Source organism: Streptomyces sp. NBC_01454, from assembly GCF_036227565.1.
Lineage (GTDB): Bacteria > Actinomycetota > Actinomycetes > Streptomycetales > Streptomycetaceae > Streptomyces.
The window spans coordinates 457514-514488 of the sequence record NZ_CP109460.1 but is presented as its reverse complement, the minus strand read 5'-3'; the positions used below and the strand labels follow the sequence as shown (position 1 = coordinate 514488).

The window sequence follows — 56975 nt, the reverse complement described above, 5'->3', positions numbered from 1 at the left end:
CGGTCTTCTTCTGGGCGGTACGGTCCGGCGTCCGGCATCTGCAGGCACCCCGCGCGGCGGCCACCGCCTGAGCCCGGCGCGGGACCGGCCGTCCGGCGGGAGTGCGCCCCGCCGGACGGCCGTCAAGCGGAAGTCGGACCGCAGAAATAAGATGAACCCGGAAAGGCGGACCCCCCAGGGGTCCCCATGAAGCCAGGTCAGACGGCCCACGCGGAGCACCGCACGGAGTGTGGCCCCGCGGCGGCTCCTGCACCGACGCACCTTGGAGCGATCCATGCTGCGGCGTCGTCCCCCGCGGTCCGCGAGCGCCGACGATCTGCTGACCACGCTCGGCCGGCTGACCGCCCAGGCGCGGGAGGGCGCCGAGAAGCAGCGGGCCCGGGTGGAGCTGGCCGAGGCGCTCCAGCACGACATGCTGCCGACCGTCCTGCCCGTGGTACCGGGCCTGCGCGCCGCCGCCACGTACGCCCCCGCCCGGCACGGACTGGACATCGGGGGCGACTGGTACGACGGCTTCCCGCTGCCCGACGGCTCGCTCGCCTTCTGCATCGGCGATGTGCAGGGGCACGACGTCGAGGCGGCCGCCTTCATGGGCCAGATCCGCTTCGGGCTGCGCGCCGTCGCCGTCCACGCCCCCGACCCGGGGGAGGTGCTGAGGCGGGCCAACGACCTGCTGCTCTCGGTCGACTGCGGGCTCTTCGCGACCTGCACCTTCGTCCGCTTCGACCCGGTCGCCTGGGAGCTGTCCAGCGCCCGGGCCGGTCATGTGCCCGGCATCTGGGCCACCACCGACGGCCGGCACGGCCTCGCCGACGACCCCGGGGGCCTGCCGCTCGGCATCGTCGCGGGGGAGGACTATCCGGTGACCCGCCGGCGGTTCACCACGGCGGGCGCATTCGTCCTGCTCACCGACGGGGTGGTCGAGGGGCCCTCGTTCCCGATCGAGGCCGGGCTGGCTCAGGTGACCCGGCTGGTCAGCGCCAATGCCGGCGGCGACCCGGCCACGGTGGCCGACGTGGCGATGAGCGTGGCCGAATTCACCGGGCACACCGACGACTCCGCGGTGATCGTGCTGCGCTTCGACGCGGCGGCGCCCAGAGCCGGGTGAAGCGCGGGCCGGGCGTGTGGCCGGAGCGCACGGCCGCGTGTCGCGGCCGGTGCCCGGCCACCGGCGTTGTCTGATGGCCGGTGTGGTGCGCACCGAGGAACTCCGCCGTCTCGCACCGGTAGCCCTGACGATCCTTGTCCTCGCCGGCGTCTACTACGCCTCCGCACGGATCGGCCTGCTGGAGCAGGTGGTGATCGCCGGTGCCCAGGTCACGCCGCTCTGGCCGCCCACGGGCATCTCGCTGAGCTGTCTGCTCCTGCTGGGCCTGCGGACCTGGCCCGGCATCGCGCTCGGCACCCTCCTGGTCGTCGCCTCGATCAGCGATCTCCAGGTCTCCGTCATCGGCATCATGGCGGGCAACACCCTGGCCCCGGTGTGCGCCTACTGGATGCTGCGCAGGGTGGGCTTTCGCACCGCACTCGACCGGCTGCGCGACGGGGTGGCGCTGGTCGCCCTCGGCGCGTTCGCCGGAATGCTGATCAGCGCCACGGTGGGCACCGGGACGCTTCTCCTGAGCGGGGTGCTGCCGGCCGGCGGCTTCTGGAAGACCTGGGCGGCGTGGTGGGTGGGCGACGCGATGGGCATCCTCGTCGTCACCCCGCTGCTCCTCGCCTGCCGTACGCTCCGCCGGCCCCGGGACGTACCCGGCTACCGGTGGGCCGAGGCGGCGATCCTGCTGACCGCCTCGGTCGTGGTCACGTATGTGGCGGTCACCAGTGAACTCTCGCTGCTGTTCCTGGTCTTTCCGCTGATCGTGTGGGCGGCGCTGCGTTTCCAGCTGGCGGGCGCGGCCCCGATCGTGCTGCTGGTGTCCGTCCTGGCCATCACGGCGGCGAACGGCCGCCGGGGACCGTTCCGGGGACAGAGTCTGCTGGAGGCGATGATCAACCTCCAGGCCCTCAACGCGTCCGCGGCGCTCACCGCGCTGCTGCTGTCGGCGGTCATCGCCGAGCAGTACAGCATCCGCCACAAGATCGAGTACGCCTGCCGGGAACTCGCGGAGGTCGTCGACCGCCTCGCGCCGGGGGAGACCCGGCGCCGCTGGCCCCCGGAGAACGACCACTGAACGGCCCGCGCCCGGCACGGCACCGGCCCGCTCCCGCGGTCAGCCCCGCAGCAGCTCCCCCAGGTCGTAGTGCACCGGCTCCTCCAGCTGGGCGTAGGTGCAGCTCTCCGGCGTACGGTCCGGGCGCCAGTGGCGGAACTGGGCGGTGTGCCGGAATCTGTCGCCCTCCATGTGGTCATAGGCGACCTCGCACACCCGCTCCGGGCGCAACGGCACCCACGACAGGTCCTTGCCGCCGCTCCAGCGGCTGGGCCCGCCCGGCATCCGCCGCGAGGCATGCGCCGCCTCGTCGGTCCACGCGCCCCACGGATGCCCCGCGGCGTCCGCCATCCGCAGCGGCGCCAGCTCCTCGACCAGCGCGCGCCGCCTGGCCATGGGGAACGACGCGCACACCCCGACGTGCTGCAGGTGCCCGGCGTCGTCGTGCAGGCCGAGCAGCAGGGAGCCGACCACCGGCCCGCTCTTGTGCAGCCGGTACCCCGCGACCACACAGTCCGCGGTCCGGGCATGTTTGATCTTGAACATCGCGCGGTCACCGGGCCGGTACGGCAGATCGAGCGGCTTGGCGACGACCCCGTCCAGCCCCGCCCCCTCGAACTGGGTGAACCAGCGGCGCGCCAGCTCCTGATCCGTGGTGGCGGGCGCGGTGTACACCGGGGCACGGGCCGGGCGCAGCGCCTCGACCAGGGCCTCCCGGCGCGCCGTCTGCGGCTCGTGCACCAGCGCGGCGTTGTCCAGCGCCAGCAGGTCGAAGGCGACGAGCGAGGCGGGTGTGCGCTCGGCGAGGGTCCGGACCCGGGAGTCGGCCGGGTGGATGCGCTCCAGCAGCTCCTCGAAGTGCAGCCGGCCGTCATGGGCGATGACGATCTCGCCGTCGAGGACACAGCGCCGCGGCAGCTCGGCCCGCACCGCCGTGACCACTTCGGGGAAGTAGCGGGTGAGCGGCTTCGTGGTGCGGCTGGTGATCTCGACGTCGTCGCCGTCCCGGAAGACGATGACGCGGAAGCCGTCCCACTTGGCCTCGTACTGCATGCCGGCGGGAATGTCGGTCACCAGCTTCGCGAGCATCGGGGAGACCGGGGGCATCACGGGCAGATCCATGTCCCGATCCTGACGGCCGGCGGCGCTTCCCGCGCGCCGGATGCGGGCGGCACACCGTTCGCCCGGCGCGCGGCGCCGCGGCACGGAACCTAACGTGGAGTCATGGCCGGAGGCGGAGCTGTCGAGCTGGACGTCGCGGGGCGCACGGTGCGCCTGTCGCACCCCGACAAGACGTATTACCCGGAGCGCGGCTTCACCAAGCTGGATGTCGCGCAGTACTACCTCGCCGTCGCCGACGGGGTGCTGCGGGGCCTGCGCGACCGGCCCACCACCATGCAGCGCTTTCCCGACGGCGTGGAGGGCGAGTTCTTCTACCAGAAGCGGGCGCCCAAGGGACTGCCCGACTGGCTGCCCACCGCCCGGATCGCCTTCCCCAGCGGGCGGTTCGCCGACGAGATGTGCCCCACCGAGCCCGCGGCCGTGCTCTGGGCGGCCAACCTGGGGTGTCTGACGTTCCATCCGTGGCCCGTCCGCCGGACCGACACCGAGCACCCCGACGAACTGCGGATCGACCTCGACCCGCAGCCCGGCACCGGCTTCGCCGACGCCGTCCGGGTCGCTCACGCCCTGCGGGAGCTGCTGACCGAGCACGGGCTGCGCGGCTGGCCCAAGACGTCCGGCGGCCGCGGGGTGCACGTCTATGTGCCGCTCCGGCCCCACTGGACGTTCACCGAGGTCCGGCGCGCCGCCATCACCGTGGCCCGGGAGCTGGAGCGCCGGATGCCGGACCAGGTGACCTCGGCCTGGTGGAAGGAGGAGCGCGGCGAGAAGGTCTTCGTCGACTACAACCAGATGGCCCGGGACCGGACCATCGCCTCCGCCTACTCGCTGCGCGCCCGGCCGCGGGCGACCGTCTCCACCCCGCTGCGCTGGGACGAGCTGTCCGACGCCGCACCCGAGGACTTCGACCTGCGGACGGTGCCACCGCGTTTCGCGGAACTCGGCGATGTGCACGCCGACATGGCCGACCACGCCTTCGGCCTGGAATCCGTCCTGGAAGCCGCGGACCGGCAGGAGACGGACGAAGGGCTGGGGGACATGCCCTATCCGCCCGACCACCCGAAGATGCCGGGGGAGCCGTCCCGGGTGCAGCCGAGCCGGGCCCGTAAGCGGTGAGCGCGGGCCGGCGCCGGCCCGGCGGGTGCCGGCCGGACACCGGCCCCGGCGACCGGTGGCCCCGCCGCACGCGTCGGCGCCGGGCGGCCTGACCCGAACGGCCGTACCCGCCCACGGCGCCCACAGGTCCGCACCGGCCCCGTCGTCCGGGTGCCGACGGCGGGCCGTCCCCCGTCCCCGGCATGCGCCCGCCCCGCCCGGACGGGAATATTTCGCACGTGGCGCACGACAGGAACGCACCGGAGGCGAACCGCCGGCGCGCGCCGGAGGCACAGCGGGCGGCCGGGCCGGGAGCGGCGCACCGGACGCTCTCGCTCGCGGCCATGCTCTTCGCGGTGTCGATGACCTTCATCGACCAGACGCTCGTGTCCATCGCGGCGCCGCGGATCGCCGAGGATCTGGGCCTCACCGCCGCCGGCATCCGATGGGTCGTCAACGCCTATCTGCTCGCCCTCGCGGCGTGCTTCGCGCTGGGCGGGCGGCTGGCCGATCTGCTCGGCCACCGCCGCATCATGCTCGTGGGCACCGTGGTCTTCCTCCTCGCCGCCGCGCTGTGCGGCGCCGTGCCGCACGGGGACGCCGCACTGACCTGGCTGATCGTGTGCCGGGCCGGGCAGGGCATCGGCGCGGCCCTGATGTTCCCGGCGGCGCTCGCCGTGGTGGTCATGGTCTTTCCCGCCGAGCGCCGGGGGCGGGCCCTGGCCCTGTTCTTCGGGCTCTCCGGTGCGCTGACCGCCCTCGGACCGGTCCTCGGCGGCTGGCTCACCACCTGGACCTGGCGGGCCGTCTTCTGGGTCAATGTGCCGGTCGCGGTGGTCGCCGTCGCCCTGACGCTGCTGGCGCACATCCCCGACGACGCCCGCCGCGGCAGCCTGGACGGGCGCGGTGCGCTCCTGCTCGCCGCCGGTACGGTCCTGAGCGTGCTGGGCCTCCAGCAGGCCGCCACCTGGGGCTGGGCCGCCCCGGCCACTTGGGCGTGCACCCTCGGCGGGTTGCTGGTGCTGGTGGTCTTCGTCCGCCTCGAACTGCGCACCCGTCACCCGCTGATCAGCCTGCGGGTCTTCCGCGACCGCGCCTTCGTCGCCGATGTCGTCGTGCTGTTCTTCGCGATGACGGCGTTCGTCCCGGTGTTCTTCTTCGCCTCGGTCTACGCACAGGTCGCCCTCGGCTCGTCGCCCAACGAGGCCGGGCTGTATCTCCTGGTCTTCTTCGCGGGCTTCGGCATCGCGGCGCAGCTCGGCGGCTGGATCCTCGACCGGCGCGGCGCCCGGCCGGCGCTCCGGCTCGGTACCGCGCTGGCCGCCGTGGGCTTCGCGCTGTGGGCGCACGAGATGACGGACCTGTCGCTGAGCGCCCAGTGGCCCTACATCGTGCTGGCCGGAGCCGGCATCGGGCTGCTGCTCGCGCCCGCCTCGACCGATGCCGTCAGCCGGGCGGTCGGCACGTCCTACGGCGAGGTCACCGGCGTCACCCAGACCGTCCGCAGCTACGCCGCCGGCCTGGGCCTGGCCGTCCTGGGCACGGTGTTGGCGCGCGTCACCACCGACCGGATCGTCGAGAGCCTCAAGGACCGCGGCCTGTCCACCGCCACCTCCCGCGAACTGGCCCACGGCCTGACCGGCTCCCTCGCCGGCCAGGGCGGCCGGCCACCGGCCGGGGACAGCGCCTCGCGGCTGCCGCCCTCGGTCCTGGACGCGGTGCGGATGGACTTCGCCGAGGGCAACCGGGCGGTCTTCTACGGGATGGCCGCCGCGCTGGCCGTGGCGTTCCTCTGCGCCCACCTGCATCCCGGGACCCGGCGCATGCCGATCCCACCCCCGGGCACGGGGCGCACATGAGCGGCCCGCCGATCGACTACGCGGCGGTGTTCCAGGCGCTGCCGGGCGGAGTGCTGCTGCTCACCCCGGAGTTGGTGATCGCCGAGGTGAACGAGGCGCTGCTGCAGCGGGCCGGGCGGGAACGCGGCGAGCTGGTCGGCCGCCACCTCTTCGACGCGTTCCCCGACAACCCCGACGACCCCGGCGCGACCGGGATGCGCAACCTCCGGGCGTCCCTGGAACGGGTGCTGGCCACCGGCCGGTGCGACACCATGGCGCTGCAGCGCTACGACGTCGAGCCGCCCGGCCGGCCGGGCGTGTTCGAGGAGCGGTACTGGAGCCCGGTCAACGCACCGGTGCTCGGCCCCGACGGGCAGGTGCGGCTGATCGTGCACCGGGTCGAGGAGGTCACCGAGATCGTCCGGGCCGGCGCCCGCCACCACGGCGACGACCGGGAGCGGATGGAGGCCGAGCTCTTCCGCCGTGCCCAGGAACTCCAGGAGGTCAACGACCGGCTGCGGCGCTCCCACGACCGGGAGCGGGAGGTGGTGCTGGCCCTCCAGGAAGCGATGCTGCCCGCGCCGCGGCTCGTGGGGCACCACCGGGCGGCGGTGCGCTACCGGCCGGCGGTCGGCGCGCTCAATGTCTGCGGCGACTGGTACGACCTGGCCGAACTGCCCGGCGACCGGATGGCGGTGGCCGTCGGCGATGTGGTCGGCCACGGGCTGGACGCCGCCTGTGTCATGGGCCAGCTGCGCAGCGCGCTGAGCGCCGCCACCCGGGTCACCGGGGGCCCTGCCCAGGCCCTTGAGGTGCTCGGCATCTATGCCCGGTCGGTGGAGGGCGCCGAGTCCACCACCGCGGTGCAGGCGATCATCGACTGGTCCACGAACACCCTGGCCTACAGCAGCGCCGGCCATCCGCCGCCGGCCCTGCTGCACCCGGACGGCACGGTGGAGCTGCTGGACGGGGCGACCGACCCGCCGCTGGGCGCGCGCCCCGAGCATGTGGCCCGCCCCGAGGCGGAGCTCGCCTTCGAGGAGGGGGCGGTGCTGGTCCTGTACACCGACGGGCTGATTGAGCGCCGCCACGAGGACATCGACGTCGGCCTGGCGCGGCTGGCGGCGGCGCTCACCCGGCACCTCGGGGCCGGTGCCGAGGAGCTGGCCGACGCGCTGCTGGTGGAGCTGCTGCCGCCCAGCGGCGCCACCGACGACGCGGCTCTCGTCATCATCCGGCTCTGACCGGCGCGGCGGCGGGACCGCCGGCCCCCGTTCGTTAGCGCGACCGGAGCAATTCCCGGGGCCGTTGGAGTGGCTGTTCGCCGTGTCTGCGAGGTTTTGGCCGGTGCGCGGTACTCATCGATTGTCCGATTTCCTGCCAAACAGGAGAAACGCAATGCGCAAGTTCATAGGCCGCTCCGTGGCTGCTGCGGCGATCGCCGCTGCCACCGTTGTCCCGCTCGCCGGCATCGCTTCTGCCGCTCCCCAGGCCGACCATGGCCGCAACAACCACCGCCACAGCTGCCACCACCGCGGTTTCGACCGCGGATTCGAAGGTGGTCGCCGTGGTGGTTTCGGTCGTGGTGATTTCGGTCGTGGCGGCTTCGGTCGTGGCGGCTTCGGCTTCGGCGGGCTGTTCGGTTTCCCGTTCGGTTTCGGTCTGCTGGGCATCCTCTGATCAGCAGCAGAACAGACGGGCCGTCGTGGCGCTCAGCTGCGGCGGCCCGTCGCTGCGGTCATCCGGCGGTGCCGGCCTCCTGCTCGGCCTGCCGGCGCAGTTCCTTCTTGTCCGGCTTGCCGGCGTCGGTCAGCGGCAGCGCCTCGACGAACGTGAGCCGTGCGGGCTCGTACATCGCGCCGCGCTCCGTCCGCACCATCGCGCCCAGCTGCGCGGCGTCGACGGTGCCGCCCGGCGCCCGTACGACGGCGGCGTGCACCCGCTCCATGCGGTCGGCGTCCCGGACGCCGAACACGGCGCTCTGGAGTACCTGCGGGTGCGAGTTCAGCAGGTCCTCCAGCTCCGTGGTGTACACATGGCCGCCGACCACGACGATCATGTCCTTGATCCGGTCGACGATGGTCAGGTACCCCTCCGCGTCGAGGAATCCGATGTCCCCGGTGTGCAGCCAGCCGTCCCGCAGCACCTCGGCGGTCAGCTCGGGCTGCTTCCAGTACCCCTTCATGATCATGTCGGAGCGCACACAGACCTCGCCGTGCTCACCGGCCGGCAGGTCGCGGCCCGCCTCGTCGCGGATCGCCACCTCGACGCCCGGCAGGACCTTGCCCGCGGACCGCAGCCGGTCGGGGCGCTCGGGGTCGTGGTCTTCCTGGGCGAGCGTGCTGATGCCGCCGGCCTCGTTCTGCCCGTAACCCTGCACCAGCACCGGGCCGAACATCCGTACCGCGTCGGCTATCCGCGCCGGGGACGCCTGGCAGCCGCCGTACGTCACCAGTCGCAGGCTGGAGGTGTCGGTGTGCTGCGCGTCCGGGTGGTCCATCAGCTGGTAGAGCAGCGGCGGCAGCAGGAAGAGGTCGGTGATGCGCTCGCGTTCGATGGTGGCGAGCGCGGTCGCGGGGTCGAAGTCGTCGAGCAGGACGACCGTGCCGCCCGCGTGCAGGGTGCTGTCGGCCATCACACCCGCCGCGTGCGCGAGGGTCGTGCAGACCAGCTGCCGGCGCTCGTGCTCCGCCTCCAGCCGGAGCGCTCCGTGAAACCAGCGGGCCTGCGTGAAGGTCGTGCAGATGCCCTTGGGGTGGCCGGTGGTGCCGCCGGTGTGGCGGATGGTGCACACATCATCGGGCCGGGCCCGGCTCGCGAACGGCTCGTCGGACTCGCCGGCCGCCAGCTCCAGCAGATCCGCGCCCGTCTTGGCCGGGCCGAGCACGAGGACGTCCGGCACCGGTGCCAGCGCGGTGACCTCGGCGGCCCGGTCGGCCAGCCGCGGGTCGACGATCAGGGCACGGGTCTCGACATCGCGGACGATGGCGGCCTGGGACTCGGCGGACAGCTTGTTGTAGAGGAAGTTGACCCGGGCGCCGAGCAGATTGGCCGCGTAACGGGCGGCGAGGGTCTCCGGGAGGTTGCCGCTCAGCAGGGTGACGGTGGTGCCGCGGTCGACGCCGCGGGCGCGCAGGGCGCGGGCCAGGCGGTGGACGAGCGTGCGGAACTCACCCGCGGTGACGCGGCGGCCCTGGTGGACCAGGGCCTCGCGCGCCGGGTCGGCACTAAGGACATCGAGGTTCTCCTCCACGTAGGTGCGGAATGTCGGGGCGGTGCTGGGCATGATGTCGGGCTTCCTCCTGACGGCGGCGGGCGCAGTGCTCTGCGCCGGTGCGGTGTCGCGAAATTAGTTGCTGGAGGCAACCAAGCATGCTCAGCGTAGCCCTTGTGATCAACAACTCCAAGTCGGAAAGGTGCCGCACGCCGGCCGCGCGGGCAGTCGGCGACCGGAATGTGGCCGGCGCCCGCATTTCCGCCGTGGAACCCGGCCGGAAACCTCACTGTGAATATCGCCAACAAGGTCGCCGACCTGCGAACGGCGTCGGATAATGCTCGCTCGCGCACGGGTCGCGGACGCCCTGCGGATCTCGCTCTCCCTGCAGGTCCGTCCCGTGTCGAGAGATGATGGAGACCAGCGGAAGCACAGTGAGAATCGGCCGATGTACGGAGAGCGCCACGGCTGTCGGTCTGCGATGACCGGCGGAAGGAGTGCCTGGATGGGTGCGACCGACGCGTTCCCCGAGGGTGCGGCCCGGGTAGGGGCCGCACCGGGGCAGCCTGGCGGCCTGCTGGACGTGCTCGGCGTGGCCGCCGTGATGCTGGACGCGGACGGACGGATCACCCTGTGGAGCCCGCAGGCCGAGGCGCTGTTCGGCTGGAGCGCGCAGGAAGCGCTCGGCCGGACCGCCGCGCAGCTGCTGGTGGGACCGGAGCACTTCGATCTGGTGCTGAACCTGTTCACCGAGGTCATGGCGGGCGGCGAGAGCTGGGCAGGGGTCTTCCCGGTCCAGCACAAGGACGGCAGCACCCGGCTCGTCGAATTCCGCAACATGCGGCTGCTGGACGAGCGCGGCGAGTCCTACGCCCTGGGCATCGCCACCGACCAGGCCGTGCTGCGGCGGGTGGAGCGCGATCTGGCGCTGTCCGTCCGCCTGGTGGCCCAGTCGCCGATCGGCCTGGCGGTCCTCGACACCTCGCTGCGCTTCGTCATGGTCAACCCCGCACTGGAGCGCATCAACGAGCTGCCGGCCGACCAGCACATCGGCCACGAGGTCCGCGAGGCCCTCTCCTTCCTGGACACCGACACCATCGTGGCCGGCATGCGCGAGGTCCTCGACACCGGTACGCCGATGCTCGACCAGTTCACCCTCGTGCGCACCGCCTCCGACCCCCATGCCGACAAGGCCTGGTCGGTGTCGTACTACCGGCTGGAGGACGCCCACGGCCGGGTGCTGGGGCTGGCCACCTCGGTCGTGGACGTCACCGAGCAGCACCGGGCCGCCATCGAGGCGGCCCGCGCCCGCAGGCGGCTGGCCGTCATCGCCGACGCCTCCGCCACCGTCGGCACCACCCTCGACGTCGACCAGACCGCACACGAACTGGCCGACGTCATCGTCCCCGAACTGGCGGACATGGCAGCCGTCGACGTCCTCGACGCCGTCCTGGACGGCCGCCGGCCGACCTCGCTCTCCCGCGGCGGCCCGGCCCGCTTCCGGGCGCTCGCCGTCTCCACGGCCTACTCCACCGAGGCCGTCAGCGCCGCCGATCCCACCGGCCAGATCGCCTCCTACGAGACCGACCGGCTGATCACCCGGTGTGTGACCGAGGCGCGCCCGGTGCTCGTCTCCCAGGTGGACGAGGAAGATCTGCCGCACATCGCCGCGGACCTGCGAGGGGCCGCCCTTCTGAAGAAGGCGGGGCTGCACTCCTATCTGGCCGTCCCGCTGATCGCCCGGGGTGAGGTCCTCGGCGCGTTGTCGCTCTACCGCGTGCGCAATCCGGAGCCGTTCGACGAGGACGACGCGGTGCTCGCCGTGGAACTGGCCGCCCGGGCGGCGGTCTGCATCGACAACGCGCGTTCCTATCAGAGCGAACGCCGCACCGCGCTCACCCTCCAGCGCCATCTGATGAACCACCGGCCCCCGCAGCCCACGGCCATGGAGATCGCCTACCGCTATCAGCCCGCCCAGGCGGCCAGCGAGGTCGGCGGCGACTGGTTCGACGCGATACCCGTGGCCGGGGACAAGACCGCGCTGGTCGTCGGCGACGTCATGGGAAGCGGCATCAACGCCGCCGCCACCATGGGTCAGCTGCGCACCACCGCCCGCGCCCTGGCCGACCTCGACCTCGACCCGGACGAGGTGCTGCGCCATCTCGACCACATCGCCGTCGGCCTCGACCCGGCATTCGCCACCTGCCTGTACGCCGTGTACGACCCGCACCGCACCGAGTGCCGGGTCGCCGTCGCCGGGCATCTGCCACCGATCGTGGTGCGGCCGGACCGGCCGCCCGAGCTGCTGGACCTGCCCACCGGCGCGCCGCTCGGCGTCGGTGGCGTCCCCTTCGAGCAGACCACGGTCCCGCTGCGCGACGGTGATCAGCTGGTGCTCTACACCGACGGGCTGATCGAAACCCGCGACCAGCCGATAGACGCCCGTCTGGACACCCTGCTGGAACTGCTGGCGGAGCCCGAGCAGGATCTGGAGGTGCTCTGCGACCGCCTGCTGGCCGCCCTGCGCGACGAGCACGATCACGACGACGTGGCGCTGCTGATCGCCCGCGTGCACGCGCACAAGGGATGACGGGACGGGCGCGGATCCGCCGGGACCGCAACGGATTCGGCGGTGCCCACGGGCCTCTCCCACCGCCCCGTCCAGCCGCGAAATCCGCTTGAATTCCGCAGGCAGATCATGGATAAGCGTTCCAAGTAGCCAGCAATGCTGCGGATTTCGTTGTCTCACGCCTTTAACGGGGTCTTGACGGGAGTCGTCGGCAGGGGTTTTATTCGGTCACCAAAGCGGGCGCTCGGTCGTCCGGGTTCAGGCCGCTTTGCGGCGTTCCCCCGCATGCGCCACCCCTCATGCCGCCAGCACCGATGGGATACGGATACCGAGATGCCCTACACGCCTGTTGCCTCCGCAGCGCCTGAGCGGGACACCCGCGCGGCGACGGAGGGGGACGCCGCGACCAGCCCCAAACTCACCCGGTCGATCGGTGTGGTCGGCGGCACCCTGCTCACGCTGTCCTGTCTGACCCCGGCGTCCTCGCTCTTCGTGATCGTTCCGGACTCCTTCGCCACCCTGGGCACGGGCACCGCACTGACCATCGCCATCGCGGCGCTGCTGTGTGTCGGCGTGGCCTTCACCTACTCGGAACTCGGCACGCTGATACCGAGCTCCGGCGGCGAATACGCCATGGTCGGCACGCTCATGGGCCGTCTCGCCGGCTGGCTGGTTTTCATACTCTCGCTGATCGTCGTCATGATCGTGCCGCCCATCATCGCGCTGGGCACCGCCGACTATCTGGCCCCGATCGTGCATCTGGATCCGCAGTGGACCGCCGCCGCGGTGATGCTGCTGGCCACCGCCATGGGGCTGCTCGATCTGCGCGCCAACGCCTGGATCACCGGCATCTTCCTGGTGCTGGAGGTCGTGGCCTGCGCGGTCGTCGCCTTCCTCGGCTTCACCCACACCCAGCGGCCCGCGTCCGTCCTCGTCCACCCCGTCCTCGATGCCGGGAACGGGCACAGCGCCGCGGTCACCGGGGGCCTCATCGTGGCCGGACTGGCCACCGCGCTCTTCATCCTGCAGGGCTTCTCCACCGCCGTGTACCTGGCCGAGGAGATGGACAACCCCCGCCGCAACGTCTCGCGCACCGTGCTGTGGACCCTCGCCATCGGCGCGGCCGTCGTCCTGATCCCGGTCATCGCCATCACCCTGGGCGCCCCCGACCTGAAGACCCTCGGCGCCGGTGACGTCGCCGGCATGGTGCGGGACTGGAGCAACTCGGGCGTCGGTACCTTCGTCAGCCTCTGTATCGCCCTGGCGATCATCAACGCGGCGATCGTGATGGTGATCCAGAACTCCCGGGTGGTCTTCTCCTCGGCGCGCGACGCCGCCTGGCCGACCCCCGTCAACCGCATCTTCTCGCACGTCGGCCGGCGCTTCGGCTCCCCCTGGGCGGCGACCCTCGCGGTCGGCGTGCCCGGTGCGGCCCTGTGCTTCGTCAACCTCGACACCCTCAGCGAGGTCACCGGAGTGGCCGTCGCCGCGATGTACGTCTTCGTCGCCCTGGGCGCCCTGGTCTCGCGCCGCGGCGAGCACAAGCACCGGCTGGCCTGGCGGATGCCGCTGTGGCCGGCGATCCCGGCGCTGCTGATCGTGGTGCTGGCGTGGGTGCTCTACCAGCAGAGCACCGAGAGCCTGGTCATCACCGGCGCGATCGTGCTGGCCGCCGCCGGGTACTGGGTGATCTACCTGCGCCCCCGCCAGGAGACGCACTGGGTGATCTCGGTGCCCGAGGACGAGCAGGCCCCCGCCATGACGGCGTCCGCCCCGCTGTCCGAATAGCGCCTTCACGGCCCGGAACCGCCCGCCCGGAGCGCTTGCCCGGGCGGGCCTTCTTCTTACTGCCCGGAGAGCCCGGAGAGCGCGAGCGCGTCCAGCAGCAGGCATACGTGGTCGACGGCGTCCCGGCCGGCGGAGCTCTCGGACACCGCTGCGTCGTCGAGCAGGCCGGCGGTCGCCTGCAGCAGCGTCAGCAGCCGCTCGTGCAGCCCGGCCGGCGGTTCCGCGTGCGCAAGGGCGGCCCGGATCTGCTCGCTCGTGAGCGGCACACCGGTTTCGAGGAAGCGGTACAGCGCCACGGCGGCTCGCCGGTCGGCGTCATTCGGCTTCCACAGCCCGAGCGCGTGGTGGTCGATGAGCGCGGCCGCCTCGGCACGGATCTCCTCGGGAACATGCATGCCCACGAACGTCTCATACCGTCGCGCCCGCCCCTGTCACGGCAGGGGGCGCCCCGGTACCACCTCAGGGGCGGATCCGCTCGCCTGGCGAGCGCGGCTGACCAGGCATATCGTGCTTAGGCCGGACTCACATGGGCGCCCGGCGCCGATCAGGCAAGCGTCCGGCCTTGTGGGAAGAGTTACATGAACCGTCCGGACCATGGGCGATTTGTTCCCCGTACCGCGGCGCCTCGCGAGCGCCGTGTATGTCCTCTTCGTCGAAGAGGTTCGCATATGCGTACCAGTAAAACCTACCCGGGAGACTTTCCGCCCTCTGGCGCCCGGCCCCGGATCACGGGACGATCCTCTGACAGCCCGTGAGGCCGCCCGGCAGCAGCGCGGGCGCTCGCTGCTGCTGCGCTCCGCATCGCGCGGCTCGCCCACCGTATGCGGGAGGTGTACAAAGAGGACATGGCCGGACGCTACGGCCGCCCGCGTTCGGTTCTCAGGATGCGAACTGTCGCAGGTCAGGTCTTTCTCCTGCAGGTGGCGATCGTGGTGTTGCTCGTCGCCGCCGCCATCGCGGCCCTCGTGCTGCAATCCAGGGCCGACGGAGACCGTGAGGCCCGCAACCGGTCGGTCGCGGTCGCCGAGGCCTTCGCGAATGCGCCGGGCATCGAAGCCGCCCTGCGGAGCGCCGATCCCACCGCGGTACTGCAGCCGCGGACGGAAGCCGCGCGCAAAAGCTCCGAGGTCGACTTCATCGTCGTGATGAACACGCAGGGCATCCGCTACACCCACCCCATCCCCAACCGCATCGGCAAGAAGTTCGTCGGCACGATCAAACCGGCGCTGGCCGGCGGGGTGGTCACCGAGCGGATCACCGGCACCATCGGGCCCCTGGTGCAGGCCGTGGTGCCGGTCTTCGGCCGCAACGGCAAGGTCATCGGGCTGGTCTCGGCCGGTATCACCGTCAATCGCGTCAGCGGCGTCGTCGACAACCAGTTCCCGCTGCTGTTCGGCGCCGCGGCCGGAGTCCTCCTCGTGGCCACCGGCGGCACCGCACTGGTCAGCAGGCGCCTGCGGCGGCAGACCCACGGCCTCGGCCCGGCCGAGATGACCCGGATGTACGAACACCACGACGCGGTGCTGCACGCCGTACGCGAGGGCGTGATCATCGTCGGCGGTGACGGCTGTCTGCTGCTCGCCAACGACGAGGCGCGCCGGCTGCTCGACCTGCCGCCCGAGGTCGAGGGGCGGCCGGTCACCGAGCTCGGACTCGACCCCGCCACCGCCCATCTGCTGGCCTCCGGCCGGGTCGTCACCGACGAGGTCCACCCGGTCGGCGACCGGCTGCTGGCCGTCAACCAGCGCTCGACGGACCAGGCGGGGGGACCGCCGGGCAGCGTCACGACGCTGCGGGACACCACCGAGCTGCGGGCGCTCACCGGCCGGGCCGATGTGGCCCGAGGCCGCCTCAAGCTGCTCTACGACGCCGGTACGGAGATCGGCACCACCCTCGACGTGGTGCGCACCTGTGAGGAGCTCGCGGAGTTCGGCGCCAGCCGCTTCGCCGACATCGTCACCGTCGATCTGGCCGAGGACGTGCTGATCGGTGAGGAACCGACCGTGCCCTCCAGCGCGGTCGTGGAGATGCGGCGGACGGCGCTCAGCGGCGCGCCGCCCGAGAGCGGCCTCTACCCCGTCGGCCGGCTGATCCGCTTCGAGCCGGCCACCACCCTCGGCGCCAGTCTGCTGAGCGGGCAGGCGGCCCTGGAGGCGGATCTGGCGGCGTTCACCGGCTGGCATCTGCAGAGCCCCGACCGGGCCAGAAAGATAGTCCAGCACGGCATCCACTCCAGGATCGCGGTGCCGTTGCGGGCCCGTGGCGTCATCCTGGGCGTGGCCATCTTCTGGCGCTCCAACGTCCCCGAGCCGTTCGAGGACGAGGACCTGTCCGTCGCCGAGGAACTGGTCGCCCGCGCCGCGGTGAGCATCGACAACGCCCGCCGCTACACCCGCGAGCACACCATGGCCGTCACCCTGCAGCGCAGCCTCCTGCCGCGTGCCCTGCCGGAGCAGAACGCCGTCGAGGCGGCCTACCGCTATCTGCCCGCCCAGGCGGGGCGCGGCGGACTCGGCGGCGTCGGCGGCGACTGGTTCGACATCATTCCGCTGCCCGGCGCCCGGGTGGCGCTGGTCGTGGGGGACGTCGTGGGGCACGGGCTGCACGCCGCCGCCACGATGGGACGGCTGCGCACCGCGGTCCACAACTTCGCCAATCTGGACCTGCCGCCCGACGAAATCCTCTGGCACCTCGACGAACTCGTCACCCGCATCGACCAGGACGAGGGCGCCGAGGGTTCGGTCACCGGCGCCACCTGCCTCTACGCCATCTACGACCCGGCGTCCGGGAACTGCACCATGGCGCGCGCCGGGCACGTCCAGCCCCTGCTGCTGCGGCCGGACGGCACCGCCGAGATCGCCGATGTGCCCGGCGGTCCGCCCCTCGGGCTCGGCGGGCTGCCGTTCGAGACCTGGCACCAGCAGCTGCCCGAGGCGAGCCGACTGGTGCTGTTCACCGACGGGCTCGTCGAGGACCGCAACCGCGACCTCGACGAGGGCATGGCGCTGCTGAGCCGTACGCTGGCCGACCACCCGGCGCGGACGCCGGAGGAGACCTGTGAGGCCGCGCTGAGCGCGCTGCTGCCGGAGCGCCCCAGCGACGACATCGCCCTGCTCGTCGCCCGCACCCAGGTGCTGGACACCGCGCACGTCGCCGAGTGGGAGGTGCCGCCGGACCCCTCGGCCGTGGCCCACATACGCGCCACGGCGGTCCGCAAGCTGATCGAATGGGGCCTGGCGGACGCGGCGTTCACCGCCGAGCTGATCCTCAGCGAGCTGGTCACCAACTCCATCCGGTACGCGGCCGGTCCCATCGGCGTGCGGCTGATCCGCGACACCGCCCTGATCTGCGAGGTCTCCGACCGCAGCAGTACCTCGCCGCATCTGCGGCAGGCCGCCACCACCGACGAGGGCGGCCGCGGACTCTTCCTCGTCGCCCAATTGGCCGAGCGCTGGGGAACCCGCTACACCACCGGCGGCAAGGTGATCTGGACGGAGCAGGCGCTCACCGGCGTCGATCTGCTCGCGCTGGACGTCGACCTCGACGATCCTTGAGGTGAGGGACGGATGAGCTCGGGGCTCCAAGCGTCACGAGGAGGCCGTGATGGACTATCCGCTGCTCAACGCGTTCTGGACGATGTGCCTGATCTTTCTGTGGATTCTGTGGCTGATCCTGCTCTTCAGGATCATCGGTGACATCTTCCGGAGCCGTGACATCAACAACTGGGCCAAGACGGGCTGGCTCGTCCTGGTGATCGTGCTGCCCTTCCTGGGCGTCTTCATCTATGTGATCGCGCGCGGCCACGAAATGAGTGAGCGGGATTACGCGCAGGCCGAACGGCAGCAAAAGCAGCTGCAGAGCTATCTCCGGGACACCGTCGGGACCGGTGACGAGACGGCCCGGCACGCGGATTCCCTGGCGAAGCTCGCCGAACTGAAGAACCACGGGGACATCACCGAAGAGGAGTTCCAGAAGGCCAAGGCGAAGGTACTCGCCTGACCACCAGGTCACGACGGAGGACCGCCCGCCGCTGTCCGCCCGACTGCTAGCCTCGAATTGCGCGAAACGCGCAACGTGCGCGAGGTGCCCGCGAGGGCGCCGCCCGGTCGACCGGCAGACAGAGGCGGGAGTGACGTGACCAGTGGGGAACGCCCGGCCACCCGGCAACGGCGTGCGCGGATGGTGGAACTGCTCGGCGCCGGGGACATCAGCGTGCACGACCTCGCCGCCGCATTCGATGTCTCGCTGTCCACCGTCCGCCGCGACCTCGCCACGCTGGCCGCCCTCGGGCACATCACCCGCACGTACGGCGGCGCGGTCGACCACCGGGCGGCGGAGCGCTCCCGGCACGACAAGGACCGGGCACGGCAAGGCGAGAAGGACGCCCTCGCCCACGCCGCGGCCGGGCTGGTGCGCAGCGGCGACATCGTGCTCCTAGACGCGGGCAGCGCCGTCGCCCGGCTGGCCCGTGCACTGCGCGCCCGCCGCGACCTCACCATCGTCACCAACAGCCTGGCCACGCTGGTCGAACTGGCCGACGCCGAGGTGGCGGTCGAGGTGCTCGGCGGCCGGCTGCGGCGCCCCGGCGAGTCCCTGCTGGGCACCCGGACCGAACAGGCGCTGCGCCGGCTCACCCCGGATCTCGCCTTCCTCGGCTCGGACGGCCTCGACCCCCGCCGCGGCATCAACTGCCCCGACCCCGAACAGGCCGCGCTGAAGGAGACGATGGCCGGGTGCGCCCGGGCCGCCTGGGTGCTCGCCGACCATTGCGCACTCGGCGGGACGGGGAGCTTTCCGTACTGGGCGGCGATGCCGGCGGACACGGGGCTGATCTCCGAGGGCACGGAGCGGGAGCTGGCCGCGTACGCGGACGCGGGATGGCGGGTGCATCCGGTCCCGGACGGCACCGGAGGGACTGCCGACGGGAGCGCCGACGGCAGCGCCGCGCACACCTCTTGACAGCCCGTTCGGCGAGTGACCACCCTGAAATGCGTGGATCACGCAACCACAGATGCGTGGTTCGTTCACTTCGGGGTCGACGCCGCGGCACCGGAGCCTACGGGAGGGGACCTCGTGGCCCAGTGGCCCGGCAGGGGAGACGGCCGCACCGACAGCGCCGGTGGCCCCGCGGTCCCCGCCAAGCGCTGGGTGTACGTCATCCCGGTCGCCGCGATCATGTACATGCTGGCGTACCTCGACCGGAACAACGTCTCCGTCATCCTCCCCTACCTCCACGGCGATCTGGCGCTGTCCAACGCCGACAAGGGTCTGGTCGGCGGCCTCTTCTTCGTCGGCTATGTCTTCCTGCAGATCCCGGCCGCGCTCCTCGCCCAGCGCTGGAGCGCCCGGAAGACCGTCCTCCTGCTCATGGTGGCGTGGGGGGTGGCCGCGTCGCTGTCGGGTCTCGTGCAGACCAAGGCACAGTTCTACGCGGCCCGTTTCGTGCTGGGCTTCTTCGAGGGCGGGGTCTGGCCCGCGGTCCTCATCCTGCTCGCCTCGTGGTTCCCGCTGCGGGAGCGGGCCCGTGCCAACGCCCTGTGGATGGCCTGTCTGCCGCTCTCCTCGGTCCTCATGGCCCCGCTGTCCGGGTGGATGCTCGGCCATGCGAGCTGGCGCTGGGTGCTGGTGCTCCAGGGCGTACCACCCCTGGTCTGGGCGGTGGTCTGGTGGTTCACGGTCGCCGACCGGCCGGCCCGGGCCCGTTGGATCTCGCGCGCCGAGGCCGAGGACGTGGAGCGCGCGCTCGCCGCCGACGAGGCCGCCAAACCGCCGGCCGGCAGCGGCTCGTATCTCGACGCCGTCCGGCAGAAGCAGGTCCTCGTCCTCATCGGCGTCTACTTCTTCTGGATCACCGGTTTCTACGGCTTCAACCTCTGGCTGCCCACGGTCATCAAGGACCTGACGCACGGCGGCTCGTCCACCGAGGTCGGGCTGCTCACCGCGATCCCGTTCACGGTCGCGCTGGCCGCGATGATCGCCAACGCCGCCTGGTCCGACCGCACCGGCAAACGGCGCCAGGCGGTGGCCGTCCCGCTCGTCGTGGGCATCGTCGCCCTGCTGCTGGGACAGGTCGTGGACGGCGCCCTGCCCCGGATGCTGCTGCTGTGTGTGACCGCGGCCGCGGTCCATGCGCCGTACGGACCCTTCTGGGCGATCCCCGGCCAGTTGCTGCGCATCGAGGTGGTGGCCGTCGCGCTGGGCCTGATCAACGCCCTGGGAAACCTCGGCGGCTTCGCGGGCCCCTATCTGGTCGGCCGGCTGACCGATGTCACCGGATCCCAGGTGACCGGCTTCGCGGTGCTGTCGGGCTTCCTCGCCGTGGCCGTGGCGCTGGTGTCGCTGGGCCTGCGCCCGGGCACCCGCCCCGCGCGCCGCGGGAAGGCACTCGCGGCGGAAGAGGTCTGAGCCGATCCGGCGACGGACGGATCATCCCTTCGGGGCGAGTGGCCCGTCGTGACCGGACGCCCGCACCGGAGCGGCGCCGCGGGCCGCGTCCGGCCCTGAACAGGCCCTTCATCCAAGGGCGTTGAGCGTCCCGTCGCTCCGAGCGGGGGCGGAGGGGCGGGCGCCGGGGCCGGACACACGCCGGGTAAAAACCAGGCAACCCGTTACGCCGACTCGCGCAATTCCGGTTGAGGAAGGTTTTGGGAGGTTCTGCGAAGGTGATCACTGAAAAGGTCGATATACCCCTTTGATCCTCCCGAGGAGCAAACATGCGCATCCGCGCCGCGATCGCAGCCAGCGCCCTGGCCACCACCATCGTCATGGGCGGTGCGAGCGCCGCCCTGGCTTGCAACAAGGGCCACCACCACGACAACCACGGCCGCGGCCACGGCCACCACGCCGCCTGCTGGCTCTCGGCGGGCGTTCTGGACCGCGTCGGCCCCGTCTTCAGCGAAGGCTGCGAGCGCAGCGGCTGGGGCTTTGACGGCCGCCGGAGGTAATCAAAGCTGACGGCCGGCACCGGCTTTTGTGTGCGGCCGCGCGCCGGACCGGCAACGGCCCGCTCCGGCCTGCCGGGTCGCTCAGCTGTTGAGGAACGCCAGCAGATCGGCGTGGAAGTCGTCCTTGTACGAGCCGACCGCGAACAGGCCGTGCGGCGCACCCGGATAGATCTTCAGCGTGGCGTCCTTCACCAGCTTCGCCGACTTCTGGCCGGAGGCCACGAACGGCACGATCTGGTCGTCATCGCCGTGGATGATCAGGGTGGGGACGTCGAACCGCTTGAGGTCCTCGGTGAAGTCGGTCTCCGAGAACTGCCGGACGCAGTCGTACGCCGCCTTCAGCCCCACCTGCATGCTCCAGAGCCAGAACGCCTCGCGCACGCCCTGGGAGACGGCGGACCCGTGCCGGTTGGCACCGTAGAAGGTCTCGCTGAGGTCCTTGTAGAACTGCGACCGGTCGCCGGCCACACCCGCGCGGATCCCGTCGAAGATCCCCAGCGGCAGCCCCTCCGGATTGGCCTCGGTCCTGAGCATCAGCGGCGGTACGGCACCGAGCAGGACCGCCTTCGCCACCCGGCCGGTGCCGTGCCGGCCGATGTAGCGGGCCACCTCGCCGCCGCCGGTGGAGTGCCCGACCAGCACCGCCTCCCGCAGGTCCAGCGTGTCCATCAGCTGCGCCAGGTCGTCCGCGTAGGTGTCCATGTCGTTGCCCTGCCAGGGCTGGCCGGAACGGCCGTGGCCGCGGCGGTCGTGGGCGACCGCACGGAACCCGTGGGTGGCCACCAGGTGCAGCTGGTCGTCCCAGGCATCGGCGTTGAGCGGCCAGCCGTGGCTGAACACGACGGGGCGGCCCGTCCCCCAGTCCTTGTAGAAGATCTCCGTGCCGTCGGTCGTCGTGAGGGTGGGCATGGTGTGGTCGGTCCTTTTCTGCCGTTCGCCGGTGTACGGGCATGGGCCGCGAGGGCCCGAAGGGGACGGGTCGGGGCGGTCAGCAGCGGTCCGTCGGCGGGGCGGAGCCCCGGCGCCGCCGGGCGCTCGCGATGAGCGCCGCGCCCGCCACCACGGTCAGACCGGCCATCGTGCCCAGGCCCATGAAGACCAGCGGCTTGGTGGGCGTCGCCGCCGGGGCCGAGCGCGCCGGAGCCGTACCGGTGAACGCCGGGGCGCCTACGGGCCGTTGACCGGCGGCCGGTACCCGGCCCGTGGCCCGGTGGGCGGCCGCGGCCGGTCCGGCGGCGCACCACATCGCGAGGAGGGCCACGGCGAGGACCCACCCGCGTCGGTACCGGCTCAGGGGGCCAGGGGCGGAAGGTGCGGCCATGCGTCTCTCACTTCTCCGTCTCCACGAGGAGGCTGTCTGATCGGGGAACTGCCGGATCCCAGGGTTTCCGGCCTTCGGCGCAGGGGCGTGCCCACAGCGGCAGGAGAGTGAAGGCGGCACGCCATACGGGTGGCGGTCGGCGGTGCCGGGTGTCCGGCGGGCGCGCGGCCCCGTAACACCGGCGGAGGGCGTGGCGGCGGGTGCGGTAGGCGGCCGGTGAGAGCTCCGGGCTGCTGCTGGGCCGGGACCGGGGTGCGGGCGGCCGCCACACCGGGTGGGTGCGGCGGCCGTGGGTGGGATCGGCTCGCGGTTCGAGTCAGTCGGCAGAGCGGCGGATCAGCCCGGCGTCACCGCACCCTCGGGCACTCCGAACCACTCCTCCAGCGCCTCCGCCAGCCCGGCCGTCGACGTCGCCGCCTGCGCCCCCGCGTCGGCTGCCCAGGCCGTGAAGCCGTCCGGACGGACGAGGACCGCCGCCAGTTCCGGGCGGGACGGGCAGCCGGCCGTCAGGGTGTCGACGCGGCCGGCATACCCCGCAGCGAGGGCCCGGAGCTCCGGGTCGTCGGTGAGGTCGAGCAGGAGCGCCCGGCCGCCGTGGAGGTGGTCCGCGAGGCGGCCGCCGTCGGTGAGTTCGAGGTCCGGGGTGCTGCGGCCGGTCAGCGGGTGCTCGCCCGGCAGCTCGTACCGCACCCCGCCACCGTTGAGCCGCGCGGTGAGGTACGTGGTGCCCACGACCGTCCCCGCCAGGTCACTGACGATCTCGCGCAGGGCCCGGGACTGCGGGTCCGGGCGCATGGCCGCGACCTGGGACCGGGTCCAGTCCAGGACCCACGCACCGACCGGGTGCCGCTCGCAGGTGTACGTGTCCAGCAGCCCTTCCGGCGCCCGGCCGCCGATCACCGCGGCGAGCTTCCAGCCGAGGTTCATCGCGTCCCCGATACCCAGGCTCAGCCCCTGGCTCCCGAACGCGGAGTGCACGTGCGCCGCGTCTCCCGCCAGCAGCACCCGGCCCTTGCGGTACTCGGTGACCTGGCGGGCGTGGTCGGTGAAGCGGGTCGCGGTCCGCACCCCGGTGATCGTGACGTCCACGCCGGATACGCGGCGCAGCCGGGCCTGGAGGTCCTCGGCGGTGACCGGCGCGTCCCGGTCGGCCGGCGGGCCGTCGAACTCCACGGTGACGACGCGGCCCGGCATCGGCCCGTGGGCGTACACCCCGGTGTCCGTGGCGGCCCACCCGACCTTCAGGTCCTCTGCGCCGGTCATCTCCACGACCGCCTGGTGACAGGTGATCTCCGGGTCCGTACCGGGAAATTCGAACCCCGCGAGCTTGCGGACCGCGCTGCGGCCGCCGTCGCAGCCCACGAGCCAGCCGGCGCGTATGGCCCCGTGGCTGGTCCGCACGGTGACGGCCCCGTCGTCCGCGTCGAAGCCGGTCAGCTCCACTCCCCGGCGCACGTCGACGCCGAGCTCGTCCGCCCGCCCGCCGAGCAGCCGCTCGATGTCCTGCTGCGCCACGAAAGCGATCTCGGCGGCGGGTCCGGTGTCGTCGAGGCCCGGCTCCGTACGGTCGACCAGGTCGGCGCGCAGCATGATTCCGGCGAAGTGCCCGACGACCCCGAGCCCTTGGCCCTCGGCCCCGCCTCCGTCCCCGCCGTTCCGCTCGCGTAGGAATGCCTGGAAGCGGTCCATCGCCTGCCGCTGCACCTCGGCCAGCGCGGGCAGCATGCCCCGGCGGTAGAGCGCCTCGGCGCTGGGCGTGGTGATCGCCCCGCCCTTGATCGTCGGGTCCATTTCGGTGAGGCGCTCCAGGACGGCCACCCGCGCGCCTCCGAGCCGGAGCTCACAAGCCAGCATCAGTCCGACCGGGCCGCCTCCGGCCACCACTACGTCATAGTCCATGGCGCCCACTATGACCGAGCGTCAAAGAGGCCCATTCACCGCCCTGGCCAGCCACAACAGGCGCCGTGATGTCAAGGGACCGGCGCAGTTGGCGCTGAGAACGATCAAGGAACGAGGCTCGTCGGCTGCTCTCGCCGGGAGCGAGCAGGCTCGTGAGACATCTTCCGCACCGATCTGACCCCCGCCACCGCCTTCAGCGCTGCCGCCGACCACGTCGCCTTCTCCCTCGGCCGGCACTTCTGCGTGGGCGCCCTCCTGGCCGGGGCCGAGCCGGAAATCGGTGTCAACCAACTGCTCGACGCGTTCCCCGCCATGGAGTTCGCGGCGGGCGGGGCAGCGTGACGGGCCGTGAGGTCCGGCGGGCGCCGGGGCCGCCGCCGGACAGGAGCCGCGCCGGGCCGGCGGAGGGTCAGTCGTCGCCCGCCGGGGGCCGCCGCAGGACGTAGAGCCCGACGGCCACCGTCACCACGATGACGCAGGCCGAGAAGGTCAGGCCCGCGCCGCGCAGACCGAGCACGAGGGTGAGCGCGCCGACGCCGACGACCGGCAGCGAGATACCGAGATAGGCGACGAGGAAGAAGGCCGAGATGGTGCCGCCGCGGTGCTCGGCCGGTGCCGCCCGGCCCACCGCGGTCAGCCCGGCGCGAAACGCCAGGCCCTGGCCGATGCCGCCGCAGACGGCCCCGATGACCAGCACCGGGAGGGATTCCACGAGCAGCGAGGTGGCCACCAGCACCAGGCCCGCCACCAGCACCAGACAGCCGCAGGGGAGCGCCCTGCGGGTGCCGATCCGTTCCGTCAGGGACTGGCCGGTGGTGGACCCCAGGAACACGGTGAAGACGATCAGCCCGTCGACGGCCAGGTTGTGCACGCCCAGGGTCTGGCCGAGGAAGCTCGGTGCGACCGCGGTGAACAGCCCCAGCAGCGAGAAGCCGGCGAACGCGGCAACGGCCGAGGGGGCGAAGACACCCCGGACTTCGGGCGGCAGCTCCAGGCCCTGCGGCCGCAGTGTCCGGGGGCGGTGCGGATGCGCGACGGTCTCCGGGAGCAGCCAGGCCGCCACGGCCGCGACGGCCACCAGCGCGAGATGCACCACGAACGGCAGCAGCAGCGGCCAGGGGGCGTACTGGGCCAGCAGACCCGACAGCAACGGGCCGCAGCCGAGGCCGCCCATGTTCGCGGCGGTGGCGGCGAACCCCGCCCGCGCCTCCTGGCCGGGCTCGGCGAGTTCCAGCACCGCCGCGGTGGCGGCACCGCTGAACAGCCCGGCGGCGAAGCCGGACAACACCCGCCCGAGCAGCAGCATCGGCAGCCCGCCCTCGAAGAGGAAGCACAGGGCGCTTGCCGCGGACAGCGCCAGCGCGACCAGCAACACCGGACGCCGCCCCACCTCGTCGGAGACATTGCCCGCGAGCAGCAGCACCGTGATCACGCCCAGGGCGTACACCGCGAAGACCACGGTCACCATCAGCTCGGAGAACCCGAGCTGGGCGCGGTAGAGCCCGTACAGCGGGGTGGGAAGTGTGGTGCCGGCCATGCCGACGGCGAACACGCCCGCCGCCACCGGGTAGCCGAGCCGCCGTTTCCCGCCCGTGCGATCAGTGATCATGGGCTCCAACGTAGCCGGACGCAGCGCGTGGTGCCCCCGCGGCCGGCGGAGGCACCACGCGTACCCGGTCCCGAAGGATCAGTGCTTGGCGGAGGGCGAGTTGGCCGCCGTCACGTTCACCGCGGACCAGGCCTTGTCCACCGTCTTGTACGCGGTGCTGGAGGCGCCGTACAGGTCCTTGGCCGCGTGCAGGGTCGCGGCCCGCGCGTCATGGAAGTCGGTCGTGGAGACCATGTACCGGGTGAGCGCCCGGTAGAAGATCGCCGTCGCCTTGGTCCGCCCGATGCCGGTCACCTTGGAGCCGTCGTGGGTGGGGGAGTCATAGGCGACACCGCCGATGGTCTTCTTCCCGCTGCCCTCGGCCAGCAGGTAGAAGGCGTGCGAGGAGATACCGGAACCGGCGTGCACCTCGGTGTCGTAGGCCGCCTTCGACCAGTAGTCGACGGTGCCCTCCAGCTTGTCCAGGGAGGGCTTGTCCAGGCGGCGCAGGAACTTCTGCTGGAGGCCGAGCTTCTCGCCCATCAGGTAATTCGGCGGGTTCTTCGGGTTGTTGGTCGAGAACTCGACCGCGCTGCCGAAGATGTCCGCCAGCGACTCGTTGAGGGCGCCCGGCTCGCCGTACTGGTTGCCCTCCCCGTCGACGCGGGTGGGCCGGAGCTTGGCCGTCGCGTCGACCACGCCGTGCGTGAGCTCATGGCCCGTGACGTCCAGGACGACCAGGGGCTTGGCGAACGTCGCGCCGTCACCGTCGCCGTAGAGCATGCAGCCGCAGTCGGACGACCAGTAGGCGTTGCCGACCTTCTTGCCGAAGTGCACCAGGGCGTGGGCCCCGCGGCCGTCGTTGTTGATGCCCTTGCGGCCGAACGTCTTCTTGTAGAAGTCGAGGGTGCTGCTGATGCCGTACTGGGCGTCCACGGCGGCGGTGGCCCGGCTGCTCGTGGTGCCGTTGCCCCAGCGGTTGGTGGTGCTGGTGAACGCCTTGCTGTCGGAGAACTTCTCCGGCTCCTTGTTTCCGGCGTCCCGGGTCTCGGTGTTGCCGCGGGTGGAGTCCTTGAGCGTGAAGGACTTCTTCGCCGTCCGGGTGGTGGACAGCTGCACCGTGCCGACGAACAGGGACGAACCGGTGCCCTTGGCCGCGGCCGGGTAGCCGGGGGTCGCCGCCGCCTCGGGGCTGACGGGTGCCGCGGGGGCGGCCAGCCCGGTCGAGGGGTTGAGGTGCTCGCCCCGTGCGCGCAGCTTCTTCTGCAGTGCGGGCGACAGGAAGGAGTCGTTGGCCGGGGTGTTGCTGAGCACCGCCCCGGTGGCCGCGTCGAGGATGACGGTACGGGCACCGTCGGCCTCGGCGGTGCGGCTGTCGTCCACCTGGACCTGGTAGGCGAGCGTGGTCCGGTCGTCGCGGGCGTCCACGATCAGTTCGGCGTCGCCGGCCTGGCCCTTGGCGACGGTGGCGGCCTTCGACTGCGCCTCCCGGGCCGACAGCTTCGGGTCCGTGTCGGCCACGTCGACCTGGTGGCGGTAGGCCCGGGTCACGCCCTCGTACGCCGACTTGGCGGTCAGGTGGATGACGAGGTCGCCGCCGAGCACCGGAAGCCCGCGGTGGGTCCGGACGAAGCGGACGTGCTGCCGGCCGTCGGGGTCCACGAGGGTGTCCGTGGCCTTGAGGGTGTCCTTCTTGCCCACTCCGGTGGCCGCGGCGTGCGCGACGGCGGCCTCGCGGGCGGCGTTCACGACCTTCTGGAGGGAGGACGTCGCGGCGGGCGCAGCGGCCGGTGCGGTCTCGGTGGTGGCGGAGGCGGCGCTCGCCACTCCCGCGGTGAGCGTCGCGGCCGTCGTCACGGCGACGGCGATCGCCAGACGGTGTCTGCGTATGTGGGGTCTACGCACAGCTATGGGTCCTTAGCGCTGTGGGGCGGCCGGTCACGCCAACCGCCCGTACGCGCAGTGCTGTTGTGCACCACGGGGGCCGTGGGGCCCCGCGCAAACCCTGGTATGTCTGGCATGGGCATGTAAAGCGAAAAGATCAGTATGCGAGATTCCTGGGCGAAATTTGACAATTGATCAGCTTTGAGTAGCTGCAAGGTGACCAACTGTGCTCCCTGGAGGGAGACATCAGATGGCGGGAAATGGTTGCTTCGAAGTCGCAGCGAACTGTGGGCTGCTCACGACTTGGTCCGCGATGGCGGTTTGGGCGTGCTGGCCTGGCGGGTCGCGGCGTAGTCCTCGCGTGGGCCGGTGTAGCGCTGGAGCGGGCACCACTGCCGCAATGCGGCGTTGGCGTGCTCGATGCAGATCCGCTGCGAGGACTGCCGTCGGCGCATCTCCCGCCAGGCGTACTGCTCGCCGAGCGGCGCGTCGCCCTTCGGCTTCGGAGGGGCGCTGATTTGGTCAAGAAACTCGTTGGCCAGCCCCCGGTAGCCCCTGGTAGCCCTCGTCGACCTCGGCCGTCACCTTCGGGTGGAGCCGGAACTGCTCGCCGATACCCTCGGTGCGCGTCGCGGTCTGGTCGTGCATGCGGCCCGGGCGGTCCGCACCCGACCACAGCAGACGGCCCTGGCCGTCGCTGATGGTGGTGGTCTTGATGGTGTTCTGCTTCTTCTTGCCGGAGACGAAGGCCCGCCGTCCGGGCCTGCCTGCCTTCGGGCGGCGAACCTGGGTCTCGGCGCCGTCGATCCGCAACCGGGCCCCCGCGGCCTCGGCGTAGGCGAACACGTCCGCCAGGGTCCGAAGTCGCACGCCGGAGTGGTCGGGGATGGCGAAGCCACTTGGCCGGCAACGGGCGGATCTCCCCGATGGCGCGGGAGATCGTGGAGCGGGCGATGCCGTACAGCTCGGCGAGCGCGGCGTGCGGGAGCCCGGTGCGTAGGCGGACCAGGGTGACGATCAGGCGGTCGGTGAAGACCAGGTCGTGCTTCGGGCCGGCACCGGCCTCCCGCTGCCGCTCGGCACCGCGCCGCTCACGAAGCTGCGACTCGCGCCGGGCGAGCCACAGATCGGCCAACTCTTCGATCACATCGCCGAGATGTGCACGCGAGACGCCGCGGAAGGCAGGATGGGTCAAGGCCGCACGGGCCCACTTCTTGGTCACACTCGAAAAGCCCGTGCGGCCACTGCCACGTCACGGCTGCCCGCCGATGATCAATGGGAGCATCAGGGCCTCAGCAGTCCGCCCACCCACCAGTCGTGCGGCTTGCCATCGTTGGCGATGCCGCGATTGCGCAGTGTCCCTTCGACGGTGAAGCCGAGTTTCTCGGCGACGGCACGCGAGCCGGTGTTCCCGGCCATGGCCCACCACTCGATGCGGTGCACGTCGAGCGTGGCCCAGCCCCAGTCGCACAGGGCCCGAGCGGCCTCAACCGAGTACCCGCGTCCGCGCTGCTCCTTGACTGCCCAGTAACCGAGCTCCCAGACGCCGCGGCTGATGAGGGTCAGGCAGTACGAGCCGACCAGGGCACCGGTGTCCTTGTGGAACGCGCCGAGGGTGTAGTCCTTGTCCTCGGCCCACTGGGCGGGCAGCTTCTCGCCGACGAGCTTCTCCGCGTCCGCACGCCGGTACGGCACCGGCACCGGGGTGTAGAACTGGATGTCTTCGTCCTGGCAGGCTTCGTACACCGCATCCACGTCGGCAGGTGTGAAGGCCCGCAGCAGCAGACGGTCGGTCTCGAGAGTCACTGGATCCATCGCGGCAGTATGACCACCATCAACAAGCGGCGACCAGCGAATATCCCGACCACGCAAGAACTGCCGGGGACTCACCCATGAGCTGCCGGGGAACTCGCCTGCGAGCTGCCGGCAGCCGGCAGGCGGCCGGCGGCATCGGCCCAACTTCGGTACACAGCAGAAGAGATGCCGCAGACCGAGGGGCACCCGGGGGGGGGTGCCGCCCTCGTGGCAACGCTCCCGGGCTCGTCAGGGCGAGGCGGGAGCGGAGTATGCGGAGTGTGCGGAGTATGGGGAGCGGCGTGCGGCGGCCGGTGGACCCGTCACCGGTGCCTCGCGGTCACTGCTGCTGGAAGAGCTCCTCCAGTGAGGCCTCGGCCCGTTCGCCGCCGCGGGCGGCCTCGACGACGGCCTGGTGGAAGGAGCGGCTGGCTTCCTCGGAATCGCACGGGACGGGACTGCCGGCCATGGTGTACCAGTCGGTGGCCCCGGTGTACTGCACCGCTACATGGGCCAGATTCTCCGACCAGGTCGTATGGATGGTCAGATCGCCGTTGATCACGCCGATCTCCGCGGTGTGAACCGCGCCGGGTAGGGCGTGGATCCCGACAGTGGTCCAAGATGCCCAGGTCATAATGGTCCCCTCGGCGACAAGGGCCCCGGCCGGCAGCCGGGCGCGGTGACTCAAGTTTGGCACTGGAGGTCCGGCAGCGCACCGCATGCGGTGGCACGGATTCCGCTCGGCGCACCGGAACCGGGCCGGCCGCGGGTTCCCACCTGCCGCCGGTTGCTGTGGGCGCGCACCGGTGACCGTCCGTGTCCGCCAGCGGGCGGCGCGTTCTGCCCGGATGTCGGGTGAGCGGCGAGCCTGCCCGCACGGTGAACAGTTGGCCGCGGGGTCCGAGGACGACGCGCCCTGGGCCGGCTCGTGGTGCTCCGCCCGCACGTGCCGTACCGAGGTCCGTGCGAGGGTCGCCGCCGGCCGGGTCGGAGGCCGGAGCGCGGGGGCGGAATCTCAGTCGATGACCGTATGGAAGAAGGTGACGGCGGCGCCGAAGGCCGCGCCGCCGACGAGCGTCGCGGAAGCCGGGGTGCCGCCGTTGAAGAAGGTGAGTACCCCGGCGCCGACAGCGGTGAGGGCGCCGAGGAGAAAAATCACGGCGGCGCGCTGACTCAGCAGGGTTGATCTGTTGTCGGACACATCAACTCCGATCTGCGCGGGAGCGAGGAATCGCTCGGTGCGGATGCTGATGCTCTTACTGATCATCTCATCCTTCACCAAGGATTTTCGGTAGCACACGAGGAAATTCCGAAAAGGCCACGGAAAGCAGCAACGCGGCGTCAGGAGCGAGCCGTAGTCCGCCCGGACCGGTCGCGTCCGCGAACAGCCGCCGGCCGCGGCCCGGGACGACCGGATCGATCGGGTCCCTCCTCGCGGCCTCCGGTCAGCGCTCCGCGCCGTTCCCGCCGTTCCGGAACCGGCGGCGGCCCTCCGCCTGCCGGCCGATCGCCAGGACCGCCATGTCGTCGTCGCGCGGCCCGCCGGTCCAGCGCTCGACGTCCCGCACCAGCACGTCGATCAGGTCCTGGGGGCCGCGGAAGGGGCCGCGGCCCGTCAGCTGTTCCGCCGGGTCGTAGAACGTGCCGGCACGGTTGCGGGCCTCGGTCACCCCATCGGTGACCAGCAGCAGTGTGCTGCCCGCCGGGAACGGCCAGTCGGCCGGTGCGGTCCGCGCCGCGCCCAGCGTCCCGATGCCGAGGGGGAGACCCGGATCGCGGGTCTCCAGGGGGCGCACCTCACCGCCCTGGCAGAGGTAGGGCGCGGGATGGCCGCAGTCCAGCAGCCGCAGCCCGCTGCCGCCCGGGAGGACTTCGCAGACCAGGGCCGTGATGAAGCCTTCCAGACGGTCCTCCTCGGAGGTCTGCTCGCTCTCCCGGAGCAGGGCGCGCTCCATCCGGTCGGCCACCGTCGTGAGGTCCGGTTCCTGCTCGGCCGCCTCGCGGAACGCACCCAGCAGCACGGACACGGCACTTACCGCGCCCAGCCCCTTGCCGCGTACGTCGGCGATCAGCAGCCGGACGCCGAACGGGGTGCGCTGCACGGCGTAGGCGTCCCCGCCGATCCGGGCCTGGCTCTGGGCGGCCTGGTAGCGGGCGGCGACGGTCAGCGGGCCGATGCGTTTCGGGGGCGCGGGGAGGACGGCGCGCTGGGCGGCCTCGGCCACCGTGCGGACGACGTCCAGGCGGCGTCCGTGCCGGGCCACCACCCGGTTGACACCGACGCCCATGAGCGCGGCGAAGACGGTGTTGATGAGCTCCACATGCCCCACGATGTCGTTGGCGGTGCCGTCCTTCACCGTCAGTACGAAGACACCGACGATGATGACGGCGCCGATCGTCAGGGTGTGCCGTAGGGAGAGCAGCGCACCGGCCGTCACGCTCGCCGCGATGAGCATCGGGTCACCCCAGTAGTCCGCGGGCGAGAACACGTCCCAGAGGAGTCCCGCGGCGACCAGGACGGTCGGCGCGAACTCGACGTAGCGGGGCCACTCCGGGGACGGACGGGACATGAGGATTCCTGATCAGCCCTTCCTGACGCGTGGGCGCCGCCGTGCCGGCCGGCCCCGGACGCGCGGCGGCGCCAGGGGCCGGCGGTGTCCGGCCGGCGGCCGGTATCCCGTGCGGTGCGCTGACGGCCTTCAGCCTTCGGCCCCCGGCCCCGCCCGGCCACCCGGACGGCCCGAACGTGTGTCACCCCTTTGCTGCCGGGTTCGCCGCCGGGTTCGCCGCCGGGCGGGCGTAGGCCCGGACATCGGCGTCCGGGTCGTCGGCGACCGAGGCCAGGGCCCGGCGGGCGTCCGCGCGGCCGGCGTGGGCGCGCAGCGCGAGCACCGCGGCCTTGCGCACGTCCGCGTGCGGGTCGCCGAGCGCGGCGGAGAGCGCGGTCACGGCGGTGGGGGAGCCGGCGGCGGCCAGGGCCGTGGCGGCACCGGCGCGGACCTGCCAGGCGGGATCGCCGAGCGCCGCGACGGCCGCCGCGTCGTACGGCGGCGGGCAGCCGGCCGTGGCCAGCGCCGTGAGCGCCGCGGCGCGGACGAGGGGATCGGCGTCGGGCAGGAACGCCGCCAGCTCCTCGGGCCGGCCGACCGTACCGAGCCCCTGCGCGGCGGCCACCCGCACCTCACGGGAGTCGTCCTCGGCGGCCCGCCGCAGGTCGTGCGGGGCGTCGACGGAGACCAGGGCCCGGACGGCCTGGAGGCGTACGTCCACGGCCGGGTCGCCGAGCGCGTCGGCGAACAGCGCCCGGTCGCCGAGACGGAGCGCGCGCAGCACCTCCACGGCCGCCGACCGGACGACGGCGTCCGGCCCGTGCACGGCCGCGGCCAGCGGGGTCCGCAGGCCGGCCGCCGGCGGGAGCACCTCGACCAGTTCGCGCAGGGAGGCGCCGGCGGCGGCCCGGACGGCCGGGGCGGGATCGGCGAGGGCGGTGGCGAGGGCCGGGCCCGTACCCGGCGGGACGCTCTCGGTGAGTGCGTCGACCGCGGCCCGGCGGACGGCCGGGTCGGGATCGGCCAGGTAGGGGCGCAGCGCCGGGAGGTCCGGCTGGTCCTCGGTGAGGGCGAGGAGTTCGAGGATGCGGGGGGAGGGGGGAGTGCCGTCCCCGGCGGCGTCGCCGACGGGGACACCGGCCGTCCCGCCGTCCGCAACCGCGCCCGTGGACCCCACCGGCGGGGTGTCCCGCCGACCCGCCGTCGCGACCTGTTCCGGATGGACCTCGCCGAGGAAGCGGGAGGCGCCGCCCACAGGGGTGTACTCGTCGACCGGGACGAGGTACGGCGCCACCGGGCGGGCGGTGAACTCCATTGCTCCGGTGGCCGATTTGCGCAGGTCGAGGTGGTGCAGCCAGTCGCGGTCATCGGTCTTCGGGTGGTCCGTGCGCGCGTGGTAGAGGCCCCAGCGGGACTCGGTACGGGCCAGCGACGAGCGGGCGGCCATCTCGGCGCAGTCGCGGATGAAGGTGACCTCGGCGCAGCGCATCAGCTCGTGCGGGGTGCGGGCCCCCATGGCGGCGATATCGGAGTGCATCCGGGTGAAGTGCTCGACGGCCAGCGACAGCCGGGCGCCGCTCTTTGGCGGGGCGACATAGTCGTTGACGAAACGACGGAGCTTGTATTCGACCTGGGGCTGCGGCGGGCCGTCGGGGTGGCGCAGCGGACGGTAGATCAGCTCATGGGCGGCGCGCACTTGCTCGACGGGCAACTCGCCCTGGTACGCCCGGTGTTGTGCGGCGTCCTCGCCGGCCAGGTCACCGAAGACGAATGCCCCGATCATGTAGTTGTGCGGGACGCAGGCCAGGTCGCCGGCCGCGTACAGCCCCGGCACGGTCGTGCGGGCACGGTCGTCGACGCGCACGCCGGACGCCGAATGCCCGCCGCACAGACCGATCTCGGAGATGTGCATCTCCACGTCGTGGGTGCGGTAGTCGTGGCCGCGTCCGGCATGGAAGGTGCCCCGGGTGGGGCGTTCCGTGGTGTGCAGGATCGTCTCCAGGGCGGCGACGGACTCCTCCGGGAGGTGACTGAGCTTCAGGTAGACCGGTCCCCGTGTGGAGGCGACCTCGGCCGCGAACTCCGCCATCATCTGCCCCGACCAGTAATCGGATTCCACGAACCGCGCACCGTGCCGGTTGACCTGGTAGCCGCCGAAGGGATTGGCGACATAGGCGCAGGCCGGGCCGTTGTAGTCCTTGATCAGCGGGTTGATCTGGAAGCACTCGATGCCGGTGAGTTCGGCGCCCGCGTGGTAGGCCATGGCGTAGCCGTCGCCGGCATTGGTGGGGTTCTCGTAGGTGCCGTACAGATAGCCGGAGGCGGGCAGGCCGAGGCGGCCGCAGGCGCCGGTGGCGAGGATCACCGCACCGGCGCGGACCGTGACGAACCGTCCCGTACGGGTGTGGAAACCCGCCGCGCCGACCGCCCGGCCGCCGGCGGTCAGCACCCGCACCGGCATGATGCGGTTCTCGATGCGGATCCGCTCGCGCATCTCGCGCCGCCGCAACTGTCGGTAGAGGACCTTCTTGACGTCCTTGCCCTCCGGCATCGGCAGCACATACGACCCGGAGCGGTGCACCCGGCGGACCGCGTACGCGCCGTGCTCGTCCTTCTCGAACTTCACGCCGTAGGACTCCAGCCGCCGCACCATCGCGAAGCCGCGGGTCGCGGTCTGCCGGACGGTGGACTGGTCGACGATGCCGTCGTTGGCGCGGGTGATCTCGGCGACATAGTCGTCGGGTTCCGCGCGGCCCGGGATGACGGCGTTGTTGACCCCGTCCATGCCCATGGCGAGCGCACCGGAGTGCCGCACGTGCGCCTTCTCCAGCAGCAGGACGCAGGCGCCCTGTTCGGCGGCGGTGAGCGCCGCCATGGTCCCGGCGGTGCCGCCGCCGATGACGAGGACGTCGCAGGACAGTTCCTCGGCGGTGTCGGGGGAGGGGATCTCCATGGCTTCCGTGGTGTCCATGGCGGTGCCTTTCGGTCGCCGGTCACGTCACACGACGTGCCGGTCACAGCGGTCAGGGCGGGTCACGCCGGGCGAGGGGCGCCGGGCCGGGCCTCGGCCCGGCCGCCCAGGGAGGCCAGGACCTCGCGGCGCAGCGCGGCCGTCGCCGGTTCGGCCTGCGCCGCGCGTGCCCGGGGCCGCGGGACGTCCAGCACCCGGCCGGTGCCCAGCAGCGCGACCCGGTCACCCAGGAACAGCGCCTCGTCCACGTCATGGGTGACGAAGACGACGGTGGCCCGGGTGCCGCTCAGCGCCGTCACCAGCAACTGCTGCATATCGGCCCGGGTCTGGGCATCGAGCGCCCCGAAGGGTTCGTCCATCAGGACCGCGCGCGGCCGTCCGGCCAGCGCACGCGCCAGCTGGGCGCGCTGCCGCTGGCCGCCGGAGGCCTGGTGCGGCAGGCGGCCGGCATGGGCGGTCAGGCCGACCCGGGCCAGCCATTCGCCGGCCCGTGCCCGGCGCGCCGGGCGGGCCACGCCGCGGATGGCCAGCGGGAGTTCCACATTGGCCCGCAGGGTGCGCCAGGGCAGCAGCGCGTCCTCCTGGAAGATCAGCGCACGGTCGGCGGCGGGGCCCGCGACGGGTGCGCCGTCCTGGCTCAGCCGGCCGCCGAGCGGGGGCAGCAGACCCGCCAGCGTGCGCAGCAGGGTGGATTTGCCGCAGCCGGACGGGCCGACGACGGTGAGGATCTCGCCCGCGGCGACGTCGAGGTCCAAGCCGTGCAGCACGGGGGCGCCGGGCCGGCCGAGCGCGGCATCGGCGAGGGTCAGCCGCAGGCCCGGGGCACCGGTCTGCGCGGGGGCCGCCGGGGAGAGCTCGGTGTCGGTCATGACGATCCCTCCGCTACCGTGCGGGCCCTTCGCCACCGGGTCCGCCGCACCGCGGCCACCGGGCCCGGGCCGTCCGCCGTCCGCGGCAGCCACCGGGTCAGGCGCCGGCCCAGCAGCTCCACCCCGGTGGAGGTGAGCCGGCCGAGCAGGCCGATGGTGGCCATCCCGACGAAGACGCCCGGGTAGTCGAGGACGGTGTAGTCCTGCCAGGTGCGGTAGCCCACGCCGTACTCACCGGAGATCATCTCGGCGGAGATCACACAGATCCACGAGACACCGACGCCGACCGACAGCCCGCCGAGGATGCCGGGCAGCGCCCCCGGCAGCACCACCGACCACAGCACCCGCCACCGGCCCGCGCCCATGGTGCGGACCGCTTCCTCCCAGACCGGCGTCAGCGCCCGCACCGCATGCCGGGTGGAGACCGTGATGGGGAAGAACGCCGCGGCGAAGGTGATGAAGACGATGCCCTGTTCATTGCTGGGGAACAGCAGGATCGCCACCGGCACCAGCGCGATCGCCGGTATCGGGCGCAGCACTTCGAGCAGCGGGCCGAGCAGATCGAAGGCCAGGGCGGAGCGGGCGAGGGCGGTGCCGACGGCGACGCCCAGGACGGCGGCGAGGGCGAAGCCACCGACGATCCGGGTCAGGCTTTCGGACACGTCCTGCCAGTAGGCGCCGGTACCGAGCCGGCGGGCGGACTCCCGGGCCGTCTCGATGACCGTCGGGAACTGCGAGAACCGCAGCCACAGGTGCACCCGGAACTGGGCGAGCAACTGCCACAGCGCGAGCGCCGCGAGGAGCGCAGCGGTACGCCGGGCGTGCCGGGCCCAGGGCGCCGGGCGCGGGCCCGTCCGCCCGGGGGCGCCGGGCGTGGTCGTGGGCGCGCTCACCGGGCCAGCTCCAGCGCGGCGGCGTAGCCGACGGTGCGGGCACCGCGGTGCCGGCGCGTCCAGGAGTCGGCGGTGGCGCGGGTGGTGAAGGGCAGCAGCCGGGCCCCGTCGTGCACCCAGACCGACCGGTCGGCGAACCAGCGGCTGCCGGTCGTCGTATCGGCCGTGTACGCGGCCCGCACCGTGCCGCGGTGGGCGGCGGCGAACCGCAGCAGGGCGGCAGGCCCGGCGAAGCTGTGGGTACGGTCCTCGCCGCGCAGCCACACCTCGTCCGGCGACGGACGCGCGGTGCCGCGCACGGCCTTGGCGTAGCCGCTGCCGTAACTCTGCCGGAGATAACGGTCGTCGACGAAGGAGTCCACAGCGACCGGTCCGGTCAGCCGGGCCGCGCGCAGCACCCCTACGTCCTTCTTCAGCGCGGCGAGCAGCCGCGGCTTGAGGGTGGGATCGAAGGTGGCGATGCCGCCGGAGCCGTTGTAGAGGTAGACCACCTCGGGCGGCAGCCCGGTGGCCGCGGCGACCTTCCGGGCGGCGTCGACCGGATGGGCCCGCAGGTAGCGCGTCGCGTCCCGCTGCGCGGTCAGGAACGCCCGCACCAGGGCCGGGTGCCGGGTGGCGAACGCCTCGCGTACGGTCACGCCGTGGAAGGTGGGCAGGTCGAGCGCGCCCCCGTCGTAGAGCGCCCGCGCCTGGCCCTGGAAGGCGAGCAGCCCGGGCCAGGCGACGAACTGGGAGAGGGCGTCCGCGCTGCCCGACCGGAGCGCCGAGGCCCCGACGGCCGGCTGCTGGTTGAGCTTGTGGATGCCGTGCTCCGGGTCGATACCGGCCTGTCGCAGCGCCCGGACGAGTGTGCCGTCGGAGGCCGAGCCGACGCTGCTGGAGACGTTCTTGCCGCGCAGGTCCGCCAGCGCGCGCAGCGTGGAACCGGGCCTGGTGACAATGGTGTTGAGCGCTCCGCGCAGGTTGTAGCCGGTGACCGACACCAGCCGGGTCGGGGCGCGCAGCTGCGTGCCGCGGGCGGCGTTGAGGAGCAGCGGGAAGTCGCCCATCGAGCCGATGTCGACCTTGCCCGCGACCATCTGCGCGGTGATCGGCGCACCGGTCGCGTAGTCCTGCCAGCGCACCCGGTACGTCGTGCCGTCGCGTCTGCCCTGGGCGCGCAGGGCACGTTCGAAGGAGCCCAGCGAGCGGAGCAGGGTGCCGGCGGTGACGGTGTTGATGGTCTTGGACTGGTAGCCGACGGTCACGGTGACGGTCTTGCCGTCCGAGGCGTCCGCGGCGGTGCCGCAGGCGCTGAGCGAGCCCATCAGCAGGGCGGCCGAGAGCGCCGCCCGCAGCGCCCGGCGACCGGCCGGGCGGCGGGCGGAAGCGGGAGCGGACACGGCGGGGAAGGGGAAGGTGACGGGGAACGGAGCGGACCGGGAGCCCGGGAATCGGGAGCTCATCGTCAAAGGCCTCTCATCGCAGCAGGTAGGGCATGTTGACCGTGACCGCGCCGGTGGGACAGCGTGCGGCGCACGGGCCGCAGTACCAGCACTCGTCGACGTGCATATAGGCCTTGTTGCTCGACGGGTCGATGGCGAGCGAGTCCAGCGGGCACATGTCGACGCACAGCGTGCAGCCGTCGATGCACCGGGACTCGTCGATGGTCACGGGCACGTCGCCGCGTTGGGGCACAAGAGGCATGGCGGTCTCCGGGCAGGGCGGGGCAGGGCGGAGGGGGACGAGAGGGGGCGGCGGGGCTCAGAGCGTGCGGCGCAGCAGGCCCCGCATGGTGAGGCGGTCCCCGCGGAAGCGGATGAACTCCAGGTCGACGGGGGAGCCGTCGGCGAGCTGGGTGAGGCGCTCCAGCATCAGCAGGGCGGTGCCGCGCGGCGCTTCCAGCACGGCGGCGGAGTGCGCATCGGCGTTGACGGCCTCCAGGCTGATCTCGGCGGTGCCCAGCGGCTGTCCGGCGGCCTCCTCGATCAGCCGGAACACATCGTTGTTCTCCAGGTCGGCGTCGAGCAGCGACAGACCGAGGTCCATCGGGACATAGGTGAGGTCCAGGGACAGCGGCAGACCGTCCAGCCGGCGCAGCCGCTCCACATACAGCACGTCGCTGCGCGGCGGGATCCGCAGCCGGTCCGCCACCGGGCCCGGTGCGGCAACCGGGCTGAGGGTGCGTACCTCATTGGTGACCCTGCCGTGCGGTTGCAGGGTCTCGGCGAGCCCCTGCAACCGGTCCAGGGCATGCGGGTACTTGCGGCACACCACGACCGTGCCCACACCCGGCTGGCGGGCCACGAGCTGTTCGGCGCGCAGCAGGTCCAGGGCCTGGCGCACGGTGTTGCGCGACGCGCCGAAGTCCGTGCCGATCTCCTCCTCGTGCGGCAGGACGCCGTCGGGGAAGCGGCCCGCGAGCACCTGGTGGCGCAGCAGGTCGGCGAGCTGCCGGGCGCGGTCCGCACGGAGCCGGCGCCGGCGGGCGGCAGCGACCGGTGTGGTGTGCTGGCGGGTGCGTTCGGCTGGCATGCGGTGGACCATACCGACCGGATCCGGCCAGTGGTGTTGCCGCACTATTGCGCCACCTGCCGCCGGCCGGCCGACGGCTGTGACCTGCTCGTTCGCCGCCGACGAGGCAAGATCTGCCACCCGGGACACGGTCGGACGACACTCCGGACGTGGCCGGACGACAGCGCAAACGGACACGGTGACGCGGCACCCCGGACACGGCCGCGCGGAACCCGGTCCGCGGCCCCGCCACCCCGGCGACCACCGTCCAGCTCAGCGAATGCGGCCGCCCGGCGTCCGTGTCGGCGGGGCGTCGGCGCCGGCTGCCGATAGCGTCGAAGCCCACCACGGCGCCACACCGCCCCGCCCGAGGACCGGCGCGGCACCGCCCGGTGACCGGGTGGCCGACCAGGAGGTGGGCGCGTGGCCACATGGCCGTCCGTGCTGTTCGCGCTGCTCGCGGCGGCCAGCAACGCACTGGCCACGGTGCTGCAGCGGCGCGCGGCCCGGACCGTCCCACTGTCCGCCGGGCTGCGCCTGGGGCTGCTCGTCGATCTGCTGCACCGTGCCGTCTGGCTCGGCGGGATGCTCGCGGTCGTCGCCGCGGCGTGCTTCCAGGCGCTGGCGCTGTCGCAGGGGGCGCTGTCGGTGGTGCAGCCCCTCTTCGTGCTGGAACTGCCGCTCGCGCTGCTCATCGGCCGGGTACTCCTCGGCGGACGGATCCCCCGCAGTGGCTGGGCGGGAGTGGCGCTGCTCGTGGTCGGACTCGGCTCCGCCCTCGCCGCCGCCGCGCCCACCATCGGCACCGCCCACGCCCCGTTCGGCCGCTGGGTGCCCGCCCTCGTGGTCTGCGCCGGGGTGATCGCCACGGCCGTCGGCGCCGCCCTGCGCCGTGGCGCGGGCGGCGTACGGGCGGCCTGCTTCGCCGGGGCCACGGCCGTCGCCTACGCGCTCACCGCGGCCCTGATGAAGGACGCGACGCACACCTGGCAGGCCGGCGGCCCCGGCGCGTTCTTCACCGCATGGCAGACCTACGGCTTCGCCGTGGTCGGGGTCATGGCCATCTTCCTCCTGGAGAACGCCATGCAATCGGGCCCGCTGACCGCCTCCCAGCCGGTGCTCACCCTCGGGGACGCGCTGGTGAGCCTGTCGCTGGGGGTCACCCTCTACGACGAGCGGGTCCGCACCGGCTGGTGGCTGCTGCCCGAGGCCCTGGGCGTCGCCCTGGTCCTGTGGGGCGCGATGCTGCTCTCCCGCGTCGCCCTGGCCCGGGATCTGACGGGTGCACAGGGCACTCCCGCCGCGGCCCCCGGCGGGAGCGCCGCCGAAACCGAGCCGCCGTGCCCCTGAGCGCGGGGCGCGGGGCGCGGCCGCCGTCTCACAGCATGACGTGCTTGACCTGGGTGTAGTCCAGCAGGCCCGCCAGGGACAGATCGCTGCCGTAGCCGGAGTGCTTGACCCCGCCGTGCGGCATCTCCGAGACGGTGGTGCCATGGGTGTTCACCCAGACGATCCCGGTGTGCAGCGCCCGGGTGGCCCGCATGGCCCGCCCGTGGTCGCCGGTCCACACGCTCGCCGCCAGACCGAACCGGACCCCGTTCGCCAGCCGCAGGGCCTCGTCCTCGTCGGTGAAGGGCTGCACGGTGACGACCGGGCCGAAGATCTCCTCCTGCACGATCTTGTCGCCCTGCCGCACCCCGGCGACCACCGTGGGCTCGTGGAACCAGCCCGCCCGCCCGGCCGCGGCTCCTCCCGTCACCACCTCCGCATGCGCCGGGAGACGGCTCAACAAGCCCTGTACAGAGGCAAGTTGAGTCGCGCTGTTGAGCGGTCCGTAGTCCGCCGGCGCCTCGTCGGGCGGCCCGGTGCGCAGCGTGCGCGCCTGGGCGGCGAACGCGGCGACGAAGGCGTCATACCGCCGCCGGTGCACCAGCAGCCGGGTGGCAGCGGTGCAGTCCTGGCCGGCGTTGTAGTAGGCCACGGCCGCCAGTTCGGCCGCGGTGGCCTCGAGGTCCACATCGTCATGGACGACGACCGGGGCGTTCCCGCCCAGTTCCAGATGCACCCGCTTGAGGTCCGCGGCGGCGGTGGCAGCGATCTCCCGCCCCGCCCGGACGCTGCCGGTGACCGCGATCAGACGGGGCACGGGGTGCGCGGTCAGCGACCGGCCGGTGTCGCGGTCACCGCAGACCACATTGAGCACCCCGGACGGCAGCTGCTCCGCCGCGATCCGGGCGAGCAGCGCGGCCGACGAAGGGGTGGTGTCGGCGGGCTTGAGGACACAGGTGTTGCCTGCCGCGAGGGCCGGGGCGATCTTCCACGCGGCCATCATCAGCGGGTAGTTCCAGGGGGTGATCTGGGCGCAGACCCCGACCGGTTCGCGCCGCAGCACCGAGGTGCGGCCCTCGGTGTACTCGGCGGCGGCCGCCCCCGGGAGATTGCGCGCCGCCCCCGCGAAGAAGCGGAACGTGTCGGTGACCGCGGGCAGTTCCTCGGACCGGAACCGCCCGGGCGGCTTGCCGGTGTCCCCGACCTCGGCGGCCACCAGGGCGTCGGCGTGGGCCTCGATCGCCTCGGCGATCCCCAGCAGGGCCCGCTGCCGCTGCGCGGGGGTGGTCAGGGACCAGCCGTCGAGGGCGGCCTGTGCCGCCGTGCAGGCCGCGTCGGTGTCGGACGGCCCGGAGCGGGGCGCGCTGCCGTGCACCGCGCCGGTGGCGGGGTTGACGAGCGCCATCGAGGCGCCGGAGGCCGACGGCCGGTCGGCCCCGGCGATGTGGTTGAGGACGGGGGAGGGGGCGGCCGGCTCAGCCATGGCGCAGCACCTCCCGCGCCGCCGCGCGCCCGGTGCGCACTGCGCCTTCCATGTAGCCGGCCACCCACTGGTCCGATCCGCAGATGTAGAAGGGCGGTTCATGGGTGCCGTGCAGCGGGCCGACCGCCATCACGTCGCCGGGGCTCCAGTGCGTGACATAGCCCTGGGTCCACGGGTCGGTGCCCCACATGCGCAGATACGACGTGAACGGCTGGAGCGCCTCCGGGCCGTAGAGACGGGCCACGTCGGACAGCAGCTCCTGGTCACGGACCGCGGCGGGCATCCCCAGCAGGACGCCGTAGCGCTCCGGAGGGATCAGTGCGGACAGGATGCCCTCGCTCTGCGGCCAGGTGCTGCCGAGCACGCCCTCGCATTCGGAGAGGCCGTTGAGGTCCAGGCTGCGCCAGAAGGGCTTGTCGTAGGCCGCCGCGAACTTCGCGGCGACGGCCTGGCGCTGACGGTGCAGCGAGGCGAGGCGGGCATCGGAGACCCCGGTGACGGCCACCGAGCGGAGCGGGCCCACCGGCAGCGCGCTGACCAGTGCGTCCGCGGCCAGGGTCTCCCCGCCGGCCAGCCGCACCCGGCAGCCGCCCGGGCGCACCGCGGCCTCTGTGACCGGTGCCGAGAGGCGGATGCGATGGCCGAGTTCCGCCGCCATCCGCAGCGCCACGGTCGCCGAGCCCTCGGCCACCCGCAGCCCTTCCCAGTCCTCGTAGGCGTAGGGGTCGTCACCGGGGACGGCGGCGTGCTTGCGCAGCGCGGCGAGCAGGGAGGTGCGCTCGCAGGAGCCGCTGGCCAGGGCCAGTTGACCGATCTCCCAGAGCCGTACGACGGCCGGGCTCGCCCCCTCGCCGCGCAGCCAGGCACCGACCGACAACCGGTCGAGGGCCGCGGCGTGCGGAAGGGACCACGGGTCCTCGGGGTCGACGGTCCGTGCCAGCGCCACGAACGCCTCGGTGACCTGCTCGTGACAGGTCTGGTCGCCGGGGCCGAACCAGTGCGGCGGGTCGCCGGCTGAGACCCCTTCCGCGGTGGCCCGCGCCATCCGGCCGGGCTCGGCGACATAGCTGGGCACGAGGGTCAGTCCGAGCTCCGCGGCCAGCGCGAGATAGGCGGTGTGTGCCCGGCCGACCACCTCTCCGCCGAGCTGGACCAGCCGGCCGTCGGGCAGCACGGCCTGTTCGACGCGTCCGCCGACCCGGTCACGGGCCTCCAGGACGAGCACATCGGCGCCGGCCGCGCTCAGGTCCCGTGCCGCGGCGAGTCCGGCGAGGCCGGCGCCGAGCACGATGACGTCGTGGTTCATCAGGGGGCGTTCCTTTGCTGTCGGTGGGGCGGCTGAGGGCGGCCGGCCCGGTCCGGCGGACCGGCCCGGGCCGGGCGGCTACTCGAGGACCAGACAGTGTTCGGGCCGCCAGCCGATCTCCACGCTCTCGCCGCCGCACCAGCGGTCCTCCATGCGGGAGCGGTCGGTGTTCTGTTCCAGCACGGACACCGTGACGTCGGGGGCGAGTTCGATCAGATAGGTGGTGGTGGGGCCGGAGTAGACGGTCTCGCGGACCACTCCCCGTACCAGGGCCATGCCGGGTTCGAAGTCGGAGAGCCAGATCTTCTCCGGCCGGACCGACAGACTGACGGCGCTGCCGTCGGCGACGTCGCTGCGCGGGCCGACCGGCAGCGTGGGGCCGCAGTCGAGGACCACCTGCCCGTCGCGGTAGGTGCCGGGGACGAGGTTGGACGTCCCCATGAAGGACGCCACGAAGCGGCTCGCGGGGTGTTCGTAGACGTCCTCCGGCGTGCCGCACTGCTCCACCCGGCCCTCGTTCATCACCGCCACCCGGTCCGACATGGTCAGCGCCTCGTCCTGGTCATGGGTGACGAAGACGAAGGTGATGCCGACCTCGCGCTGGATCTGCTTGAGTTCGACCTGCATCCGTCGCCGCAGCTTGAGGTCGAGCGCGGCCAGCGGCTCGTCCAGCAGCAGCACCTGGGGTCGGTTGACCAGGGCGCGGGCCAGGGCCACCCGCTGCCGCTGCCCGCCGGAGAGCGTGCCGGGCTTGCGGTCGCCGAGTTCGCCGAGCTGCACCCGCTCCAGCATGGCCGCCACCCGGGTGCGGATCTCGGCCCGGCCGACGCCCTTGCGCTTGAGGCCGAAGGCCACGTTGTCGGCCACCGAGAGATGGTCGAAGAGGGCGTAACTCTGGAAGACCGTATTGACGTTGCGCTTGTCCGGCGGGAGCGCGGTGACGTCCTCGCCGCTCAGCAGGACGGTGCCGGCGGTGGGGTCGGTGAAGCCGCCGATCATCCGCAGCGAGGTGGTCTTGCCGCAGCCGGACGGGCCCAGCAGGGAGAAGAACTCACCGGGGGCGATGTCCAGGCAGAGGTCGTCGACCGCGGAGGAGTTGCCGTAGGTCTTGCTGATCGAGTCGAGCCGGACGGCGGGCGGGGCGCCGGCCTCGGCCGACCCGGCTCGGGGGGTGTCGAGGGAGGGCATGGGTGTCACTTCCCGGAGAGCAGATCGAGGCCACCGCGGCGGCCGAACAGCCGTGGAATGGCCAGGGCGAGCGCGATGAGGCCGATGGAGCCGACCAGCATCAGGGTGCCGACGGCGTTGATGGTGGGCTGCACCCCGAACCGGATGGCGGAGTAGATCCGTACCGACAGCGGCTGCGGGTCCACGCCGGTGGTGAAGTACGCCAGCACGAAGTCGTCGAAGACCAGGGCGAAGACCAGCACCGCCGAGGCCAGGATGCTGGGCAGCAGGGCGGGCAGCGTCACCAGCCGCAGGGCCTGCCAGCGGGTGGCGCCCAGATCCATCGCGGCCTCCTCGACCTCCGGGTTGAGGGCGGCGATGCGCGAGCGCAGGATCACCGTCACATAGGAGATGGAGAAGGTGATCTCCGCGAGCATGACCGTGCCGGAGGACAGGGTGATGTCCATGCCCTTGAAGAGCAGCATCGCGGCGACACCGGTGACGATCTCCGGGGTGATCAGCGGGACCAGCATGATCAGGCCGGCCAGCGAACCCAGCCGGGTGCGGCAGCGCACCAGCCCCAGGGCCAGCGCCACCCCGAGGAGCACCGAACCGGCCATCGCCACCAGGGAGATCCGCAGACTCATGCCGAGCGACTCGATCAGCACGTTGTCGTGGAAGAAGGCGGTGTACCAGCGCAGGCTCAGGCCCTTGAAGACGGTCAGCGACTTCTGGGCGTTGAAGGAGAAGAGGACGACCACCCCGATGGGGAGGTAGAGCAGCAGGAAGAAGACGGCGGTGACCGCGAGGGCGAGCCGGGGGCGGCGGTCGGTGCCGCGGCGGCGCCGGCGGTGCAGGGGGCGAAGTGTCATCGGGCGGCCTCCGCCTCGTCCTTGCGGGTGCGCCGCAGATGGCCGAGCATCCCGAGGAACAGCACCGCCATCATCAGCATGGTGAGGGCGGATCCCAGCGGCCAGTTCTGGCCCTGGAAGAACTTGTCCTGGATCAGGTTGCCGATCATGATCTGATCCGGTCCGCCCATCAGCTGGGCACTCACGAAGTCCCCCATGGCGGGCAGGAAGACCAGGACGGCGCCCGCGGCCGCGCCCTGCCGGGTGGCCGGGAGGGTGACGAAGAAGAAGGTCCGCAACGGCCCGCCGTACAGGTCGCGGCCGGCCTCGATCAGGGAGAGGTCCATCCGTTCCAGCGCCGCGTACAGCGGGATGATCATGAAGACGATGAAGCCGTAGACGAGCCCGGCGATCACGCCGACGCCGCTCTGCAGGATCCTGGTGTGCCCGTCCGCCAGCCCGACGGCGCGCAGCGCCTTCAGCACCGGGCCGTCGTCGGACAGCACCACCGACCAGCCGTACATCCGCACCAGGTAGTTGGCGAAGAACGGCACGACGATCGCGGCGATCAGCAGATGCTTGAACCGGCCGCCGTGCAGCGCGATGGCGTAGGCGACCGGGTAGGCCACGATGAGGCAGACGGCGCAGGCGATCAGGGCGAACACCAGCGACCGCAGCAGCACGATCCGGTAGGCGGGGTCGGCCATCGCCGCGATGTTGTCGAAGCTGAGGCCGAACCGCGGGTTGCCGAGCGGGTCGGTGGTGCCCAGCGCCAGGGTGGCCACCAGGATCAGGGAGGCGATCAGGAACCCGGTCATCCACAGGGTGCCGGGGAGCATCAGCCAGGTCCACAGCCGGGTGCCGGACGCGGAGCGGCCGCGCGGGGCCCGGGGTGGCCCGGAGGGGGTGCGTAGTGCCATGTCAGCCGGCTTTCACGTGGGTCCAGGCGGTATCGCGGGCCTGCTCGCCCTTGGGTGAGGCATTGCGGAAGAAGAGGTCGGCCTTGAGGTCGTCGGGGGAGACCAGGCACTGCGGGAACGGCCGCACGAGCGCGGCGTAGACGTCCTCGCTGCCGTGGACCGGCATGGGGTAGCCGATGTACTGGACGTTCTTGCGTACGTTCGCCGGCCGGAGCATGTAGTCGATGAAGAGCATCGCCGTGCCGGGGTGGCGGGCGTTGGCGGGGATGGCGTAACAGTCCGAGTTGATCGGTGCGCCCTCGCGCGCCACTTCGAAGCCGAGCACGGAGGGGTCCTTGGCCTGCCCGAGCATCGCGGCCATGTCGCCGCTCCAGGCCTGGGTCATCGTGGCGTTGCCGTTGAGCAGGTTGTTGTAGCTGTCGCTGGAGAAGCCGCGCAGCCGGGGGCGCAGGCTCTGCAGCGTGTCGGTGATCCGGGCGAGGTCGTGCGCATCGGTGGTGCACAGGTCCAGGCCGAGCTTGAGCGCGGCCATCCCGAGCACCTCGTCGCGGTCGTCGAGGACGAAGACCTGGCGCCTGGCCCGGTCGTTCCACAGGTCGTCCCAGGAGCCGGCCAGGTCGTCGCCGATCCGGTCCTTCCGCCAGCCGATGCCCGTCTTGTACATGGTGAAGGGGACGGTGTGCGCCGAACGGCGGTCGTACCAGGGGTCGGCGAAGTACCGGTAGTGGCCGAACACCGCCTCGTGGTGCTTCAGCCGGGAGTGGTCGATGCGGCGCAGCCGGCTTCCCTGGGCGAGGCGCTGGGCCCATTTCGCGGTGGGGAAGATGATGTCGTAGCGGTTGCCGGCGTTGAGCTTGGCGGCCATGCCCTCCATCGAGTCGAAGTTGGACTGGATGACCTTGACGCCGTATTCCTTCTCGAATCCGTCGAAGACGGCCGGGTCGACGAAATCCGCCCAGTTGAAATACACCAGGTCACCGTCGACCTTGACGTCGATGGGCCGGTCCGGGTCGCCGAAGGCGTTGCGGTCCTCGGGCAGAAATCCGCACCCGGCCAGGCCCAGGCCGAGGCCCGCGGCGAGGCCCGAACGCAGCACCGCACGGCGGGAGGGGGGTGGGGTTTCCTCGGGGGACATGGGGTCCTCTCCGTAGGGGTGGAGCGCTGTTCCAGGGCAGGGTCACGAGGACACGGAGGCCCTGTCCTCCGTGCGGGACCAACAGCCGTGGCACGGGGCGGCGCGCCGAGGGGGACGGCTGGTACAGCTGCCTCATCCGCAGGGGTCAGCGCATCGCGCCCCCGAGGTCGTTCCGTATCCGGTCGGCGAACCAGCCGACCGCGGCCTCCCGGCGGGACAGCGGGCCCGGCTCGAAGCCCGGTGTGCCGAGGCCCTTTTGCACCCGGGCCACCAGTGCGACGTCTTCGTCATTGGTGATCCAGCCGATGTGGATGTTGAGCCGCCGGGCGAGCCGGGTGCGGGCACTCGTCCCGCGGCGGGTGTAGAAGGCGCCGGGGACGGCGACCCGGTCGACCGCCGTCGGTATGGCGGTCCAGGCAAGCACATGGTCGGGGTAGAAGTCGATGAGTGTGTTGGGGTAGATCACCGCGTACCGCCAGACCCGCCGGTCCGTCTCCCGCAGCCCGGGCATGGGGGCGGCGAGACGCTGGTAGAGCCGCTCGGCCCAGTTCGAGGACGGTTTGTCCCGCAGCGGCGAGGCGAAGAGCGCGTAGGACCCGGCGGTCTCGCACGTGTAGCCCTGGTAGTCGAGCAGGCGCATCAGACCGGGGTGGGCGACCGGGACGTGATACCCCTCCAGGTAGTTGTCGACGGCGACCTTCCAGTTGGCCGGCTGCACCTCGGCGCCGGCCAGATCGTGGATGCGGCCGCGGCCCACCGGCACCAGGTCGGCGCCCGCGTAGTGGCCGACGGCCTCGGCCAGTCCGGCGCACTGTTCCGCCAGCGGCACCGCGTCCGGGTCGAGGTTGGCGAAGACGAACCCGAGGAACGACTCGACCCGGACCGGGAAGAGACCGAGCGCCGGCTTGTCCAGACAGGGGATCTGACGGGCCTCGGGGGCGCCGACCAGCCGTCCGTCGAGCTTGTAGGTCCAGCCGTGATACGGGCACCGGATGGCCTTGCCGGACGGTTCGGGCGCGGAGACCAGGCGGGTGCCGCGGTGCCGGCAGACATTGAGATGTCCGGCGAGGGTGCCGTCCCCGGTGCGCACGACCAGCACCTCACGGTCGGCGACGGTGGCGGCGAGCCGCGCGCCGGGGCCGGGGAGATCGGATTCATGGCACACGAGCTGCCAGGACCTGGCGAAGATGTGCTGCGTCTCGGCGGCGACCAGAGCCGGGTCGGTGTAGTAACGGGCGGACAGGGCCTGCCCGGGGGTGCCCTGTCCGGGGACCGTCGTGGTGGCTTCGGGGCGCATCGGGTCACTCCTCCATGCCGCACGGGTGAGGGGTCGAGGCGGTGGCGGGCGAGGTGAACGGCCCGTACCGGCGTGCCGGAATCCCGTGCTGACTAATTGGTCAGTCAGATTGCTGGCGTGTGTCGGCGAAGTCAAGACTTGTGTCCTGACTAATTGATTAGTTAGTCTAGTGGCGGCGCCGCTCCGGTGCTCCGCCGCACGGATCCCGGACGCGAGCGACCCCCCACACCCCGATCCGCCGGCCGGGCGCCGCAACGGCACCGCGCCACGGCAGCGCCGTACCCGGCCGCCCCGGCCGTGGGCACGGCGCCGGCACCCCACCCTCTCCCCGGAGGCACGCATGAGCGGTCGTCGGAGCCTGGTCTGGCTCGGGCTCACCCCCGAACCGGAGCGCGAGCTGCCCGCCACCGTCGCGGCCCTGCGCACCGGCGCGGGGGAGGTGACCCACACGTCCGCCGAAGCGGCCACGGCCGAGCGGCACCGCGTCGAGCGGCTGATCCTGCACGGCACCGAGCAGCGCTGGCTCCGCTATCTCGCCGAGGTGACCGGCCTGGTGACGGCCGTCGCCGGCGGCGCCCGGCCCGGTGACCGGCGGGCCGCACTCCGCGCGGCCGAGGTCGTGCTCGACCACCACCGCATGCTGATCGGCCTGCCCGGAAGGGGCTACGGCCGGACGGCCGCGGACCGCAGAGCCCTGGAAAGCGCGGTGCGCACCCTGCGCACCGCCCCATCGGACGGAGACCGAGAATGACCCGGATCGACTCCCTGACACCCCGGGAGACCCCCGGAGTGCTCGGCGCCGCGCCGGGCGTCACCGAGGACGCCGCGGCGTACGAGGCCACCGGCGGCTACCGCGCGAGGACCGGAGCGGCCGAGCTGCTCGCCCGCGTCGAGGCCGCCGGGCTACGCGGCCGCGGCGGCGCCGGCTACCCCACCGCGCGCAAGCTGCGCGCCGTCCGCGACGCCGGGGAGCCCCCCGTCGTCGTGGCCAACGGCGAGGAGGGCGAGCCCGGCTCGGTCAAGGACCGCTGGCTGCTGCGGGCCCGGCCGCACCTGGTCCTGGACGGACTGCTGCGGGCCGCCGAGATCACCGGTGCCCGGCGCGGCTATGTGTACCTCTCCGACGCCACGGCGGGCGAACGGGTGCGCCGCGCGCTCGCCGAGCGGCCGCCGCTGCTGCCGGTGGAGGTCGTCGAGACGGCCCACACCTACGTCGCCGGGGAGGAGTCCGCGGTGGTCCGGCGGATCAACGGCGGCCCCGCCCTCCCCACCGCCAAACCGCCCCGCCCTTACGAGGAGGGCGTCGACGGTGCCCCCACCCTCGTCGCCAACGTCGAGACCCTGGCCCGGATCGCGCTCATCGCCGCCCGGCCGGACGGGCGCCATCACACCGCGCGCAGCACCCTGGTGACGCTCGCCGGCGCCGGCGCCGGCACCGACTCCCTGCTCGCCGAGGTGTCCTACGGCCGCACCCTGCGCACCCTCGCCCGGGCCCAGGGCACCCCCGAGCCGGCCGGCGTCCTCATGGGCGGGCTGTTCGGCGGGCTGATCGGACCGCACTTCCTCGACCTCGCACTGGACCCCGACACCCTCACCACCGCGGGCACGGCCCTGGGCTGCGGGGCGATCCGCTTCCTCGGGCCCGACGAGTGCCCGGTGTCCCTCGCCTCCGCCGCCCTCGCCCACCTCGCCGCCGAGAGCGCACGGCAGTGCGGCATCTGCGTCACCGGCACCGGCTCGATCCGCGACGAGGTCGGCTCCCTGACCACCGGCACGGCCGCCCCCGGCCTGGTCTCACGGCTGCACCGCCGGGTCACCGCACTGCCCGGCCGCGGCGCCTGCGGACTGCTGGACGCCGCGGCGGGCACCGCCCGCAGCCTCCTGCAGGTCTTCCCCCACCTCGTCCGCTCCCACCTCGACGCCCCCTGCCCCGCCTGCGCGGCGCCCGCCGCCGCGCTGACCGTGGCCGTCCCGGCCGTCGCCGTCCGCACCGTGCCCCGCCCGCGCTCCGCCCCCTGCCCCCGCTGAAAGGACGCCCCCCGTGAAACTCCGCCTCGACCCCACCCGCTGCCAGGGCTACGGCCTGTGCCAGGAACCCGCGCCGGACCTCGTCGACCTCGACGAGTTCGGCTACGCCTCCGTCGTCGCCGACCCCGCACCGGGCACCTCCGAGGACGCCGCCCGGGCCGCCGCCGAAGCCTGCCCCAACTCCGCGCTCCGCCTGGAGAGGTGACCATGGGACGTGATCTGTCGACCCTGTTCGACCCGAAGTCGGTCGCAGTGGTCGGTGCCAGCAACGACCCGGCCAAGTACGGCCACGCGGTCGCCGCCCAGGCACTACGGGCCCCCGACCGCCGCCCCGTCCACCTCGTCAACCGACGGGGCGGCACGGTCCTGGGGCGCACCGCGGCCACCTCCCTCGCCGAGATCGGCGAACCCGTCGAACTGGTCGTGATCTCCGTACCGGGCAACGGCTTCGAGACCGCCGTCGACGACGCGCTGGCCTGCGGCGCCCGCGCCATCGTCGGCATCACCGCCGGCTTCGCCGAGACCGGTCCGCCGGGACTCGCCCGCCAACAGGCCCTGGCCGCAAAGGTCCGCGCCGCCGGCGCCGTCCTCGTCGGCCCCAACTGCCTCGGCATCGCCGACAACACCACCCAGCTGTACCTCGCCTCGGACCGCTTCGCGTCCGGCGGGATCGCCCTGCTCAGCCAGAGCGGCAACCTCGCCCTCGAACTCCAGCTCCGCTGCGCCCCGCACGGCCTGGGCTTCTCCCGCTTCGTCTCGCTGGGCAACCAGGCCGACGTCACCCTCGTCGACCTCGTCGAGGACGCCGCCCGGCACGACGCCACCCGGGCCATCGCCGTCTACGCGGAGGACTTCGGCGACGGCCGCGCCTTCGCCGAGGCGGCCGCCACGGCCGGCAAACCGGTGGTCCTGCTCACGGCCGGGCGCGGCACCGCCTCCGCGCGCAGCGCCCAGTCGCACACCGGCGCCCTGACCACCTCGGCCGATGTCGTGGCCGCCGCCTGCCGCGACGCGGGCGTCGAACTGGTCGCCACCCCGCATGAGATGACCGTCGTGCTCGCCGCGCTGAACGGCACGCCGCGCGCCGGCCGCGGCCGCACCGCGGTCTGCACGGACGGCGGCGGCCACGGAGCCATCGCCGCCGACGCCGCCGAATCCGCCGGACTCACCGTCCCCGAACTCGGTGCCGCCGCCCAGGAGAAGCTCACCACCCTGCTGTGGGAACAGTCCGCGGTACGCAACCCCGTCGACCTGGCCGGCATGGGGGAGCAGAACCCCCACTCCTACGGTGACACCGTCGGCGCCCTGCTCGCCCTGGACGAGGTCGACGCCGTCCTGTTGACCGGGTACTTCGGCGGTTACTCCGCGGCGACCGGCGGCCTGGGCGGACCGCTCGCCGAGAGCGGCACCGCCGGCGGCGGCAGCGCGCTCGCCGCCGGCGAGCTGGAGACGGCACACCAGATGGCCGGCCACGCCGCGCGGCACGCCAAACCCCTGGTGGTCCAGTCGATGTTCCCCGACGCACCCAGCTGCCGGACGCTGGCCGAGGCGGGCATACCGGTGTTCGCCGCCACCGAGGACGCGGCCCGGGCGCTGGCGGCCATGTCCGTGCCCGAGGCGGCCGGCCCGCGGGGCGTGCACCCGCTGCCGCCGGCCGCGCCCCCGCTGCGCGACACCGGCTACCACGGCCTGCGCACGCTGCTGACCGCCGCCGGAGTGCCGTTCCCCGAGGCCCGTGAGATCACCGACGAGGCCGGACTGCTGGCCGCCGCCGCGGAGTTCCCCGGGCCGTACGTCCTCAAGGCGCTGCACCTCCTGCACAAGTCCGACGCCGGCGGGGTCGCCCTGAAACTGCCCGACCGGGACGCGCTGGTCGCCGCCCACCGCGAGATGCACGCCCGGCTCGGCGCCGCCTCCTACTCCGTCGAGGCGATGGCCGATCTGACGGACGGCGTCGAACTGATCGTGGGGGTCAACCGTGACCCCCGGTTCGGGCCGGTCGCCATGGTCGGGCTGGGCGGCGTGCTCACCGAGGCGCTGCACGACGTCGCGTTCGCCCTGGCACCCGTTCCCGCGGACCGCGCCGCACAGCTGCTGGCGGGGCTGCGGACCGCCGCGCTCCTCAAGGGCGTACGCGGCCGCCCCGCGGTCGACGTGGCCGCCGCGGCAGCCGTCATCGAGCGCATCACCACGCTCGCCGCCGCCCACCCCGAGATCGCGGAGATCGAGATCAATCCGCTGCTCGTCCGCCCGGACGGGGCCCTCGCCCTCGATGCCCGCGCCGTACCGGCCTGACGCCCCGCTCCGCCCGCCGTCCCGGAGGACACCATGGACTTCCGCTACACCCCCCGACAGGCCGACCTCAAGGCCCGCGCCGCCGCGTACACCGCGCTGCTGTACCCGTACGAGGACCAGGCCGAGGAGGCCGGCGGGCCGCTGCCGGCCGACACCGTCCGCGAGCTGACCCGGGCCGCCATCGACGCCGGTGTCTACGCCCTGAACATGCCCGAGAAGTGGGGCGGCCCCGGCCTGTCCCTGCTCGACCAGGTCATCGTCGAGGAGGAATTCGGCAAGGTCACCAACTGCCTGTGGGACATCCCCTGGCGGCCCGCCAACGTGCTGGTGTACGGGACCGAGGCCCAGCGGGAGAAGTATCTGCTCCCGGTCATCCGCGGCGAGCGCTTCGACGCCTTCGCGGTGACCGAACCGGGCGCCGGCTCGGATCCCTCCTCGGGCACCAGCACCGCCACCCGTACCGACGGCGGTTGGCTGCTGAACGGCGAGAAGTGGTTCGTGACCTGTGGGGACATCGCCGACTTCCTGCTGGTGCAGGCCGACGCCGGACCGGAGCGGGCGGCCACGCTCTTCTTCGTCGACAAGCAGGCACCGGGCGTGCGGATGACCCGGGTCCCGCGGTTCATGCACTCCGCCGTCAACGGGCACCCCGAATTCACCTTCACCGATGTCTTCGTGCCCGACGACGACGTCCTCGGCGGTGTCGGCAACGGCTACGAGCTGACCAAGGAATGGTTCACCGACGAAAGGCTGATGATCGCCGCCCGCACGACCGGGGCCGCGGAGCGGGCCCTGCAACTCGCCCGGGACTGGGCGGTGCAGCGCCGCCAGTTCGGCTCGCCGATCGCCGACTTCCAGCTGGTGCAGGGGATGCTGGCGGACTGCGCGGTCGACATCGCGGTCAACCGGGCCTACACCCACCAGGTCGCCTGGGAGGCGGACCGGCCCGACACCGACCGCAAGACCCTGCACGCCAAGGCCTCGACGGCCAAGCTCGCGGCGAGTGAGGCGGCCGGGCGGGTCATCGACCGCTGTGTGCAGATCTTCGGCGGGCGGGGCTATGACCGCTCCTACCCGGTCGAGCGGCTCTACCGCGAACTGCGGGTGGACCGCATCTGGGAGGGCACCTCCGAGATCCAGCGCCTCATCATCGCCAACGAGCTCATCAAGCGCGGCACCCGCGCCCTCGACCTGCCCCTGCCCTGACCCGCGGCCACCACCGACCCGGCTCCCACCGACCCTCGAGGACCGACATGGACTTCCGTCTCACCCCCCGACAGGCCGACCTCAAGCGCACCGCGCGCGAGCTCACCGAGACCCTCACCGCGTACGAGACCGACTGCGAGGAGAACAACGGACTGACGGCAAAGGACCACGCCGCCATCCGCGACGCCGTCCTCGCCAGTGGCCTGCAGGCCGTCAACATGCCCCGGGAGTGGGGCGGCGCCGGCCTGACCATCCTGGAACAGGCCATCGTCCAGGAGGAGTTGGGGCAGCTCACCGGCGCCCTGTGGGACACCGTGTGGCGCCCCGCCAACGCCCTGCGCTTCTGCACCCCCGCCCAGCGCGAGCGCTACCTCGAACCGGTCATCCGCGGCGAGCGCCGCGACTGCTACGCGGTGACCGAACCCGAGGCCGGCTCCGACCCGCAGAACCTGGCGACCACCGCCACCCGGACCGACGACGGCTGGGCACTGAACGGCGAGAAGTGGTTCGTGACCGTCGGCGACCACGCCGACTTCATGATCGTCCTGGCCGCGGCGGGCGAGGACCGGGCGCCGACGCTGTTCCTCGTCGACAAGGACACCCCGGGCATCGAGATGACCCGGGTGCCGCGCTTCATGCACACCTTCGTCTACGAGCACCCCGAGTTCACCTTCACCGACGTGCGGGTCCCCGAGGACGCCGTCCTCGGCGGCATCGGCCGGGGCTACGACATCACCCGGTCCTGGTTCACGGAGGAACGGCTGATGATCGGGGCCCGCACCACGGGCGCCGCCGAGCGGGCCCTGCGGCTGGCGCGGGACTGGGCGGTGGAGCGCCGGCAGTTCGGCTCGCCGATCGCCGACTTCCAGCTGGTGCAGGGGATGCTGGCGGACTGCGCGGTCGACATCGCGGTCAACCGGGCCTACACCCACCAGGTCGCCTGGGAGGTGGACGAGGGCACCGCCGACCGCAAGACCCTGCACGCGAAGGCGGCCATCGCCAAGCTCGCGGCGAGTGAGGCGGCCGGGCGGGTCATCGACCGCTGTGTGCAGATCTTCGGCGGCCGGGGCTACGACCGCTCCTACCCGGTCGAGCGGCTCTACCGCGAACTGCGGGTGGACCGCATCTGGGAGGGCACCTCCGAGATCCAGCGCCTGATCATCGCCGGCGAACTGGTCAAGCGGGGCACGGGAGTGCTGCAGATACCCGCCGGCACCTGACCCCGCCCTCCGGTGTGCCCCGGCCCCGCCGGCCGGGGCACACCGCCCCTCCGCACCGCTCCACCAGGCGTGGTCACCGCGCCGTGCCACCCCGTACGCCGACCGAGGAGGACCGATGTCCGCACCCGCCGTCGAAGAAGCCGCCGTCGCACGCGTCGGGGTCGTGGGCTGCGGCCTGATGGGTTCGGGAATAGCCGAGGTGTGCGCCCGGGCCGGCCGGGACGTGACCGTCGTGGAGACCGGTGCCGCCGCCGCGGACGCCGGGCTCCGCCGGATCGCCGCCTCCCTCGGACGGGCCGCGGCGGCCGGGAAACTCTCCGGCGAGGACCGGGACGCCGCGCTCGCCCGGATCACCGTCACCGCGGACCTGGCCGCACTCGCCGACCGCGATCTGGTCGTCGAGGCCGTAGCCGAGGACGAGGCCGCGAAGCTCGACGTCTTCGCGCGGCTGGACCACGTGGTGCGCCGGCCGGACGCGATCCTGGCCACCAACACCTCCTCGCTTCCCGTCATCCGGCTCGCCGCCGCCACCGCCCGCCCCCAGCAGGTCATCGGCCTGCACTTCTTCAACCCGGTGCCAGTGCTGCCGCTGGTCGAGCTGGTGTCCTCGCTGCTCACCGGCGAGGACACCACCCGAAGGACGCGGGCCTTCGCCGCCGGGGTCCTGGGCAAGGAGGTCGTGCACGCCGCGGACCGTGCCGGGTTCATCGTCAACGCCCTGCTCATCCCCTATCTGCTGGACGCGGTACGGATGGCCGAGTCCGGCACGGCCTCGGCGGCCGACATCGACCGGGGGATGCGGCTCGGCTGCGCCCATCCGCTGGGCCCGCTCGCCCTGGCCGATCTGATCGGCCTCGACACCACCCGGGCCATCGCCGAGTCGCTGTACGAGGAGTTCCGTGAGCCGCGCTACGCACCGCCGCCGCTGCTGGCCCGGATGGTCGAGGCGGGCCTGCTGGGCCGGAAGTCGGGCCGCGGCTTCCACCACTACCCGTGAGCACCGGCCACCGACGAGCGGGGGAGACGATGCGGGAAGATGGAACGGGACGGGCCCGCCGCGCCCGCCGACAACAGCGACACCGACCCGGGGAGCACTCACGTGGCCAAGGCTGAACGCACTCTCGAAACGCGGGAACGGATCCTTGCCGCCGCGTGCGAAGTGATCGCCGAGGTCGGCTTCGAAAAGATCCGTATGCGGATGGTCGCGGAACACGCCGGGGTGTCGACGGCCCTGCTCCACTACCACTTCGAGAACCGCGAGCGGCTGTTCGCCGAGGCGATGACCCATTCCTTCGGACAGACCGGCACCGAACTCGAACGGGACGCCGACACCGTGCCGGCCTCGGTGGTCCTGGCCCGCATTCTGCACAACATGCTGCCCACGGACCCGGAGCTGCGGCAGGACTGGCGGCTGTGGCAGGAGCTGTGGGTCCGGGCCCTGCGCGACGAGACCGCCCAGCAGCTCGCCGTCGATCTCTACGACCAGCTGCACACCTGGCTCGCCCAGGCCATCCGGCGGGGCATCGAGGCGGGCGAATTCCGCGACTGCGACGTCGATGCGACCAGCACGCTGCTGCTCGCGCTGAGCGACGGCTTCGGCATCCGGCTGATGCTGGGCGACCCCAGGATCGACCTCCCCGCCGCCCAGGCCGCCATCTGGCGGGCCGTCTCGGGGACACTCGGCGTCCCCGAGACCTTCCCCGCGATCTGATCCGGCCGGGCCCGCGGCGGGCGGGGCGCCGCGGTACGGCGCC

General features: G+C 72.7%; 50 protein-coding genes and 2 pseudogenes (1 of these 52 cut by a window edge). 24 read left to right on the top strand and 28 right to left on the bottom strand.

The window, feature by feature from the left end:
- From OIU81_RS01800 to OIU81_RS01790, 3 genes are all read left to right on the top strand, one after another.
- Positions 1-71 carry the 3' portion of an APC family permease gene (locus tag OIU81_RS01800; protein WP_443073891.1) on the top strand. It extends 1576 nt beyond the left edge of the window, so 71 of the gene's 1647 nt are visible here — the last part of the coding sequence; its start codon lies off the left edge, out of view; its stop codon occupies positions 69-71.
- A gap of 203 nt (positions 72-274) precedes the next feature.
- Positions 275-1108 carry a PP2C family protein-serine/threonine phosphatase gene (locus OIU81_RS01795; protein ID WP_329142392.1) on the top strand — a complete coding sequence of 278 codons (834 nt, stop codon included), beginning with the start codon at positions 275-277 and terminating at the stop codon, positions 1106-1108.
- Positions 1109-1190: 82 nt separating this feature from the next.
- Entirely contained in the window at positions 1191-2174 is a 984-nt protein-coding gene (locus tag OIU81_RS01790; protein ID WP_329142390.1) for an MASE1 domain-containing protein, read from the top strand.
- A gap of 39 nt (positions 2175-2213) precedes the next feature.
- On the opposite strand, the gene OIU81_RS01785 is transcribed toward OIU81_RS01790, so the two are convergent.
- The gene (locus OIU81_RS01785; RefSeq protein WP_329142388.1) at positions 2214-3275 is read right to left on the bottom strand and encodes an ATP-dependent DNA ligase; all 1062 of its coding nucleotides are present in this window, start codon (positions 3273-3275) and stop codon (positions 2214-2216) included.
- Between the two features lie 102 nt (positions 3276-3377).
- On the opposite strand from OIU81_RS01785, the gene ligD reads away from it, so the two are divergent.
- The 4 genes from ligD (at position 3378) to OIU81_RS01765 (ending at position 7888) form a co-directional block, all read left to right on the top strand.
- Positions 3378-4391, top strand: a complete 1014-nt coding sequence (gene ligD / locus OIU81_RS01780) for a non-homologous end-joining DNA ligase (protein ID WP_329142386.1) — start codon at positions 3378-3380, stop codon at positions 4389-4391.
- Between the two features lie 323 nt (positions 4392-4714).
- A complete protein-coding gene (locus OIU81_RS01775) occupies positions 4715-6229 on the top strand; it encodes an MFS transporter (RefSeq protein WP_329154790.1) in 1515 nt (504 codons plus the stop codon).
- Entirely contained in the window at positions 6226-7452 is a 1227-nt protein-coding gene (locus tag OIU81_RS01770) for a PP2C family protein-serine/threonine phosphatase (protein WP_329142384.1), read from the top strand. Before OIU81_RS01775 ends, OIU81_RS01770 begins: the two co-directional genes overlap by 4 nt.
- Before the next feature lie 154 nt (positions 7453-7606).
- Positions 7607-7888 carry a hypothetical protein gene (locus OIU81_RS01765; RefSeq protein ID WP_329142382.1) on the top strand — a complete coding sequence of 94 codons (282 nt, stop codon included), beginning with the start codon at positions 7607-7609 and terminating at the stop codon, positions 7886-7888.
- A 58-nt stretch (positions 7889-7946) separates the two neighbouring features.
- Here OIU81_RS01765 and OIU81_RS01760 read toward each other — a convergent pair whose 3' ends face one another.
- The gene (locus OIU81_RS01760; RefSeq protein ID WP_329142381.1) at positions 7947-9494 is read right to left on the bottom strand and encodes an AMP-binding protein; all 1548 of its coding nucleotides are present in this window, start codon (positions 9492-9494) and stop codon (positions 7947-7949) included.
- 433 nt (positions 9495-9927) lie between these two features.
- Here OIU81_RS01760 and OIU81_RS01755 point away from each other — a divergent pair, with 433 nt between their 5' ends.
- A complete protein-coding gene (locus OIU81_RS01755; RefSeq protein ID WP_329142379.1) occupies positions 9928-12012 on the top strand; it encodes a SpoIIE family protein phosphatase in 2085 nt (694 codons plus the stop codon).
- A 312-nt stretch (positions 12013-12324) separates the two neighbouring features.
- Positions 12325-13779 carry an APC family permease gene (locus tag OIU81_RS01750; RefSeq protein WP_329142377.1) on the top strand — a complete coding sequence of 485 codons (1455 nt, stop codon included), beginning with the start codon at positions 12325-12327 and terminating at the stop codon, positions 13777-13779.
- Between the two features lie 56 nt (positions 13780-13835).
- On the opposite strand, the gene OIU81_RS01745 is transcribed toward OIU81_RS01750, so the two are convergent.
- Positions 13836-14174, bottom strand: a complete 339-nt coding sequence (locus OIU81_RS01745) for a hypothetical protein (protein WP_329142375.1) — start codon at positions 14172-14174, stop codon at positions 13836-13838.
- A gap of 450 nt (positions 14175-14624) precedes the next feature.
- On the opposite strand from OIU81_RS01745, the gene OIU81_RS01740 reads away from it, so the two are divergent.
- The 5 genes from OIU81_RS01740 to OIU81_RS01720 all read left to right on the top strand — a co-directional run bounded on the left by OIU81_RS01740 (position 14625) and on the right by OIU81_RS01720 (position 20723).
- A complete protein-coding gene (locus tag OIU81_RS01740) occupies positions 14625-17333 on the top strand; it encodes a SpoIIE family protein phosphatase (RefSeq protein ID WP_329142373.1) in 2709 nt (902 codons plus the stop codon).
- Between the two features lie 49 nt (positions 17334-17382).
- Positions 17383-17778 carry an SHOCT domain-containing protein gene (locus tag OIU81_RS01735; protein ID WP_329142371.1) on the top strand — a complete coding sequence of 132 codons (396 nt, stop codon included), beginning with the start codon at positions 17383-17385 and terminating at the stop codon, positions 17776-17778.
- Between the two features lie 135 nt (positions 17779-17913).
- A complete protein-coding gene (locus tag OIU81_RS01730) occupies positions 17914-18738 on the top strand; it encodes a DeoR/GlpR family DNA-binding transcription regulator (protein WP_329142370.1) in 825 nt (274 codons plus the stop codon).
- Between the two features lie 114 nt (positions 18739-18852).
- Positions 18853-20184, top strand: a complete 1332-nt coding sequence (locus OIU81_RS01725; RefSeq protein WP_329142368.1) for an MFS transporter — start codon at positions 18853-18855, stop codon at positions 20182-20184.
- A gap of 308 nt (positions 20185-20492) precedes the next feature.
- Complete coding sequence (locus OIU81_RS01720) at positions 20493-20723, top strand: hypothetical protein (protein ID WP_329142366.1); 231 nt, start codon at positions 20493-20495, stop codon at positions 20721-20723.
- An 81-nt stretch (positions 20724-20804) separates the two neighbouring features.
- Here the strand turns inward: OIU81_RS01720 and OIU81_RS01715 are convergent, their stop codons facing one another.
- The 3 genes from OIU81_RS01715 to OIU81_RS01705 form a co-directional block, all read right to left on the bottom strand.
- Complete coding sequence (locus OIU81_RS01715; RefSeq protein WP_329142364.1) at positions 20805-21632, bottom strand: alpha/beta fold hydrolase; 828 nt, start codon at positions 21630-21632, stop codon at positions 20805-20807.
- A gap of 79 nt (positions 21633-21711) precedes the next feature.
- The gene (locus tag OIU81_RS01710; RefSeq protein WP_329142362.1) at positions 21712-22044 is read right to left on the bottom strand and encodes a hypothetical protein; all 333 of its coding nucleotides are present in this window, start codon (positions 22042-22044) and stop codon (positions 21712-21714) included.
- Between the two features lie 336 nt (positions 22045-22380).
- Positions 22381-23943 carry an FAD-dependent oxidoreductase gene (locus tag OIU81_RS01705; protein WP_329142360.1) on the bottom strand — a complete coding sequence of 521 codons (1563 nt, stop codon included), beginning with the start codon at positions 23941-23943 and terminating at the stop codon, positions 22381-22383.
- Positions 23944-24099: 156 nt separating this feature from the next.
- Between OIU81_RS01705 and OIU81_RS01700 the strand changes: the two are divergent.
- Positions 24100-24285: pseudogene (locus OIU81_RS01700) on the top strand (cytochrome P450); the annotation flags it as partial.
- A gap of 67 nt (positions 24286-24352) precedes the next feature.
- On the opposite strand, the gene OIU81_RS01695 reads toward OIU81_RS01700, so the two are convergent.
- From OIU81_RS01695 to OIU81_RS01625, 15 genes and pseudogenes are all read right to left on the bottom strand, one after another.
- Positions 24353-25552: an MFS transporter gene (locus tag OIU81_RS01695; RefSeq protein WP_329142357.1), complete on the bottom strand. Its 1200-nt coding sequence runs from the start codon at positions 25550-25552 to the stop codon at positions 24353-24355.
- A gap of 78 nt (positions 25553-25630) precedes the next feature.
- Complete coding sequence (locus OIU81_RS01690; protein ID WP_329142355.1) at positions 25631-27436, bottom strand: M4 family metallopeptidase; 1806 nt, start codon at positions 27434-27436, stop codon at positions 25631-25633.
- Between the two features lie 275 nt (positions 27437-27711).
- The gene (locus tag OIU81_RS01685; RefSeq protein ID WP_329142353.1) at positions 27712-27870 is read right to left on the bottom strand and encodes a hypothetical protein; all 159 of its coding nucleotides are present in this window, start codon (positions 27868-27870) and stop codon (positions 27712-27714) included.
- A gap of 67 nt (positions 27871-27937) precedes the next feature.
- On the bottom strand, positions 27938-28285 hold the full coding sequence (locus tag OIU81_RS01680) for a transposase family protein (protein WP_329142351.1): 348 nt from the start codon (positions 28283-28285) through the stop codon (positions 27938-27940).
- A gap of 88 nt (positions 28286-28373) precedes the next feature.
- Positions 28374-28562, bottom strand: a pseudogene (locus OIU81_RS01675) (transposase family protein); the annotation flags it as partial.
- A gap of 137 nt (positions 28563-28699) precedes the next feature.
- The gene (locus tag OIU81_RS01670) at positions 28700-29230 is read right to left on the bottom strand and encodes a GNAT family N-acetyltransferase (protein ID WP_329142349.1); all 531 of its coding nucleotides are present in this window, start codon (positions 29228-29230) and stop codon (positions 28700-28702) included.
- A 319-nt stretch (positions 29231-29549) separates the two neighbouring features.
- Positions 29550-29843: a hypothetical protein gene (locus OIU81_RS01665; protein WP_329142346.1), complete on the bottom strand. Its 294-nt coding sequence runs from the start codon at positions 29841-29843 to the stop codon at positions 29550-29552.
- 381 nt (positions 29844-30224) lie between these two features.
- A complete protein-coding gene (locus tag OIU81_RS01660; protein ID WP_329142345.1) occupies positions 30225-30476 on the bottom strand; it encodes a hypothetical protein in 252 nt (83 codons plus the stop codon).
- A gap of 178 nt (positions 30477-30654) precedes the next feature.
- The gene (locus OIU81_RS01655) at positions 30655-31779 is read right to left on the bottom strand and encodes a PP2C family protein-serine/threonine phosphatase (RefSeq protein WP_329142343.1); all 1125 of its coding nucleotides are present in this window, start codon (positions 31777-31779) and stop codon (positions 30655-30657) included.
- A 181-nt stretch (positions 31780-31960) separates the two neighbouring features.
- The gene (locus OIU81_RS01650; RefSeq protein ID WP_443073890.1) at positions 31961-34729 is read right to left on the bottom strand and encodes a fumarate reductase/succinate dehydrogenase flavoprotein subunit; all 2769 of its coding nucleotides are present in this window, start codon (positions 34727-34729) and stop codon (positions 31961-31963) included.
- A gap of 62 nt (positions 34730-34791) precedes the next feature.
- Positions 34792-35598 carry an ABC transporter ATP-binding protein gene (locus OIU81_RS01645; protein WP_329142341.1) on the bottom strand — a complete coding sequence of 269 codons (807 nt, stop codon included), beginning with the start codon at positions 35596-35598 and terminating at the stop codon, positions 34792-34794.
- Entirely contained in the window at positions 35595-36491 is an 897-nt protein-coding gene (locus OIU81_RS01640; RefSeq protein WP_329142339.1) for an ABC transporter permease, read from the bottom strand. Before OIU81_RS01640 ends, OIU81_RS01645 begins: the two co-directional genes overlap by 4 nt.
- Positions 36488-37936, bottom strand: coding sequence for an ABC transporter substrate-binding protein (locus OIU81_RS01635; protein ID WP_329142336.1), 1449 nt, complete (start codon positions 37934-37936; stop codon positions 36488-36490). The genes OIU81_RS01640 and OIU81_RS01635 overlap by 4 nt, the downstream gene beginning before the upstream one ends.
- Positions 37937-37949: 13 nt before the next feature.
- Positions 37950-38177, bottom strand: a complete 228-nt coding sequence (locus tag OIU81_RS01630) for a 4Fe-4S dicluster domain-containing protein (protein ID WP_329142334.1) — start codon at positions 38175-38177, stop codon at positions 37950-37952.
- A 57-nt stretch (positions 38178-38234) separates the two neighbouring features.
- On the bottom strand, positions 38235-39005 hold the full coding sequence (locus tag OIU81_RS01625) for a GntR family transcriptional regulator (RefSeq protein WP_329142332.1): 771 nt from the start codon (positions 39003-39005) through the stop codon (positions 38235-38237).
- Between the two features lie 402 nt (positions 39006-39407).
- Between OIU81_RS01625 and OIU81_RS01620 the strand changes: the two genes are divergently transcribed.
- Positions 39408-40334 carry a DMT family transporter gene (locus OIU81_RS01620; protein WP_329142330.1) on the top strand — a complete coding sequence of 309 codons (927 nt, stop codon included), beginning with the start codon at positions 39408-39410 and terminating at the stop codon, positions 40332-40334.
- A gap of 28 nt (positions 40335-40362) precedes the next feature.
- Here the strand turns inward: OIU81_RS01620 and OIU81_RS01615 are convergent, their stop codons facing one another.
- The 7 genes from OIU81_RS01615 to OIU81_RS01585 all read right to left on the bottom strand — a co-directional run bounded on the left by OIU81_RS01615 (position 40363) and on the right by OIU81_RS01585 (position 48472).
- On the bottom strand, positions 40363-41796 hold the full coding sequence (locus OIU81_RS01615; protein WP_329142328.1) for an aminobutyraldehyde dehydrogenase: 1434 nt from the start codon (positions 41794-41796) through the stop codon (positions 40363-40365).
- Positions 41789-43102: a flavin monoamine oxidase family protein gene (locus OIU81_RS01610; RefSeq protein ID WP_329142326.1), complete on the bottom strand. Its 1314-nt coding sequence runs from the start codon at positions 43100-43102 to the stop codon at positions 41789-41791. Before OIU81_RS01610 ends, OIU81_RS01615 begins: the two co-directional genes overlap by 8 nt.
- A gap of 78 nt (positions 43103-43180) precedes the next feature.
- Positions 43181-44290, bottom strand: a complete 1110-nt coding sequence (locus tag OIU81_RS01605; protein WP_329142324.1) for an ABC transporter ATP-binding protein — start codon at positions 44288-44290, stop codon at positions 43181-43183.
- A 5-nt stretch (positions 44291-44295) separates the two neighbouring features.
- A complete protein-coding gene (locus OIU81_RS01600; protein ID WP_329142322.1) occupies positions 44296-45141 on the bottom strand; it encodes an ABC transporter permease in 846 nt (281 codons plus the stop codon).
- Positions 45138-46040, bottom strand: coding sequence for an ABC transporter permease (locus tag OIU81_RS01595; protein ID WP_329142320.1), 903 nt, complete (start codon positions 46038-46040; stop codon positions 45138-45140). The genes OIU81_RS01600 and OIU81_RS01595 overlap by 4 nt, the downstream gene beginning before the upstream one ends.
- Position 46041: 1 nt before the next feature.
- Positions 46042-47175 carry a polyamine ABC transporter substrate-binding protein gene (locus tag OIU81_RS01590; protein WP_329142317.1) on the bottom strand — a complete coding sequence of 378 codons (1134 nt, stop codon included), beginning with the start codon at positions 47173-47175 and terminating at the stop codon, positions 46042-46044.
- 145 nt (positions 47176-47320) lie between these two features.
- Positions 47321-48472, bottom strand: coding sequence for an aromatic ring-hydroxylating oxygenase subunit alpha (locus OIU81_RS01585; protein ID WP_329142315.1), 1152 nt, complete (start codon positions 48470-48472; stop codon positions 47321-47323).
- 340 nt (positions 48473-48812) lie between these two features.
- On the opposite strand from OIU81_RS01585, the gene OIU81_RS01580 reads away from it, so the two are divergent.
- From OIU81_RS01580 to OIU81_RS01545, 8 genes are all read left to right on the top strand, one after another.
- Positions 48813-49223 (top strand): hypothetical protein, encoded by a 411-nt coding sequence (locus tag OIU81_RS01580; protein ID WP_329142313.1) that lies wholly within the window; start codon positions 48813-48815, stop codon positions 49221-49223.
- Positions 49220-50500 carry an NADH-ubiquinone oxidoreductase-F iron-sulfur binding region domain-containing protein gene (locus OIU81_RS01575; RefSeq protein ID WP_329142311.1) on the top strand — a complete coding sequence of 427 codons (1281 nt, stop codon included), beginning with the start codon at positions 49220-49222 and terminating at the stop codon, positions 50498-50500. Before OIU81_RS01580 ends, OIU81_RS01575 begins: the two co-directional genes overlap by 4 nt.
- Before the next feature lie 13 nt (positions 50501-50513).
- Positions 50514-50705 (top strand): ferredoxin, encoded by a 192-nt coding sequence (locus OIU81_RS01570; RefSeq protein WP_329142309.1) that lies wholly within the window; start codon positions 50514-50516, stop codon positions 50703-50705.
- 2 nt (positions 50706-50707) lie between these two features.
- A complete protein-coding gene (locus OIU81_RS01565; protein WP_329142307.1) occupies positions 50708-52795 on the top strand; it encodes an acetate--CoA ligase family protein in 2088 nt (695 codons plus the stop codon).
- Between the two features lie 33 nt (positions 52796-52828).
- The gene (locus OIU81_RS01560) at positions 52829-54001 is read left to right on the top strand and encodes an acyl-CoA dehydrogenase family protein (RefSeq protein ID WP_329142305.1); all 1173 of its coding nucleotides are present in this window, start codon (positions 52829-52831) and stop codon (positions 53999-54001) included.
- A 47-nt stretch (positions 54002-54048) separates the two neighbouring features.
- On the top strand, positions 54049-55221 hold the full coding sequence (locus OIU81_RS01555) for an acyl-CoA dehydrogenase family protein (protein WP_329142303.1): 1173 nt from the start codon (positions 54049-54051) through the stop codon (positions 55219-55221).
- A 115-nt stretch (positions 55222-55336) separates the two neighbouring features.
- The gene (locus tag OIU81_RS01550; protein ID WP_329142301.1) at positions 55337-56218 is read left to right on the top strand and encodes a 3-hydroxybutyryl-CoA dehydrogenase; all 882 of its coding nucleotides are present in this window, start codon (positions 55337-55339) and stop codon (positions 56216-56218) included.
- A gap of 39 nt (positions 56219-56257) precedes the next feature.
- Positions 56258-56932 (top strand): TetR/AcrR family transcriptional regulator, encoded by a 675-nt coding sequence (locus OIU81_RS01545; RefSeq protein WP_329142299.1) that lies wholly within the window; start codon positions 56258-56260, stop codon positions 56930-56932.
- Positions 56933-56975: the final 43 nt, after the last annotated feature.

Bases quoted from the DNA above. Each gene is read 5' to 3' on its own strand.
- ligD (WP_329142386.1), top strand. From the start codon at position 3,378: ATGGCCGGAGGCGGAGCTGTCGAGCTGGACGTCGCGGGGCGCACGGTG.
- OIU81_RS01695 (WP_329142357.1), bottom strand. From the start codon at position 25,552: ATGATCACTGATCGCACGGGCGGGAAACGGCGGCTCGGCTACCCGGTG.
- OIU81_RS01635 (WP_329142336.1), bottom strand. From the start codon at position 37,936: ATGAGCTCCCGATTCCCGGGCTCCCGGTCCGCTCCGTTCCCCGTCACC.
- OIU81_RS01560 (WP_329142305.1), top strand. From the start codon at position 52,829: ATGGACTTCCGCTACACCCCCCGACAGGCCGACCTCAAGGCCCGCGCC.
- OIU81_RS01755 (WP_329142379.1), top strand. From the start codon at position 9,928: ATGGGTGCGACCGACGCGTTCCCCGAGGGTGCGGCCCGGGTAGGGGCC.
- OIU81_RS01785 (WP_329142388.1), bottom strand. From the start codon at position 3,275: ATGGATCTGCCCGTGATGCCCCCGGTCTCCCCGATGCTCGCGAAGCTG.
- OIU81_RS01760 (WP_329142381.1), bottom strand. From the start codon at position 9,494: ATGCCCAGCACCGCCCCGACATTCCGCACCTACGTGGAGGAGAACCTC.
- OIU81_RS01590 (WP_329142317.1), bottom strand. From the start codon at position 47,175: ATGTCCCCCGAGGAAACCCCACCCCCCTCCCGCCGTGCGGTGCTGCGT.
- OIU81_RS01745 (WP_329142375.1), bottom strand. From the start codon at position 14,174: ATGCATGTTCCCGAGGAGATCCGTGCCGAGGCGGCCGCGCTCATCGAC.
- OIU81_RS01600 (WP_329142322.1), bottom strand. From the start codon at position 45,141: ATGACACTTCGCCCCCTGCACCGCCGGCGCCGCCGCGGCACCGACCGC.
- OIU81_RS01795 (WP_329142392.1), top strand. From the start codon at position 275: ATGCTGCGGCGTCGTCCCCCGCGGTCCGCGAGCGCCGACGATCTGCTG.
- OIU81_RS01750 (WP_329142377.1), top strand. From the start codon at position 12,325: ATGCCCTACACGCCTGTTGCCTCCGCAGCGCCTGAGCGGGACACCCGC.
- OIU81_RS01545 (WP_329142299.1), top strand. From the start codon at position 56,258: ATGGAACGGGACGGGCCCGCCGCGCCCGCCGACAACAGCGACACCGAC.
- OIU81_RS01765 (WP_329142382.1), top strand. From the start codon at position 7,607: ATGCGCAAGTTCATAGGCCGCTCCGTGGCTGCTGCGGCGATCGCCGCT.
- OIU81_RS01575 (WP_329142311.1), top strand. From the start codon at position 49,220: ATGACCCGGATCGACTCCCTGACACCCCGGGAGACCCCCGGAGTGCTC.
- OIU81_RS01665 (WP_329142346.1), bottom strand. From the start codon at position 29,843: ATGACCTGGGCATCTTGGACCACTGTCGGGATCCACGCCCTACCCGGC.
- OIU81_RS01655 (WP_329142343.1), bottom strand. From the start codon at position 31,779: ATGTCCCGTCCGTCCCCGGAGTGGCCCCGCTACGTCGAGTTCGCGCCG.
- OIU81_RS01740 (WP_329142373.1), top strand. From the start codon at position 14,625: ATGGCCGGACGCTACGGCCGCCCGCGTTCGGTTCTCAGGATGCGAACT.
- OIU81_RS01625 (WP_329142332.1), bottom strand. From the start codon at position 39,005: ATGCCAGCCGAACGCACCCGCCAGCACACCACACCGGTCGCTGCCGCC.
- OIU81_RS01555 (WP_329142303.1), top strand. From the start codon at position 54,049: ATGGACTTCCGTCTCACCCCCCGACAGGCCGACCTCAAGCGCACCGCG.
- OIU81_RS01660 (WP_329142345.1), bottom strand. From the start codon at position 30,476: ATGATCAGTAAGAGCATCAGCATCCGCACCGAGCGATTCCTCGCTCCC.
- OIU81_RS01595 (WP_329142320.1), bottom strand. From the start codon at position 46,040: ATGGCACTACGCACCCCCTCCGGGCCACCCCGGGCCCCGCGCGGCCGC.
- OIU81_RS01710 (WP_329142362.1), bottom strand. From the start codon at position 22,044: ATGGCCGCACCTTCCGCCCCTGGCCCCCTGAGCCGGTACCGACGCGGG.
- OIU81_RS01715 (WP_329142364.1), bottom strand. From the start codon at position 21,632: ATGCCCACCCTCACGACGACCGACGGCACGGAGATCTTCTACAAGGAC.
- OIU81_RS01550 (WP_329142301.1), top strand. From the start codon at position 55,337: ATGTCCGCACCCGCCGTCGAAGAAGCCGCCGTCGCACGCGTCGGGGTC.
- OIU81_RS01565 (WP_329142307.1), top strand. From the start codon at position 50,708: ATGGGACGTGATCTGTCGACCCTGTTCGACCCGAAGTCGGTCGCAGTG.
- OIU81_RS01615 (WP_329142328.1), bottom strand. From the start codon at position 41,796: ATGGCTGAGCCGGCCGCCCCCTCCCCCGTCCTCAACCACATCGCCGGG.
- OIU81_RS01645 (WP_329142341.1), bottom strand. From the start codon at position 35,598: ATGACCGACACCGAGCTCTCCCCGGCGGCCCCCGCGCAGACCGGTGCC.
- OIU81_RS01610 (WP_329142326.1), bottom strand. From the start codon at position 43,102: ATGAACCACGACGTCATCGTGCTCGGCGCCGGCCTCGCCGGACTCGCC.
- OIU81_RS01735 (WP_329142371.1), top strand. From the start codon at position 17,383: ATGGACTATCCGCTGCTCAACGCGTTCTGGACGATGTGCCTGATCTTT.
- OIU81_RS01605 (WP_329142324.1), bottom strand. From the start codon at position 44,290: ATGCCCTCCCTCGACACCCCCCGAGCCGGGTCGGCCGAGGCCGGCGCC.
- OIU81_RS01585 (WP_329142315.1), bottom strand. From the start codon at position 48,472: ATGCGCCCCGAAGCCACCACGACGGTCCCCGGACAGGGCACCCCCGGG.
- OIU81_RS01685 (WP_329142353.1), bottom strand. From the start codon at position 27,870: ATGCGCCGACGGCAGTCCTCGCAGCGGATCTGCATCGAGCACGCCAAC.
- OIU81_RS01630 (WP_329142334.1), bottom strand. From the start codon at position 38,177: ATGCCTCTTGTGCCCCAACGCGGCGACGTGCCCGTGACCATCGACGAG.
- OIU81_RS01720 (WP_329142366.1), top strand. From the start codon at position 20,493: ATGCGCATCCGCGCCGCGATCGCAGCCAGCGCCCTGGCCACCACCATC.
- OIU81_RS01580 (WP_329142313.1), top strand. From the start codon at position 48,813: ATGAGCGGTCGTCGGAGCCTGGTCTGGCTCGGGCTCACCCCCGAACCG.
- OIU81_RS01670 (WP_329142349.1), bottom strand. From the start codon at position 29,230: ATGGATCCAGTGACTCTCGAGACCGACCGTCTGCTGCTGCGGGCCTTC.
- OIU81_RS01650 (WP_443073890.1), bottom strand. From the start codon at position 34,729: ATGGACACCACGGAAGCCATGGAGATCCCCTCCCCCGACACCGCCGAG.
- OIU81_RS01770 (WP_329142384.1), top strand. From the start codon at position 6,226: ATGAGCGGCCCGCCGATCGACTACGCGGCGGTGTTCCAGGCGCTGCCG.
- OIU81_RS01705 (WP_329142360.1), bottom strand. From the start codon at position 23,943: ATGGACTATGACGTAGTGGTGGCCGGAGGCGGCCCGGTCGGACTGATG.
- OIU81_RS01775 (WP_329154790.1), top strand. From the start codon at position 4,715: ATGCTCTTCGCGGTGTCGATGACCTTCATCGACCAGACGCTCGTGTCC.